Source organism: Ochrobactrum sp. Marseille-Q0166, from assembly GCF_014397025.1.
In the GTDB taxonomy this organism is placed as follows: Bacteria; Pseudomonadota; Alphaproteobacteria; order Rhizobiales; family Rhizobiaceae; genus Brucella.
In genome coordinates, this window is the sequence record NZ_JACJUO010000002.1 from 1,372,437 (window position 1) to 1,430,107 (window position 57,671).

Below are 57,671 nucleotides of genomic sequence, written 5' to 3' on the forward strand. Positions count from 1 at the left end.
GCGCGCCCGCTTGTAGCGCTCGCCATGTTCGACATGCTCTTCCTTGCCGAAATTAAGTGCTGAATCCGGATTGGATGTTGTCACGATATTCCACGCCGCACGCCCTTGGCTGATATGATCGAGCGAGGCAAAACGCCTGGCAATATGATAAGGCTCATCAAATGTGGTGGAAGCAGTCGCCACTAATCCGATCTTGTCAGTCACCGCAGCTAGAGCCGACAGCAGCGTGAATGGTTCAAACGACGTCACTGTATGACTGCGCTTGAGTGCCTCAACCGGCATATTGAGGACTGCGAGGTGATCCGCCATGAAGAATGCATCAAATTTCGCGGCTTCAAGTTTCTGAGCAAACGCCTTCAGATGCTTGAAATTGAAATTCGCATCAGCATAGGAACCCGGATATCGCCAAGCGCCAGTATGCAGGCTTACAGGACGCATAAACGCCGTAAGATGAAGAGACTTTTTCAATTGATTGTTCCTGAGGCTATTACGAAATTCGGAGAGCGCTTCTCGGTGAGCGGTATTGAGACCAGTGATTTTACGTCTACGTACCTATTGAGCTAAGAAATATGCTTGCTCAGTAATCATCATTCAAGGAATTTACACTTCATATTTTCGTATTTCATGGATTATCCTACCCGGCATCCATCGCACCACAATGTTAGACTTTATCCCAATATCCTGGGTTTGCTTTATTGGGTTTTATCGACAAACCGCGCATGACATATTTTCAAAGTGGAACCGGCCTTAGCGTTTTGACGTTGAAGATGTCGGTCCTATCAGCCAGAGGATAATCGGATTATCCTTTGAGCGCACAGGAAAACAAGCAAGGGAGGTCAGAAAGATGAAAGCACGCACAGCGAATGTTGGTGATCTGGAAAGCGTTTTTCACGACCTTTCAGAACGGATGGCGACGGAATATATCGCGGCTGGGAAAGACGTAAGGTCGGCTTACGATAATCTTACCATGAACCTGCGCGAAGGACGTGCGCATGCACTGATTGAAGACGACAAGGTTGTGGCGATCATTGCCTGGCAAGAGGCGGATGATGGAACAGATACTCTATTCGCAGCGAAGGAAGATTTCTTCAATGCACGATCAGTCCGGTTCTGCCGGAAGCACATAAGGCAAATTCAAGCGCTTTCCGGCGACCGTCCCATACATTCAAGAAGCTGGCTTGATCGACCTGATGTCGTTAAATGGTTTAGGATCATTGGCTATCGCGAGATTGGTGGCGAACAAGGTTCCAAACTTTTTGAACTCGGTGCGCGAGCTGGAAACAGCCTCTCCAGCCAGTAAAATTAAACGGCGCCGCGTTTATCGAGTGCGGCGCGACCTACCGCAAGCCAGCGGTGACAGCATCAATCGTTGCTCTCACGCGTGATGGAAGAACACGCCCGCCCGGCCATATGATATGTATCGGTAATGAAGGTGTTCTAAAATCCGGCAAAACCTGAACCAACGCGCCGGACAAGAGCTTGTCTTCGACCAGCCAGCGGGGTACCTGCACAAGCCCCAGGCCAGCAATACCCGCATCGACGATCATATCAAAAGCAGCAAAGCTATGGTTCGCGCGAATGTCGCATCGAACCTTTTCACCATAATCGTTTAAAACGACCCATGGTTCATTCCGCCCACGACGAAACTGCGTGACACAGAAATGCTCTTGAAGGTCACTCAGTTTCAGAGGCTTACCATAGGCCGATACGTAGGAGGAGGATGCGCAAATGATGACGTCCTGCTGCCCCACGCGTTTAGAGATCAGGTCCGTGCTATCGGGCAGATCACCAATCCGCACTGCAAGATCGTACCCCTCTTCGATGAGGTTCACGACGTTGTTTTCAAATGTTACTTCAAAATGCAGCTGCGAATGCACTTGTGCGAGTTGAAACAACAAAGGTGCAACGCATTTTCGGCCAAACAAATCCGGTAGATTAATCCGCACCCGTCCTGACGGAACATCTTTTCGGGAAGAAAGTGCAGTTTCTGCATTCGCAAGCTCTTCTAGCGCCCGACGGCAGCTTTCAAGATAAATGCGACCTTCATCGGTCAGGCTTAGACTGCGGGTTGTGCGATGAAATAACTGCACACCAAGACGCTCTTCCAGTCGCGCGACAGATTTACTGACCGCAGATTGCGACAGGCCCAATGTCGCTGACGCAGCCGCAAAGCTGCCCGATTGCTCGGCCTGCACAAATGCCCTGATACCGTTAAACCGTTCGTTTGAAATCATCAGCTGATAGTTTTTGTCGTTAGTGGATATAAATAATGCCAGAAATGCGAAATTTTCTCCATGATAAATTATCTTTTACGATGTTTCAGCGCTGTGAAGGATGAGCAATGTCAGAAGCCCTGCAAGATAAGACAATCGTCGTGATCGGTGGAAGTACGGGAATTGGATTTGCCGTCGCAATAAAAGCAATAGAAGCAGGCGCTAAGGTCGTTATCGGCGCGCGCGATCCTGCAAGGCTTCAAAAGGCTAAGGAAACTCTGGGAGAGAGATCAACTGCACTGGAAGTCGATACCTCCAACACCGGATCTCTCGCGACATTTTTTAGAGCAATCGGTGCTTTAGATCATCTTTTCATTCCGGCTGCCACTTACACTGTGACTGGTCTCGACAGCGATGACACAGAGGCGATCGAAAGCCCTTTTCGTTCAAAGTTTTGGGGCCAATACTGGGCTGTGAAGCACGCTGTTCCGCATCTCGATAAGACTGGTTCGATCACACTGATGGCGGGAGCAGCCAGTGCGAGACCGATTAAGGGTGGCGCAGTTTATGCAGCATGTAACAGCGCAATCGAAGGGCTTGGTCGCGGGCTGGCGATTGATCTGGCACCCATCCGGGTGAACACGATTTCACCCGGCACAATTGACGGCCATCTTTGGCAAAATCGTCCGCGGGAAATGCGCGACATGGCCTTTGAGCATTATCGTCAACATTCGCTTGTCGGGAGACCAGGCACTGAATCCGAGATTGCCGATACCGTACTTTACCTGATGAGAAACAGGTTTGTGACAGGGTCTAACCTTTATCCGGATGGTGGATACGCGCTTCGCTGACAACCGATATAACAACTGGCTGCATTATCTGAATTTTCTAATGCAGCCAATTGAAATTAATAGGTTTCTCCGCGCAGATGGCTCGCTAGAAAGCCGAGATTGTCTTGTCCCCAGTAGGTTTCAGTATCGTAGATGTAGGTCGGAAAACCAAAAACCCCTTTATCAACGGCATGTTCGCGATCCGATTTCCATTTGGCCTGAACATCGTGGTCGTTTTCACGACCCAACAGATACTGACCGTTGAAGCCGGCTTCGTCCGCGATGGCACTGCGGACCTCGGGCTTGCCAATATCCTTTGCCTCAGACCAGAATGCATATTGAAGTGCGCGTGTCAGCTGTAGCCAGTTTTGTCCTTCGAGATAGGCTGCGATTACACTGAAAGAAGCAGGCGTAGGGTCGCTTAAAGGCGGGCGATCATCAATGAAAAGCGGCTTGCCGCGAAATTTGGCCCATCGCTTGAGATCCTGCGTGCCATAAGCGCGACGGGCTTCCGGACGATTACGCGAAAAGATGCCACCATTTTCCTCAATGACGGTTGCGAGGTAAGGCTTGATTTCGACCACATGCCGCTCTGCCAGTTCCTCAAGCGTATCGAGCCCGAGATACGACCATGGCGAGCCGATGGAAAAGAAATAATCGATCGATTTTGGCACGTTTTATCCTTTTATATGAGAGCACATCCCGAAAAGTGTGAAACGGTTGTTGACGAAAATGTGCGTAGAAACAGATGCCCGAGCGCCGAACTCTTACAAAAAAGGCGCTCTCACTGTGCAGGAAACTATTTGAACTTCGGCAATCCGGGCGGGTTGGTCTCCGACTGTTTCAGTGCTTCTTCGTTGAGATGCCAGCGGTCAAGAATGCGGGCATAGTCTCCGTTCGCGATAAGGCTGTTCGTAGCGATGGTAAGCGCATCGGCGAGTCCGCTGCCTTTGCGTGTTGTAATTGCCACGTCCGAGCGATCTGGCCAGCCCGCGCTCAGCGTGCCGACACGTTTGATATTTTTGTCGCGGGAGGCGATGAACACGAGTTGCGCGTGCGGCTGAACGATCACATCGGCCCTGCCTGATTGTAGGGCCAGAAGGCTAGCAGCTTCATCATCATAATATTGCAGTTCCAGTGGCTTCAGCCCAGCCTTCTCATTTTCTTCACTCCACTTGACGAGAATGCGCTCCTGATTGGTACCGGCACCGACGATGATGCGGAGTCCTGCAGCATCCTTTGGTTCCTTGATGGAAGTAACACCACTGTCGGCCTTCACGAAAAAGCCATGCAGGCCTTGTCGATAGGTCGAGAAGTCGAACTTTTCCTTCCGCTCCTCCGTTACCCCTACATTTGATATTACAGCATCATATTTGCCGGAGGCGAGACCCAGCGGCCAGTCGATCCATGCAACCGGAACGCTTTCCAGTTCAAGCCCAAGGCTTTCCGCAATCGCTGATGCATAGTCCGCATCCGCACCTACGACGGTCTTGGCATCCGTGGCATAGGCCGCCAGCGGCGGGCCACCTGGTGCAACGGCCACAGTCAGCTTACCCGGCGTGACAAATTTGAAATCAGCGGGAATGGCAGCAATTGCCTTGGCATCTTTCTGTACGTGAATGCGACCAGCCTGTTCGGGCGACAAATCAAAATCGTCCGCCGACAATACTGGCAGAGATGAAGCGGCAATCACCGCCCATGTAGCGAACAACAGAGCACCTGCTCTCATAAACTATTCTCCAATTACATAAATTGTTTGCGGGCTGGCAAATGCGTCCCCTCATGTGCCAGCCCAGCCCCTCATGAACCGCTTTTCGGCAGGCCCTGTGGATTTGTCTTGGCTTCGGTGATGGCTTCCGGTCCCAAGTTCCAGGTATTGAGAACCTTGGTATAGGCGCCACTTGCAATCAGATCGTTGAGAACATTGGTCAGTGGAGCTGCAAGTCCACTACCCTTGCGCGTTGTGACCGCAATCTCGGCAGAGATCGGCCAGCCGCCACTGACCGTGCCAACCAGCTTGGTCTTGCCATTGATGCCTGCGGAATAGGCCTGTGTCGCGTTCACGCTGAACACAGCATCTGCACGTCCACTTTGAATGGCGAGGTCCTTGACCGCTTCATCATCGAAATACTGCACCTCGATTGGCTTCAGACCTGCTGCAACATTCTGACGATCCCACTCAAGCAAAATCTTTTCCTGATTGGTGCCCGCATCGGTGATGATCTTGAGGCCTTCAATATCCTTAGGCTGCTTCAACTCCTTTATCGCGCTGTCTGACTTGACGTAAAAGCCAAGTTCATCCTTGCGATAGGTGGAGAAATCGAACTTTTCCTTCCGCTCTTCCGTCACGGTGACATTGGAAATCACCGCATCGAATTTGCCGGACGCAAGCCCGAGAGGCCAATCGGCCCACGCAACTGAAACCAGTTCCAGTTCACGGCCAAGGCTGTCGGCAATGATCTGTGCCAGATCGACATCGTAGCCGATGACGGTCTTGGAATCTGATGCATAGTCATGCAAAGGCAGATGCCCACTGGTACTGATGCCAATGGTCAGAACACCGTCTTTGACGAATTTAAAGTCCTTGACCTCATCGATACGCTTATCAAGTTTTTCAACGCGTAACCGATTTGGCTGCTCAGGGCTGAGATCAAATTTACCCTCACTCCACGCAGCATTGGTCATCAGCAAAGCCCCTGAAATCAGGCCCGCAGTAAAATATCCCGCTTTTCTGATATAAGTCATATTCCCATCTCCTTGAGTGTAAAACTCTGTGTAATGACCTGATTTCTTTACGTTTGACTCGGTTTAGAGCGGATATTACGACCCGCTTTTCGGCAATCCGGCAGGGTTGGTTTTGGCCTCATCAACAGCTTCTGAACTCAGGCTCCAGCGCTCCAGCACTTGGCCATATTTGCCATTTTTGATAAGTTCATTGAGCGAGAGCGTCAGCGCATCGGCGAGACCACTGCCCTTGCGAGTGGTGATTGCCACCTCGGCGGTCTGCGGCCATCCGCCGCTTACAGTTCCGACAAGCTTGGTTTTGCCGTGCTGCGATGCGGCATAGGCCTGTACTGCATTGACGCTGAACACCGCATCTGCACGACCGGATTCAATCGCAAGGCTCTTAACTGCATCATCGTCGTAATACTGAATTTCTACAGGCTTCAGGCCCGCTTCGACGTTCTGCTTGTCCCATTGCACGAGGATGTTTTCTTGATTGGTGCCTGGATCGGTGATGATTTTGAGGCCCGCAATGTCCTTTGGCTCTTTCAGCGACGTGATCGGACTGTCGGCTTTCACATAAAAGCCAAGCTCATCTTTGCGATAGGTCGAGAAGTCGAACTTCTCCTTGCGCTCTTCGGTTACGGTCACATTTGAAATAACCGCATCGAACTTGCCAGACTGAAGCGAAAGCGGCCAGTCAGCCCAAGCGATTGGCACCAGCACAAGCTCACGGCCCAATGTATCGGAAACCAGCTGAATGAGATCAGGATCGAAAGCCACAACAGTCTTGGCATCGGTTGCATAAGTGCTAATTGGAGGCACCCAAGGATTAATGCCGACGACGAACTTGCCGTCCTGCACAAACTTGAAATCCTTGGGAACAGCATTGACGACGGCGTCGCTCTTTTCTGTGCGCAGACGGTTTGGCTGCTCTGGACTCAAGTCGAGCTCTGCGGAAAAGGCTGGCGCGCTCAACAGCGTCGCTGCTGCCAAAAAGCTGCCCAGAATTGCGTTCTTGTATTTGCCTGACTTCATTGAATGACTCCTGAGAATAATCTTAATTTTGGACAAACAAACCCCGTCGATTGCCCCATTAGGGCAATCGTAAATGTCGGGAGTTGCGGTTTGGATCTAAACGGGCGTTCTGGCGTCAGAGGACTTTTGCGAGAAACTCCCGGGTTCTGGGGTGCGTCGCTGCATTGAAAAGCTGCTCAGGCCTGCCTGTCTCAAGAATGCGTCCCTCTTCCATAAAGACCACCGTATCTGCCACTTCGCGGGCAAAACCGATCTCATGAGTTACGATGACAAGCGTGGTGCCAGAGCGTGCTAGCTCCTTAATGACATCCAACACTTCACCAACCAGTTCCGGGTCGAGCGCAGAGGTTGGCTCGTCGAACAAGATGACTTTTGGATTGAGTGCCAGTGTGCGGGCGATGGCGACACGTTGCTGCTGACCGCCGGAAAGTTGACGCGGATAGGCATTGATTTTTTCGCTGAGACCAACGCGAGCGAGCAGTCGCTTGGCAATCAGGGTTGCGGCATCCCTGCTCAGTCCACGCACGATCATCGGCGCTTCGATGATATTTTCCAATACAGTCAGATGCGGGAAGAGATTGAAGTTCTGAAACACCATGCCGACATCGACACGCTTTTTCAGAATGTCTTTTTCTTTCAGCTCATAGAGGGTGTTGCCACTCTGACGATAGCCCAGCAATTCATCATCAATCGCAATAAACCCGTCATCAACGCGCTCCAGATGATTAATGGATCGAAGTAATGTGGACTTACCCGAACCCGATGGGCCTAAAATTGCTGTCACACTGCCGGGCTTGATATGCAAGCTGACATTATCGAGAACGAGATTGTCGCCAAAACTCTTGGACACGCCATGAATATCGACCGATCCACGTCGCCCACCTGTAAAACCACCCACGGCAAGCGGCTCCGCGACGTTCGACTCTTTCTCACGAGTAACGACGTTCTGAACCTCAGCAGATGCCTGTGGCTGCGCTGGCAGGAAGCGGGAGAATAAGCGTCCGAACAGAGCGGGCGGCGGGTTACGCAACGCACCGCGCGAAAAATGCCGCTCAATATAATATTGCGCAATCGACAGCACGGTCATGATGATCAGATACCAGACGGTCGCCACCATCAGTAGCGGAATGACTTCAAGATTACGGCGATAGATAACCTGTACCGTGTAGAAGAGTTCCGGCAGCGCCAGCACGTAAACCATCGACGTGCCTTTAGCGAGACCGATGATTTCATTGAAACCCGTTGGCAGGATTGTGCGCATAGCTTGCGGGAGCACAATGCGGAAGGCCTGTCTGCGGCGAGGAAGACCGAGTGCGGCCGCAGCTTCCAGCTGGCCCTGATCGACCGACAAAATGCCGCCGCGAATGATTTCGGAGGAAAATGCCGCCTGATTAAGGCTCAACCCAAGAAGGGCCGCAGCAAAAGGACTTAATATCTGAACCGTCGGATATTCGGCAAAAGTGATGTCCGTATAAGGGACTCCAAGTCTGACAGTCTCATAGAGATAGCCAAGATTATTGAGAACAAGAAGCAGCACAATCAGCGGAATAGAGCGCAGCAGCCAGATATAGGCCCAGGAAAGACCGGACAGCAGCGGCGAGCGTGAAACTCGCGCCAGCGCCAGTGCCGTGCCAAGTGCAAAACCGAGCAATGATGCAAGTACCGTCAGCCACAATGTACGCATCAGACCAACGAGAACCGGCTCAGCAAAAAACCATTCGGCAAAAACTGACCAGCCCCATTTCGGGTTGGTCAGAACAGATTGCATCACGGCTAAGATCAGACCCGCAGCGAAGATTGTTCCAATAATTCGTGCCGGATAACGCGCCGGAACAATGCGATAATGTTTAAAATCGCGAGGGCTTACGCGGGATCCCGCGTCTCTTTCCGTCCCCGCAAAATCTGTCACAATAGCCATAATCAATGCTGCTCCGATTGGTCATTCGACTCATGGCGAGATACAAAAGCGTCGGCCATGAAAGTCATCTGATGCAATTTTCGGAGAAGATTGGCCTCTTTTCAAAACAAATAAGTCTATTTAAATGAGTGCCAGTGGATGTTTTTTCCATAACAACCACTGTTTGGTCTTATATTTACTTAGCCAAATGCAAGCTGATTTGAAGCCCCTTCAGAGGATCGGAAATCAACCTTTCTGATGTTTTCAATATTCTTTTCGAAAGGCAGAGTTCCGTAAATTTCCGGGTCAGCATCCACATCAAAAAGTGCTGTATAGCCGTTTCTTAAATACAGCTCTTTGGCTTCCGGCTGCCTGAAACCAGTGGTCAGATAAACCCGCTTATACCCCTGGCGGTGTGCCTGCGCTTCCAGTTCTTCAAGCACTTTCCTGGCGAGCCCCTGTCGGCGCAGATCGCTATGCGTCCAGATACGCTTGAACTCTGCTGTCACATCGTCGTAGCGCATGAATGCGCCGCCACCGATTGTCTGACCGTCACGGAGCAACAGCAGGAAATTGCCGTGAGGAGGCGCGAAGGCTTCCGGCGGATATTTGTTCATTTCGGCTGCTGCACCCTCTTCATTGAAATAGGTACCGTAGCGCGTGTCATACTCGATTGTCAGAGCCTCGATCAGGGGCACCGCACGAATATCTGTGGTTGAAGTATAGAGAAATTCATCCGCCATGATGGGCCATCCATATAAAAAAGTCGTACAATCTCAGATAAGAGAGGCTTCGGTCAGTCGAACCCAAAAAAGCGCGGCTGGAAGGAGGATTTCATCGTTGAAATTGTAATTAGGGCTATGCAGGCCTGCGCTGTCGCCATTGCCGACGAAAAAATACGTTCCCGGCTTTTGTTCGAGCATGAAGGCAAAATCCTCGCTCGCCGTACGTGGCCGGAAATTTTCGATAACGGTGCCATTGGGGAATGTTCTCAGCGCGATCTGTCGGGCAAACTCCGTCTCGGCTGTTGCGTTGATCACCGCAGGGAATCCCCACTGATAATTGATATCCGCAACCGCACCGTAGCTTTCGGCCTGTAAACGCACGACAGCTTCAATTCGCCGCCGCAATTCTTCGCGCACGGTTTGCGAGAACGAGCGGATGGTGATGCCAAGATCGACATGTGCCGGAATGACATTCAACGCATCGCCTCCATGAATGGAGGCCACGGTCACCACACCCATGTCAAGCGGATCAAGATTGCGCGCGACCACCGTTTGCAGGGCTAGAACAATCGATGAAGAAACCACAACCGGATCGACCGATTTGTGTGGTTCTGCGCCATGGCCGCCACGTCCGTTCACGCGAATTCTTGCCCGGTCCACTGATGCCATTGCGGGGCCGGTGACAAAGCCGAACTTTCCTGCGGGTACACCTGGCCAGTTATGCAGACCGTAGACCGCATCGCAAGGAAAGCGCTCAAAGAGACCATCCTCAATCATGCTTCGGGCACCTGCCCCGATCTCCTCAGCGGGCTGGAAAATCAGATGCACCGTGCCAGAAAAGCGACCGGACTGGGCAAGATAGTGGGCCGCAGCCAACAAAATAGTCGTATGTCCGTCATGACCACATGCGTGCATCACGCCGGAGTTGGTGCTTGCGTAATCAAGGCCAGTCGCCTCAATGATCGGCAGCGCGTCCATATCCGCTCTGATGCCAATGGTCTTGCTGGAGTTGCCACGCTTCAATGTGCCAACCACACCCGAACCACCAATGCCGGTTGTAACGTCATAACCCCACTGACGTAGATAATCCGCCACCAGAGCAGAGGTACGTGTCTCCTTAAAGGCCAGTTCCGGGTGCGCGTGAAGGTCGCGACGCAACGCGATAAACTCATCAATAATCGAGGCAAGGCCTGCCTCGATTTCGAGTTTGCGGTTTACGTCTGGCGACCGCTGAATGTTCATGCGGCGCCTTTCTGATTACCGGTCTGGACCGGCTTTGCATAACGGCTCTCAGGGTGCTTCAATCCGAGATTACCGCGCAGCGTATCGTGTTTCAGGTTGCCTTCATGATAGCCGCGCTCTTCCAGAATTGGCAGAACATGGGTAATGAAATCATCCAGTCCTTCGGCAATCACCGGGAAACCAAGGATGAAACCGTCAGCCGCCTTCTCCTCTTTCCAGAGAATGATTTCGTCTGCAATTTTCTCTGCCGTGCCAATGAAGGATGTGCGTGGTGTCGCGATATTCAGTGCCACTTCGCGCAGGCTGAGATCGTTTGCAGCGGCATCACGTTTGATGCGATCGGTTGTCGAACGGAAGCTGTTTTTACCAACATCACCAAGATCAGGGAAAGGCGCATCGAGATCATAGGCGGTGAAATCATGGTGGTCGAAGAAACGTCCGAGATAAGATAGTGCTTCGTGAACACTTACGAGATTTCGGATCGTTTGATATTTCTCTTCGGCTTCAGCTTCGGTTCGTCCAACAATGGGGCCGATGCCCGGATAAATGCCGACATCGTCCTGCGAACGCCCATGGGCAACCGCGCTTGCTTTGATCTGCGCATAAAATGTCTGGCTGTCCTTGATGGTGCCCGCATTGGTGAAGACGGCATCCGCGTGTTTACCCGCAAGCCCTACCCCCGCTTCGGAAGCGCCAGCCTGAAAGATGACGGGCTGGCCCTGAGGTGAGCGCTGGATATTAAGCGGCCCTTCAACCGAGAAGAAGCGCCCTTTGTGATCAAGGCGGTGAAAACCTTCCGGTTTATAAAATTGTCCGCTTTCGCGATCGCGAACGAAGGCATCTTCATCCCATGAATCCCACAGACCTTTGGTCACTTCGAGATATTCATCGGCGATTTCGTAACGGAGCGCGTGCTCGGGATGTGGTTTGCCATAGTTGCGCCCTGACCCTTCGAGTGGTGATGTCACCACGTTCCAGCCCGCGCGCCCGCCTGAGATGAGATCAAGCGATGCGAACTGCCGGGCGATCGTAAACGGATCGCTATAGGACGTTGAAACCGTGCCTGCGAGACCGATGCGTTTTGTGTTTGCCGCGAGCGCAGACAGGACAGTCAAAGGCTCAAAGCGATTGAGAAAATGTGGAATGGAAATCTCGTTGATGTAGAGCCCGTCTGCGATGAAGGCGAAGCTGATGCCAGCCTCTTCGGACTTGCGCGCCGCATCGATGAAAAACTGTAGGTTCACGCTGGCATCAGCCGGACCGGATGGATGTTTCCAGGCATTCATATGTCCGCCTGCACCCTGCAGCATCACACCGAATCTAATCTGCTTGGAACTCACTTTTTATTCTCCCTATAGCCAGTGGCTTTGGATCAGGCTGCGATTGCCAGACGTTCGCCTGCCAGGCTTTCGATGGCTGCTAATCTTTGCTCGTGTGAAACGGCGGGGAACTCGAGCACAAACTCTGTCACCCCATATTGCTCGTGCAGCTCATCAAGCTTCTGCTTTACCTGCTTTGCCGAGCCTGCGAGCACATTTGGATGCTTTTCTTCAATCCGATAGTCAGTCTCCCCAGCCTGCCGTGCAAACTCGGCAGCGGCCTCCTGCGTGGCAACCGAAACCGATTGTCCGGAGGCGAGATGAACCTTGAAGATTTTGATTTTCGAAACCGCAGCTTCGACCGCGTCATGGTTCTCGTCAACGACTGCACCCAGCGCCAGAACCGGCACCTTTCCAGTCACATTCCGATAGGCATCGAGCGTCTTCTTTAGATTGGCGGTGTCGCCATTCAGATGACCGGCATAAACAAAGTCCCAGCCGGAATTTGCAGCAAGCAACGCGCTCTCTGGGCTTGCGCCAAGAACAAACTTTTCCGCAGATGTCTGAGGTTTGGGAGTTGCGGCCAGTCCTTCAAACGGACCCGATGCGATCTTGTCACCGCCAAGAAATGCGCTGAGCTGTTCAAGCTTGTTGTTGAAATCAAGCCGCTTTTCGCTGCCCGTTTCCAGCTGCAAGGCCTTGGTTGATAATGGAAGTCCGCCCGGAGCCTTGCCGACACCCAGATCAACGCGCCCGCGCCCAAGTGCCGCCAGAAGATTGAAGTTTTCGGCAACTTTGTAAGGGCTGTAATGCTGCAACATCACGCCGCCGGAACCGATCCTGATCCGCTTCGTCGATGCCAGAAGATAGGCAGCAAGTACTTCCGGCGAAGGCCCGGCCAGCTCATCTGCATGATGATGCTCCGCAACCCAAAACCGTTTGTAACCGGCCCGTTCGGCAGCCTGAGCATAAGAAACGGTATTCGCAAGCGCAACTTCCGCATTGCCGGCCTCTGCTACCGGGCTCTTGTCGAGAAGGCTTAACTGATAGGGCATCGGCACATCCACTTTCGCTGAGCATCGCATTGGGGCGGACCCTTCCGCGCAACGCGCACGAATATGGACCAGCCTCGAATAGTTTCTCGGCTTCAGGACAAAATCTCAAAGTTTAGTCGACTGAAATTGTAGGATATTTAGTAAATTTATTTCGTTCGCAGCGGGATTTTTGAAATTGAGTATTTTTTGCGTTAGAGCGCATCACCAAAAGTGCGAAAAGGTTTTCGGGCAAGGATACGTGTCAGAACCGATAATCAGATCGGCGATCAAATCGTAAAACACCCGATGTCGCGACGATAAATATGACTGCATGGCTCTTGTTTTGATGCTGTCTGTTGGTTAAGAGCGAGCTCGTTAAATCCGGCCGTGCTTAGTGAAGGCCCAACACAGGGAAGCCTCTTCGTGTTCGCTATCAAGTCTCTCCTCGCCGCTTCAGGTTTTGCTGCCGCACTTGCCGTGCAGATCAATCCTGCAATAGCTGCACCAACCAGCTATCCGTTGACACTAGAGAATTGCGGAACAAAAATAACGATCAATAAAGCACCAGAACGTGCAATTGGTCTTGGTCAAAACAGTGCCGAGATTATGCTGCTACTGGGCCTTGAAGATAAAATGGCCGGAACGGCATTCTGGCCGAGCAAGGTGCTTCCAGAGCTCGAAGCAGCAAACGCTAAAGTAAAGCTACTGACTGTAGAGTTTCCGACATTTGAATCGATCCTGGCCGAAAATCCTGATTTCGTAGCAGCCGCTTTGCCAACCCTGGTCGGGCCGAACAGTAAAGTTGCCAAACGCGAAGACTTTGATAAGGTTGGTGTTCCGAGCTATCTGTCGCCAAGTACCTGCTTGAGTACTGCGCAGGTCAAAGATCAATATGGCAGCCGTGACAAGCTTTGGAACATGGATCTCCTCTATAAGGAGATTGACGAACTATCGCAGATTTTCGATGTTGCTGATCGTGGGCAAGCGTTGATTGCCGATTTTAAAACGCGTGAAGCCAAGCTTCGGGCCAGCGTTCCTGCTGATGGCAAAAAACTCTCATATGTCTTTTGGTTCTCAAGCCAGTCGCCATCGGCGGACGCTTATGTAGGCGGCGGCAACGGCGCATCGACTTTTATTGCTGATGTTCTTGGCGGAGAAAACGCGATCAAGGCGGAAGCTGAATGGCCAACGCTTGGTTGGGAAAGCATTATAGCTGCTAATCCGGATGTCATCGTCGTTGCCAATCTCGATCGCAATCGCTGGGAACTCGACAAACCAGAAGCAAAGATCAAGTTTCTGAACACGGATCCTGCTGTTAGCCAGATGCCAGCGGTTAAAAACAAGGCAATCGCCATCATGGACGGTCAGGCAATGAACCCAACCATTCGCACAATTTTTGGCGCTGAACAGGTGGCTGAACAGCTGAAAGCTCTTGGTATCTTAAAGTGACAACTGCCAACCATGCCTTGAAACATTTCGGCGCATTAAGCTTGATACTTGTTGCGTCACTTGTAGCGATTGGATTTGTCGTCGGCGTCAGTGTCGGGATTGGTGATTTGCCGATCCCGCTATCCACTACCTATGCGGCAATAACCAATCGTCTTGGATGGACTTCTATTGAACTCAATCGCATTCATGAGACGGTGATCTGGGATTATCGTCTTAGCCGTGCACTGGTTGCAGCATTTTGCGGTGCCGGTCTTGCGCTTTCAGGCGCAATTATGCAGTCGCTGTTGCGCAACCCATTGGCTGAACCCTATGTACTGGGCATATCGGCGGGCGCATCCACAGGGGCTGTCGCAATCGTTATTATTGGGGTGGGTGCGGGCGCTGTTTCTCTTTCTGCGGGTGCATTTGTCGGCGCATTTGCCGCATTTTTCTTCGTTGCTCTCTTATCGAACGGCACGCGTGGCGGGGCGGACCGGACCATTCTAGCAGGTGTCGCAGCATCACAATTATTCAACGCGGTAACAGCCTATATTGTCACGACCTCGGGCAACGCACAGCAAGCACGTGACGTCATGTTCTGGCTTCTGGGCAGCTTCGGTGGTGTTCGATGGCCAGAATTTTCACTCGTGTCAGTGATCGTTGGGCTCGGACTGCTGGCTTGCCTGTTTTATGCACGCGTGCTGGATGCTTTCGCATTCGGCGATGAAGCCGCTTCTTCGCTTGGCGTGAATGTCGGACGAGCCCGCATTATATTGTTTGCGCTGACCGCAATCATGACAGCAACCATCGTTAGCATGGTCGGCTCCATCGGATTTGTCGGGCTTGTTGTGCCGCATGCTGCCCGCTTCATTGTCGGGCCACTACATATCCGATTGCTACCCGCCTGCGCGATTATTGGTGCGATCTTCATGGTTTTGGCAGATATTGCTTCAAGAGCGCTGGTGCCACAGCAAGTCCTGCCAATAGGCGTTGTCACCGCACTCGTGGGCGTTCCGTTCTTCTCGGTTATCCTCTATCGGTTCCAGCGCGCGTCATGACAATCAAGGTTGATAATCTTACTTGGAAAATCGGGAAAAAGACCATTCTGGATGGTATTTCGTTTGATGCCAAACCAGGAAAAATGCTCGGCCTTCTTGGACCGAACGGCAGCGGCAAAACGTCATTGCTGCGCCTGATTGCTGGCTTGAGACAACCAAATTCCGGCCATGTCTTTCTGGACAACAAGAATATTGGTGGCATTGGAAGGCGCAATATTGCGCAGCGGGTTGCATTCGTCGAACAACATGCCTCGACGAATGCCAATCTCAAGGTGATAGACGTCGTAAAGCTTGGCCGTTTCCCGCACCGCTCAATGTTTTCGGGCTGGACTCATGCAGATGAAGCAGCGGTTGAAGAAGCGATTGAACGCACCGGCATGAAAGCCAAACGCTACGAGCGCTGGCAAAGCCTTTCGGGCGGTGAAAAACAACGTGCACATATTGCGCGTGCTTTGGCACAAAAACCGAAAGAAATCATACTCGACGAACCGACCAATCACCTCGATATCCAACATCAAATGGGGCTTTTGCGCCTGATCTGCGGATTACCCATGACGAGTATCATCGCTTTGCATGATCTTAATCATGCATCGATGTTTTGCGATGAACTGATCATTCTGCAAAGTGGGAAAATAGTGGCTGCCGGAACACCAAACGATGTCATCACGCAGGATGTTCTCAAAGACGTTTTCTCAGTCGATGCGCGAATAGAACATTCAAAATATAGCGACAGACCCCATATTCATTATCTTCGATAACAATTCGCAGGATGCCCATAAGCCAAGGCTTTTCGGGCATCCTGAAAATGGTCGTTATTCGGTTAATTCCGTTTGAGGCTTTGAAGAGTGACCTTTTGTCTTCACAAGCGATATGACGATGCCGGCACCGAGGATTGCGAAGGTTATTCCAAGCGACCACGACGGTGGGAACTTCTCCCACCCCATAAGATCGGCTATGAACATCTTTGATCCGATAAAGATCAGTAGAATAGACAAAGCGTATTTGAGATAAGCGAAGCGATGCAAGATTGCCGACAGAGCAAAGAAAAGCGCTCTGAGGCCTAGAATTGCAAAGATATTCGACGTGTAAACGATAAAAGGGTCGGTCGTGATCGTAAATACCGCTGGAACCGAGTCAACTGCGAAAATCAGATCTGCAACTTCAATCATGATAAGTGCCAGGAACAATGGCGTTGCAAAGCGTACCATCTTGCCCGTCGCACTATCTTTCAAGCGCACGAAAAAGGCATTGCCGTGCAACTCATCCGTGACACGCATGCGTTTACGAGCGAAACGTAGCAGCGGATTGCGGCTCATATCCGGTTCATCGTCTTCTCCAGAAAACAGCATCTTGATGCCGGTGATGATGAGAAAGACCGCGAAAACATAAAGTACCCAATGGTAGTTTGCGACGATAGTGGCACCAAGGCCGATCATGATGCCGCGCAGTACGATCACACCGAGAATACCCCAAAAGAGGACACGGTGCTGGTATTTACGCGGGATTGCGAAGAAACCAAAAATCAGCGCAATTACAAATATGTTATCCAGAGCCAGCGTTTTCTCGACCACGAATGCCGTGAGATATTGTGCAGTCGCTTCACTGCTCATCTGCCACCAGACAAAGCCGGAAAAAGCCAAACCGAGTGAGATGTAGAAAGCCGACATTTTCAGGCTTTCGCCGATCTCAATCTCGTGGTCTTCCTTGTTGAAAACGCCGAGATCAAGCACCAGCAGTGCCAGAACAATGCCGATAAACACCAGCCACATCCAGACCGGAGTTCCCATAAAAAGTGATGTAAAGAGTTCCATATCCGACCTCTGTTCAAATCTTACAAGGTCGGCTTGGTGATACCGGGCTGACCTCGAGTTTTCTCGAAGTGTCCGACATCACGGTTCGTAAAAACCGCCAGAGGGGCCCGGTCCACTGACGAACATGTGGGTGCTAACTGAGTTTTTTCAAGATGCGACTGGCCGCTTTTTGATTTTTAATGCCATTGCGACTGAGCGTCCAAAAAGGCTATACCGAGTTAAATCAACTGTCCGAAGCAGACACTGATTTTCCATTCACGCTCATCTCTCAGGTACAACACAATGGATATTCGCCAGATCGACGATAATTACTCAGTTACCGGACAAATTTCGCCGGATGACGTGCGCGATATTGCAGCTGAAGGCTTTCAGACGATCATCTGCAATCGTCCAGACGGCGAAGAAGGACCAGACCAGCCCACCTTTGCTGAAGTCGCGAAAGTAGCGGAAAAGGCCGGTATCAAGACCTATTACATCCCTGTCATTGGCGGACAACTGACGCAGGAGAATGTCGATGAAATGGCTTCGGCACTTGCCGAAGCCGAAGGCCCAATTCTGGGCTATTGCCGTTCAGGCACGCGCTCTACAAATATCTACGGTATCGTGCAGAACCAAAAGCGCGGATAAAGAAAGATCGCAGGCTATGAGGGCGGTGTTGCCGCAAAGGCATTTGAACAGTCTTTGCAAACATGGTCATCACCGTCCAGTAGCGCGTGGTCCGGAAAAGCGCGGATTTGTGAACTTGGCGCGGCGAACATTGTTCGCCGAGTACTGGCGATAATAGCTCATCGCAGTGCGGGTCGCTGTTGCAATCACACCGCCAGCAACCATCATCCAGCCAACGATCTGCGGCCAGTTGAAGCTTTCAATACCAGTACTCAACGCAACGATGACAACACCGGCCCAAAGAACAGCGGCCGTACGGCGCCAGAAAACCGGGTTTAGTTCGTCAAAAACTGCCTTCCACAGCGAAAGCACAAGACAGGCGAAGAAAACGGCTGCTGCCAAACCGATGTTCAGCAACTCGACCGGAAGCCATTGTTGCGTATTCAGCATATTTTCCATCATCTCATTCCTTCCGCGATCCTCAAATCGACCTCCATGGCCGTTTGCTGCTCAGATTGCGCGGTCTTGTTTCAATTGTGACCATTGAGCTTTCACTTTGTGGTAGAAGCATGGAAATGGCTTCATAATACAGTCACATATTATTGCGTTCACGCGAAATATCGTGTTGAAAACATTCATCTATCTCGGCTGAACTTAAGGTCGCATCGACCTCAAAGCCCTTGATAGATCTGCATATTTTGAATTTAGGGAACTTTGGCAACCATACTGGGCAGCACGGTACAATCGCAAACCGTAACGGCATTGTAACAATTTGATATTGCAGAACTTCTGCGATTAGCTGCGACCGTCACCCAAACGACGCCCTACACGCGAAAGCAGAATAACCGGCAAAATCCCGACAGCCACAATTGCCAATGCTGCAACCGACGCCTCTTCATAGGTTCCACGTGCAGCCTCTCCATAAAGATGCGTGGCAAATGTCTCGATATTAAGTGGGCGCAACAGAAGCGTGGCCGGCAATTCCTTCACGCAATCGACAAAAACCAACAAACCAGCGGCAACAATGGCCGTCTTGGAAAGCGGTAGATGCACCTGGCAGAAGGTAGCGGTCACGCCACGACCAAGCGTACGTGAGGCCTGGTCCAGCGATTGCGGAATGCGCTCCAGACCGGCATCGATGCCGCCCGCAGATATAGCCAGAAAGCGTGCGACATAAGCATAGATGATTGCTGCGCCCGTGCTGATCAGCAGCAGTCCTGTGGAGAGACCAAAAAACGTGCTGAATATCTGATCGAAAAAACGGTCAACTGCACCGGACACGATCATGATACCGATGGCAATCACTGTTCCGGGGGCAGCATAGCCCATGGTCGAGAAGCGATAGAACCAGCGCGAAGCCGCACCCGGAAACAGCCGCATCGCATAGGCCACCATCATGCCAAACAGCAGCACCAGAATGGTAGCGACAGATGCCAGCATCACGGTGTTGAATGCCTCACTGGCCAAACGGGGCGATATGCCCGCAAAGCGCATCCGCTTGACTGCCTCAATGACGAGATAAGTTGCGGGCATGATGAAGCCGATAATGATCGGCACGGCGCAGACGATGAACAGCCACATGCCCTTTACACCGCTCACCTTCAGTGGCTCGAAACCGCGCGAGTGGCGAATATTGGAAGAGAAACGCTGTTTCCGCCTCGCCCATCGCTCGATTGAAACAATAGCCACAACTAACAACAGAAGTGCCAAGGCGAGCTGTGCTGCTCCCGGCAGATCGAAGCGCGTGACCCACGTTGTGTAGATCGAAACCGTCAGCGTCCGCACACCGAGAAATTCGGCAGCACCGACATCGTTGAGCGTCTCCATCAATGCGAGGCTAACACCAACAGCGACCGCAGGACGTGCAAGCGGTAAGCCTACGCGCCAGAATATTCCTCTGCGGCTGACGCCCAATGTGCGTGCCGCTTCAATCAGGCTTGCCGATTGCGTAAGAAACATCGCGCGCGTTGGAATATAAACATACGGATAAAGCACGAAGCCGAGCAGAATAATACAGCCCGTCATTGATCTTACATCCGGCAAGCGAAACTGACGCGGCGTTTCATAACCCAGCACAAAGCGGATCGCACTTTGTATCGGGCCGATGGGATGCAGAATATCAAGATAAGCATAAGCGATAATATAGGTCGGTACCGCTAAGGGCAGCAAAAGAGCCCATTCCAGCATACCGCGTCCACGAAAATCATAGGCCGTCACCAGCCATGCTGCTGAGGTGCCGACAAATGCAGTGATAAGCCCGACGCCTGCCAGAAGAATGATCGTATCAGCAAAAGCTGTCGCGAAGATCGTCGAAAAAAGATGGCTCCATAGGCCGGATGAGCCGCGAAGTGCTTCGATAACCAGTGCAAGCACCGGCAGGCAGACCAGCAGCGCGATCAATCCTGAAAGCCACAACCAGCCTCGCCCCGAACGGGTACGATAAGGCACGGATGATGACGCGGCTTGCACAGGTTCCGGCACTCTTGTCGACCTTCATGTTATAACGCCGGCGCAATGGTTTTGCACCGGCGTCATTTTTACAGTAATAATCAGCTTTTAGTTATCAAAGCCGACTTTGTCGACCAATTCGCTTGCTTGCTTGCGATGCTTGACGATTTCCGAAAGCGGAACCGTATCGATCTTCAGTTCGCCGAAGGATTCAACGATTGGATCAACCGGAGCGCCTGCCTTGACAGGATATTCGTAGTTGGCCTTTGCATAAAGCTGCTGGGCTTCGTCGGATGCAAGATATTCGAGAAGCTTGACCGCTTCGTCCTTGTTCGGTGCGTTCTTGGCAACTGCTGCACCGCTGATGTTTACCTGCGTGCCGCCATCGGCAAAGGTTGGAAGAATGACCTTGATCCCGTCGCCCCATGCCTTCTGTTCATCACCGCTCTTACCCGAGCGCATCAGGCCAACATAATAGGAGTTGGCAACTGCTATGTCACAGATACCACCGACAATATCCTTGGCACCATCACGATCACCACCGGCTGCCTTGCGTGCCAGATTGGCTTTGAGGCCAGTCAGCCATTCTTCAGTCTTTTCTGCGCCGTGATGCGCGATGTAATCGGCGATAAGGGCCGTATTATATGGATGCTGACCAGCGCGAATGCAGATCTTGCCCTTCCACTTTGGATCGGCCAGCTCTTCATAGCTAATTTTGTCGAGCTCAAGATCCTTGTCGGCATAGACGACGCGAGCACGCATGGACAAGCCAAACCAGTTGTCGTTCGCATCGCGAAGCTGCGCAGGAATAGCAGCCTTGAGGGCTGCGGAATCGATCGGCTGGGTAAGCCCCTTATCAACAAAATCAACCAAATTGCCTGCATCGACCGTCATCAAAATATCGGCCGGAGATTTATCGCCCTCGGAAGCAACACGTTCAGCGAGACCATCCTTCAGGAAAACGGTGTTGACGGTGGTGCCCGTCTTTTCCTTATAGGCATCGAGCAAAGGCTGAATCAGGCCTGGCTCACGCGTCGTGTAAATATTTACCTCATTTGCATTTGCAGCACCTGAGAGAAACGTCGCAGCAATGAGTGCAAGTCCAGCACGCGCGATCTTGGGCATTGTACCTCCGAAAATATGGTTCATTTGAAACTATATGGTATGCAACCGGAATATATGAACAGGGTTTTGCAGGGTCAATTGCGCTTAGTTCTAAATATGACCTGTTTACTCATTATTTTGCAAAAATCAGTACTTTTTTCCAATTTATACGGAGGAAAATCGAGTCAGCATTTTCGGGGACATGATAATCCGTCCGCACACGCAGACGCTGTTCGCTTCCATCAAGGCTGATCTGCAACTCTTCTGTTTCACCAAGGTAGATTCGCGTTTCAATTTTTCCGCTTAAAACATCATTATTGGCATCCGACACGATCTCAACGTCGCGAGGTCGGATATAAACGAGAACTTCTCCGGTGCTTGTGAGGTCGTTCGGAGTATCAAAGACACCCAGTGCGGTTTCAATTGCTTTGCCTCGAACAGTGCCTTCAAACGCGTTGAAGTCGCAGAAAAAATCGGCTGCATAACGAGAGTTGGGACGGTTATGCAGGTCTCGGGCAGAACCTTGTTGGACGATTTCTCCAGAGCGCATAAGCACAACGCGGTCACCTGTTGAAAGCGCCTCTTCCGCCTCATGCGTCACGATAATAACAGGCGTACCAAGTTCGCGCAGCAGTCCCATTGTTTCACCGCGCACACGTGCACGCAAGCCGCGATCCAGATTGGAGAATGGCTCATCCATCAACAAAAGATCAGGCTTCGGTGCCAAAGCCCGGATGAGCGCCACGCGTTGTTGCTCCCCACCCGACAACATATGCGGATAACGATCTGCCATCGGAGAAAGACCGACAAGTTTGAGCAATTCATCCACGCGGCTGAGCGCTTGTTCCTTGCGCACTTTGCGAAGGCCAAACAGCACATTTTCGCGTACTGTCAGATGTGGAAACAGCGCATAGTCCTGAAAGACCACACCAATGTTTCGCTTTTCCGGTTCAACGAAGATAGATGGGCCGACGAGCGTTCGTCCGCCCATCATAAGCTGGCCTTCATCGGGTGCATCAATGCCAGCAATAATCCGCAAGAGTGAAGTCTTGCCGCAACCGGAATGCCCGACCAGACAGATGATCTCACCCGGCTGCACATTCAGCGATATTTTGTCCAGTGCGCGCACGGTTCCAAACTGCCGACCAATTCCTGAGAGGGTCAGTGCCGGATTCGTTTCATTACCGAGCTTCGTATCCTGCAGAGTGCGTGCATCCATAGATGAGGCCGAGAGTCCTGTTATCATCAATCCGCATATAAATGCACTTGGACGACTTTGCCAATAAAACCCGACCAAACGCATCAGGCATTTGTCGAAACACCCTTTAAAGCGCAATAGTTTGCTGCACTATCCAGTTGAACTGGCTCGCAAATCGCGCAATTCTCCTCGCAAATCATTTCGTATTCGCATTGCAGGAGTCTGATCATGGGGCCGATCACCGACAAGGTGGCAACCGCCGAGCGTTTGCCGCAAGAAACGAAGGTCGCCATTATCGGCGGTGGTGTGATCGGTGTATCGACGGCCCTCTTTCTAGCCGAACGAGGCATTCCTGTTGCCCTGTTTGAAAAGGGCGAAATCGCAGGCGAACAATCCAGTCGCAACTGGGGCTGGTGCCGTCGGACCGGGCGCGATAGCCGCGAAATGCCGTTGATTGTTGAGAGTATGCGTCTTTGGGACGGCATGAATGAACGTGTGGGTCGCGAAACCGGATTTCGCGTTACCGGCATTGCCTACACTGCCGAGAAGGAAGAGGAAGTCGAGCGCTACGCAGAGTGGATCAAGATTGCCAGCGAGCACGGCATCGAAACACAATTGCTCAACAGCCAGCAGGCAGCTAGTCTTGCGCCGGGACTGACGCGCCCACTCAAAGGCGGCATGATCACGCCGCTCGATGGTCGTGCGGAGCCGCAAAAGGCAGTGCCTGCTTTTGCCGCAAAGGCGCAGGAACTCGGTGCTGTCATTCTGCAAAACTGTGCCGTGCGCGGGGTCGAAACCACCAATGGACGTGTGTCAGCCGTCCTGACTGAAAAAGGCCGCGTGGCTTGCGAAGCGATTGTCGTTGCTGGGGGCGCCTGGTCACGACTGATCATATCGTCGTTTGATGCCCATCTACCGCAGCTCAAAGTGCGCTCGTCCGTCTTCCGCACTGCGCCTATCGAGAGTGGCGTTGAGCCGGCAATCGCATTTTCGGATTTTGCACTGCGCAAGCGGCTTGATGGCGGATACACGGTTGCGAGCCTTGGCGGCTCCATTGCCGACATTGTGCCTGACAGTTTCCGCTTCTTCCGCGACTTCCTCCCTTCGCTCTCAACCGAATGGAAATCCCTGCGGTTTCGTTTCGGTGAGCGATTTTTTGAAGAAGCTTTCCAGTGGAAACTCCGTCCAGCAGATCAGGTCTCGGTGTTTGAAAAAATCCGCACGCTAGACCCAGAACCGCATAGGGCAGCGAATGCAGCAGTGCTGGCCAAACTGAAAGCTGCCATTCCTTCTTTTGCGTCGGCAACGATCGCGCAAGAATGGGCCGGGCTGATCGATACGATGCCGGATGTCATTCCGGTTATCTCCCCTCTACCCGGCATTGACGGGCTGATCGTTGCCACAGGTTTTTCAGGTCACGGCTTTGGCATCGGCCCCGGTGCAGGAAGATTGGTTGCAGATATGGTCCTCGGCGATACACCGGTTGTCGATCCTTCGCCGTTCCATATCTCGCGCTTCTCGGACGGATCGAAAATCCGTATCGAGAACTGGGGATAGCGAACCGGTGTTTAGAGCGGATGTCGCATTGTTTTCGCGCGCATCTTTTCAGATCTTATCGTGATAGGAAACCAGTCCAATGGACTGATTTCCCTTTGTAGGCGTCTCACAGTTTTGGCGATGCGCTCTAAACGGTAATAAACTGAGCCATCATGCCGACATCCTCATGCTCCAGCACATGGCAATGGAACATGAATGGGTGATCTCGCGTCGCTTCCCGATCAAAATGCACCAGCACCTCTGCCTTGCCGTTTATCAGCGCCGTATCTTTCCACCCGGATTGATGCCTCGGCGGCGTTTCACCGTTCAAAGTGAGGATGCGGAACGATGCTCCATGAATATGAAACGGATGTGCCATTTCTTTCGTCGTTAACTCCCAGATCTCCCAAGATCCAAGCTTAACCTCGGCGTCGATGCGGTTCATGTCGAAAGGCTTCTCCGCAATCGCCATCTGAACGCCTGATGTTAAAGCCTGCAACGCAGGTCCGGTGTCGGCATTGCTCCGACCACCATGCATATCATGATCACTCATATTCGCCATGTTGTGACCAGCATTGGGATCGCTCGACATGCCGCCCATCATGAGCTTCATATTATCCGTCATACGTTCATCGAAGAAGTATGAGCGCCTGCGAACAGACAGCTTTTCATCCGGCTGTTGCGGACCATCGAGCTTTGTCGGCAAGGTTTTGATTGCGCCTTCGATTTGGTCATCGATGATGAACTGCATCAAAGACTGATCATCGCCACCATTGTCATCACTGGCTGTCAGCAAGTGGAGCATATCTTTCGATTTGGCGAAATCGACCAACACCTCATAGCGCTCGCCCGGACTGATTGTCAGGCGCTTAACCGGATCAATCTTGCTTATGAAACCGCCATCAGAAGCGATAACTTGCAACGGTTGGTCATCGCTGAGACGAATATGGAAGTTGCGTGCATTGGCGCCGTTCAGAATACGCAACCGAACCACGGAAGCAGGAACACGCGCTTGTGGCGCCATAACGCCATTGACAATAAGTTTGTCGCCGCGAAAGCCATGCATCAGGTCCATAATGTCAGGCTGGTAAACCTTATCGCCATCGATCACCCTGCGATCCTGCAAGACGAGAGGAATATCATCAACACCATAGGTTTGAGGCAATCCGCGTTCCCCATCCTTGCCGTCGCTGACAATCATCAACCCGGCAATTCCCATATGCGCCTGTCGCGCAGTGTCCCCGTGCATATGCGGGTGGAACCAGTTGAACGAAACTGGCTGGTTGACCGTAACCTTCGGCTCCCAACTACTGCCTGCTGCAATAATTTTATGAGGCCCGCCATCGAGAACCGACGGAACAAAAAGACCGTGCCAATGAAGCGTTGTGTCTTCGTCCATTTCGTTATTTACCGAAAGTGTAACCGCTTCACCGTTTTTTAGGCGGACGACCGGCCCGATATAGGCGCCGTTTATCCCGGCGGAGGCCGCGTCGCTGCCTTGCGTGAAAGCATGGCGTCCCTTCTGGACCGTTAGCTTCACCACACCTGCAGCGTCAGGCTCAATTAAAGCTGGAATAGGCAGAACCTGGAATTTTTCTTGTGTACCGGCTGCACCATGCTGCATGTGCTGCTGGTGGGTGTCTTGCGCTAAAGCCTCTAAAGGCCGGACGATGGATAAGGCTGCAGCACTTGCCCCAAGCGCCAAAAGACGACGGCGAGTGATATTCGTCATGATAATTCTCCAGATAAATCTCTATCAACGCGCATTGAAAACTTCGAAATGCGCTCTTGCCGCCGAAGACCGGCAGCGTTTCAGAAGATCAGATCTGGCTGGATATTGGAGGTCGGAGAACGCCGAAGGGGTCGTTGCTGTTCAATGCTGCGACGCGTGGTGGCAGGCCAAACTCATGATCGGGTGTGAACAGAGCAACGCCGGAGTTAAGCTGCATGATGCCGCCGCAACTCATCATGACACAGGCGGCAGATGCCTTTTTGCCATGATCTGTCGGTACTGAATGACCGCCATCATGTTTGGCAATCTTTACAGTCATATGACAGTCAGTAACTGCTGCCGTCAGTGGCAGGTCATGCGCCATGGGATAACAAAATTGAGTTGAAACCAGAAACAGCAACGAGAACAGAACAATCAGCATAACGGAGAGAATTCGCAAAACAGACTGTTTGCGAAAACGCATACCAGTGTTGATGTATCTGAACGCCTGCACAGTCATTGTGATTCCATGTTCTGAATTTCAGCTTAAGGCTGGCTTAAGGCAATTGAAAGGCCATAGCCTTTTCCTTGAAACTACCTGATACATTCATTTTGTTTCGAAAAGAGCACATTCGAAATTAGAAAATTACGTGAGAGCCCTTTTAAGCTTGCGGTTTCGTATTTTGTGGCACTAAGAAGGCAACATCTCGGGCTTCCCCCCCAAATTGCATAGCCCACAAATATGGATATGAAACAATGACTGTAGCTCAAGCAGTTGTTCCGAAGAAAAATTCTGCGCGCCGTGTTTTGGCCGCGAGCATGATCGGCACAACAATCGAATTCTTTGACTTTTATATTTATGCTACTGCGGCGGTAATCGTTTTCCCGCACCTTTTCTTCCCGGCAAGTGACGGTAACTCGGCGCTGCTCCAGTCTCTGGCAACTTTCGCGATTGCCTTCTTTGCACGCCCGATCGGCGGCGCGTTGTTCGGCCACTTCGGCGATAAGGTTGGCCGTAAGGCAACGCTGGTTGCAGCCCTAATGACCATGGGTATTTCCACAGTCGCAATCGGCTTCCTGCCAACTTATGAATCCATCGGCGTATGGGCGGCTCTCCTGCTCGCACTCTGCCGTCTGGGTCAGGGTCTTGGCCTTGGTGGCGAATGGGGCGGTGCAGTTCTGCTCGCAACCGAAAATGCACCGGAAGGCAAGCGTACCTGGTACGGCATGTTCCCACAGCTCGGTGCGCCTGTTGGCTTCATCCTTGCAACGGGTATTTTCCTGATCCTTGCTGAACTCCTGACCGAAGAGCAATTCATGTCATTCGGCTGGCGTATTCCGTTCATCGCCAGTGCCCTGCTGGTTGGCGTCGGCCTCTTCATTCGACTGAAGATTGCTGAAACACCGGAATTCCAGAAGGCTATCGACAAGGCTGAACGGGTTGAAGTTCCAGTCGCAACGCTTTTCAAAAAGCATAAGGCGAGCCTGTTTCTGGGTACCATCGGTGCTGTTGCAACCTTCGTTCTGTTCTATCTCATGACGGTGTTCTCGCTTGGTTGGGGTACGCGTGCCTTGGGCTACAGCCGTGAAGAGTTCCTCATTCTACAGATGATCGGCGTGATCTTTTTCGGTCTCACCATCCCGGTTGCAGCGCTGCTTTCCGATAAATACGGTATGCGTCCTGTGATGATCGTCGTCACTGTTCTGATCGGTCTCTACGGCTTCATCATGGCTCCGCTCTTCCTCAGCGGAACGGCTGGCGTTCTTGCTTTCCTCATCATCGGTTTTGGTCTGATGGGCCTGACCTATGGTCCGATTGGTGCGGCTCTTGCAGAACCATTCCCGACCTCGGTGCGCTATACCGGCGCTTCGCTTACCTTCAACCTGGCCGGTATCCTTGGCGCTTCCGTTGCACCTTACATCGCAACATGGCTCGCAACCCATTATAGCTTTGCCTATGTTGGCTATTACATGACTGCTGCGGCTGTCGTTTCATTGATCGGATTTGCATTCATTTCGTTCAAGCGCGGCAATTAAAGCTCGTTATTACCAATAAAAAGCCCGCATGGAGCGATTCATGCGGGCTTTCATTTTTAATATTATAAGTTCGCCCAACCTTACTCGGTGTCAGCAGCTTCCAGAGCAATCGCTACCGACTGAATGATCGACGCAAAGCGCGCAGCGGTCTGGATCACTTCCGTTGATACGCCGGCCTTGCGCAGCACATCTTCGTGCGCGTCGATGCACATACCGCAGCCGTTGATTGCTGAGACAGCGAGCGACCACAACTCGAAATCAACTTTGTCGACGCCCGGATTGCCAATCACGTTCATGCGCAGCTTGGCTGGGAGCGTACGATATTCCTTATTGGTGGCGAGGTGCACGAAGCGATAATAGACGTTGTTCATGCCCATGATGGATGCTGCAGATTTTGCAGCCTGCACAACGCTAGCATCAACCTTGACCGCTGCTTCGGCAGTCAGTGCCTTGCGCACATCAGCATTGCGTGAAGCGATACCGCAGGCGATGAACAGGCCATATTTCTGCTGCGGCGTCAGCGTTTCATCGCTGGCCATAGAAGAAAGATTAAGACGAACATCCTTGGCGAAATCCGGGATTTTTGACTTCAGATCATCAATGGACATGGAACCCTCTTTAACGTCATTTCTACAGCACCGGCCAAAAATCGGGATCTATTTTTGGAAAGCACGATGCTTGGATTCAATAGTTTAGTGCGACCTTTATGCGTCCAGTACGACGCACTGTGCTCTATATAAACAAAAGGCGGGCCTTAACCCGCCTCGTCTCAAGCAAATAAAAGCCGATTAAGCAGCCTTGAGTGTTTCGCCACCGACTTCGCGGTTGCATGGGCAAAGCTCATCGGTCTGCAGAGCATCGAGAACGCGCAACGTGTCTTTAGGAGCACGGCCAACATTAAGGTTGGTTGCATAAACGTGCTGGATTGTGTTGTCCGGATCGACAACAAAGGTGTAGCGGTAAGCAACGCCATCTGGCGAACGAACGCCGAGGCCATCGACCAGCGAACCATTGGTGTCAGCAAACGACCAGATTGGCAGCTTGTCGAGATCCTTGTGGTCGCGGCGCCATGCAAGCTTCACAAATTCATTGTCAGTCGAACCACCGAGAACGACTGCATCGCGGTCTTCGAAATCCGAAGCCAGACGTGCAAATTCTGCGATTTCCGTCGGGCAAACGAATGTGAAGTCCTTAGGGTAGAAGAAGATAACCTTCCACTTGCCTTCAAAGCTTGCTTCGGTAATTTCTTCAAAAGCCGAAACGCCATTTTCTTCGTGGAAGTTGAAGCCAGGCTTAACGCCAGTTACTTTGAAAGAAGGGAGCTTGTCACCGATACCGAGCATCTCATACCTGCCTGTAAATTCGTTGTTATGCAGAAAATTCAGAAGTTTCAGAATTATCCGCTTGCGAGTCATATATAGGCACTCTAAATCAATCGGTCAAAGCGATTAAAACGATCAATTCCATCGATTTTAACGATGGGGATAAGTTGAGCTCAAGGCTATGCTCAATGTCAGCATTCGGCAACTCCACTATTTTATCGCGCTTGTAAAAGCGGGCTCTTTTTCACGTGCTGCCGAGACCGTCGGCCTTACACAGTCCACATTGAGTGCAGCTATTCAGGCGCTTGAAGCCGAAATCGGCGTTACGCTCATCGACCGAAACGGGCGGCGCATGCAATTGCTGCCAGCAGGCGAAGACTTTCTCAATCGCGCGCAGGAGATCGTGGCCTGCATCGAAGAGCTGCCGGAACATGCACGTCAGGCCGAACGCCCTTTGACGACACGATTGCGGCTCGGAGTGATTCCATCGATTGCGCCGTTTCTTCTGCCCAAACTACTCCCCACGACTGCCGATGCTTTTCCGGAACTGCAATTGAGCGTTCGCGAAGGTCTGACACGCTCACTTCTCGACAGTCTGCGTTCAGGCTCCCTTGACGCGGCACTCGTCGCCCATCCCTATGATCTTGATGACTTTGAAGTCGCAGAAATCGGCAAGGACCCGTTCTTTCTTGCCGTGCGCCGCGATCATGCGCTGGCCAATCGCGACCGCATCGACGCAAGCGATCTTCAGGATCAGCCTTTTCTGTTGCTCGAAACTGGCCACTGTCTGCGTGAACACGTCATGGCGGCCATCGGTTCAAAGCCCACGCAGTCAAGTGGTGATGTCCATGCAACCAGCATCATGACGCTTGTACAGCTGGTAGAGTTTGGCATGGGTGTGACGCTTTTGCCTGAAGTTGCCATCAAGGCCGGAGTAACACGCGGCAGTGATATCTGTACCGTGCCCTATGAAGGCCAGAACAATTACCGTTCACTTGCTTTGGTTTGGCGTGTCAATGCTGCGCGACGCAACGAGTATCAGCTTTTTGCAGCTCATCTTCGCAATCATTGCATGAAGAAATAAACTAAAGAATGCCCCAGGCTCGGAAGCGCCCACGTCCTGTAATTTCTCTTAGATTAAGTTCAGCTATCAACTTAAGTGCGCCCTGTGGTGTGACATCGAGTTCTTTCTCGACCATCTGACTGGAAACGAGCGGACTGCGTATCATCATATCGACAAGTTTGGGTAGCCGGGAGTTCGAGCGGCGTCCCTTTAGCTTACGTTGCATCTGCTCACGCGCCAGCATCAAGCGATCATGTTCCTTCATCAAGGTCGCGGTCCCGTCCTCAATGGCAGCAAAGAACGTCTTGAGACGCACAAGGCGATTTTGAGATCGCCTTTCATCAGGTCTTTTGGTCCGTAAGCCGATGCTCAAAGCCGGCAAATGTGATGACGCGATCCCTGACTGACGCAAATATGCCGCCGCCAACAAACGTCCGACCCACGAAGAACGCTGCACCACCTCCATATCAAACCATGCATCATGAATGATCGCAGCACGCATCAAAGGGGGCAGATGGGCCGATTCATCAAAGACTACCTGCCATTGCTGCAAACGTTCATCCTCGTTCCAATCCTCATCATCAAGGAGTGGGTCAATCTGGACAGTCCGAGGCTTGGCCTTTTCCTGAACGATACCCTTCAGTAATGCATCGGTGCGCGCAAGAAGAGCATCAATATCATCCATCAGAGGGTCGCTTTCGCCCTCTTCCGGCTCGTGATATTGCTTCACTTCTTCAACCGCAATATCGACGTTTCTCCCGAGTAATTGTTGCATTCCCGAGTTACTTAATGCCCAACTCGCTGCGCGTGTTGCGATTTGCCGACGGAGACGCAGAACGGAATGCGCAATCGTCAAAGCGTGGCTTGGCATACGCGTGTCCATTACTGCATCATGCAGAACAAGATCTTCAAGATGCACCAGTTCACCCTCAAGCCACATGGATGCTACAGCATCCTGCATATGCATACGTTGCAACATTCCATCGCGGATCGGGGAACAGGCAAGCCGCTCGTCAAGCCGCGTTAACGCGGCCGTGGCATTCGCCACGGGCATAAAAAAATCATCAAGCGGCAATTTGTCGAATTCATAAGCCATGTTCCGCATATCGCAACCGATTGCAGAAAAAGGCAAATGAAAATGAGTGCTTAGGCCAGAACTTCCGCAACTTTCACTGTGCGCCCCTCTTTGACCGAAAGAAGGGCAGCTTCTGCGAGTGCCAAAGCCTGCAAACCATCATCAGCCGAAGGTGTCGGCGCCTTGCCGCCATCAATCGCATCAATGAACGAAGCAATTTCAGCAGCATAAGCATCCGTGTAACGGGTCATAAAGAAATCATGCAACGGCGGGCGGGTATAGCCGTCCTTCGATGCTACTTCGATAGAAACCGGACGCTGGTTTTCAGCACACACCGCTCCCTCCGATCCGTGCACTTCGATGCGCTGATCATAACCATAGGAAGCTCGACGCGAATTGGAAATCACACACTGGCGGCCGGAAGCCGTGGTCAGGATCACGCTTGCACTGTCAAAATCACCGAGTTCACCGATCTTTCGATCGACCAGAACCGACGCCGCTGCTGAGACTGCCGCAATTTCTTCACCCAGCAGAAAACGCGCCATGTCAAAATCATGAATTGTCATGTCGCGGAAAATACCGCCAGAAACCTGGATATATTCAGCTGGCGGTGCGCCCGGATCGCGGCTGGTTATGGTTACCATTTCAACCTTGCCAATCCGACCGTCGTCAATTGCCTTACGAACAGCCGCAAAATGCGGATCGAACCGCCGATTGAAGCCCAACATGACCTTGCCGCCGCTTTCCTTGATGACATCAAGACAGGCGCGCACGCGCTCAATATTGAGATCAATCGGCTTTTCGCAGAACACAGCTTTGCCCGCGCGGGAAAAACGCTCGATCAGATCGGCATGAGAATTGGTTGGCGTGCAGATCAGCACCGCATCTATATCTGATGACTTTTCAATCTCGTCGATGGTGCGCACGTCTGCACCGGCGGCCTCAGCAATGGCGCGCGCCGCGTCCTGATTGGGGTCCGCGACCGCGATAAGCTTCGCACGCTTGTCCGAAGCGATTGCGCTCGCATGAACCTTACCGATACGGCCAGCACCGAGCAGAGCAAGACGTGTAACCATTGCCTTCATCCTCCCAAAACGGTCATCCTCGATTGACCGACAAAACAGTTTCGCTATTCCATTTTGCGCAGTTCCCGATTATTCGGAAGACAGTAAGCGCAATAGAATATTTATTCTATTTTGCTAGATTGCGATATATAGGATGTCAAGAGACCGTTTCTGAAAGGGTGGCAATGAACACTGAACAAGCTGTTGCAGCACAAGCCAATACTTCTGCCAGTGTGCCAGCCCCAACGAACATCAAAGAATTTGAGGCGAGGCTGCTCGAAGTCGCCGACCGATTGCCAAAACGTCTCAAACAATGCGCCGATTTTGTTGCTGCCAATCAGGACCGTATCGCTGTTTCGACGGTTGCAGAAATGGCAGAAGGCGCAGGCGTTCAAAGTTCGGCCTTCATGCGCTTTTGTCAAATACTGGGCTTTTCCGGCTTTTCGGAAATGCAGAAGCTTTTTCGCGACTCTTATGTTGGCGGCTGGCCAGATTATTCCACCCGCCTTGAGCATTTGCGTGAAACGGCGGCGGGACGGGCCCCGGCCCTTCTGGCAGAGTTTGCCGAGGCAGGCCGCACTTCACTCGAAAGTCTGTTGAAGACAGTCGATTCAGAGGCGCTCGAGAAAGCCGTCAAGCTGCTGGCAACGGCAGAAACCATTCACATTATCGGCGTTCGGCGCGCATTTCCGGTTGCGAGCTATCTGGCCTATGCGCTTGAAAAGATGCAGGTTCCGGCCATGCTCCACAGCACTGTCGGCAAACTGGAAAACCAACATGCCATCCGCAAAGGCGATGTGCTTCTTGCCATTTCCTTTTCGCCCTACTCGCCGGAAACCATTGCTATGGCGGAAAATGCGAGTGAGCGCGGCATTGATGTTGTTGCGATTACCGACACGATTGTCAGTCCAATGAGCAAATTTGCTCAACAATCCCTGCTTGTTTCAGAAGTGGACTTCGGCGCATTCCGCTCGCTTTCGGCCACGCTTTGCCTGGCCATAACCCTCGCCGTTGCTATCGGTACAGAACGGCAACCCTAAAATGATATAGCATTCTATTTTTCAGTTGAAATGGAATAATAAATCTATTTTAATCAAAAATAGAATAGCTGCTGCTTATCGTGAGGCACAGACAGCTTTCCAAAGCTAAAAAAGACGTATGCGCCGAGGGAGGAATGGGATGAAGCGGCTGGATTTGATTTCGATTGGCCGATCTTCGGTGGATCTTTATGGCGCGCAGGTCGGCGGCCTTCTCGAAGATATGTCGTCCTTCAACAAATATGTTGGCGGCTCTCCCACAAATATTGCTACCGGTACCGCAAGGCTTGGCCTCAAATCTGCCCTCATAACCCGCGTCGGCGATGAGCATATGGGGCGCTTTTTGCTGCGCGAACTTGCGCGCGAAGGCGTAGACACACGCGGCATCGTCACTGACCCAGAGCGTCTGACAGCGCTTGTCATTCTCGGGATCCGGGATCAGGATCATTTCCCACTGATCTTCTATCGCGAGAATTGCGCCGACATGGCGCTTTGCGAAGATGATATTGATCCGGATTTCATCGCCGAAGCTGAATGCGTGCTCGCCACCGGTACACATCTTTCGCATCCGCGCACTGAAGCCGCTGTCATCAAGGCGCTCAGGCTTGCGCGTGAAAACAACAGCCGAACCGTGCTCGACATTGATTACCGCCCGAACCTCTGGGGACTTTCAGGCCATGGTGATGGTGAAAACCGTTTCATCGAATCCGTTGCCGTCACCAAGAAGCTGCAATCAACGCTCCATCTCTTCGATCTGATTGTCGGCACCGAAGAAGAGTTTCATATCGCGGGCGGTTCAACCGATACGCTTGAGGCACTCAAAGCCGTTCGCAATGTCACCAAGGCGGCACTGGTCTGCAAAAGGGGACCGATGGGCGCGGTGGTCTTTGAAGGCAACATTCCCGACAATCTCGACAAAGGGCAATCAGGACAAGGTTTTCCGATTGAAGTTTTCAACGTGCTTGGTGCAGGCGATGGGTTCATGTCTGGCCTGCTGCGCGGTTGGCTCAAGGGTGAAGACTGGCCAACGTCTTTGAAATTCGCCAATGCCTGCGGTGCCTTTGCTGTTTCGCGTCATGGTTGCACGCCCGCTTATCCAAGCTGGCAAGAACTGCAATATTTCTTGCAAAGCGGCATTCGCGACAAGGCTTTACGCAAGGATCAGGCACTTGAACAGATACACTGGTCGACCAACCGCAATGGTGACTGGCCACATATCAGGGTCTTCGCTTTCGATCACCGAATCCAGCTCGAAGAAATGGCGCGAGAAATTGGCGTCAAAGATAAAAAAATCTGTGAATTCAAGGAACTATGCTTGAATGCTGCATTAGAGGTTTCGGGTGGTGAAAACGGCTATGGCATCCTTTGCGATGGGCGGCTTGGCCGCGATGCACTCCACCGCGCTGCTGGAACAGGTCTTTGGATCGGACGCCCGACTGAATGGCCCGGCTCGCGACCACTGGAACTAGAACCCGAACTCGGCCCCGATTGCGGTGGCCTTGTTGAATGGCCCGTCGATAATGTTGTGAAGCTTCTTTGCTTCTACCATCCCGACGACAGCGACGACGTGAAAGCGCAGCAGGAAGCTACCGTAAAGCGGCTTTTCACTGCTGCACGGCGTAATCGTCTAGAGTTTCTGCTGGAAATTATCCCATCCAAGGTCGCGCCCGTCGATGATATGAGCACGGCAAAAGTCATTGAACGCTTCTATGAGATTGGTGTCTATCCGGACTGGTGGAAGCTTGAGCCGTTAAAGACCACAAAGGCATGGAGCAAAGCTTGTGAGGCGATCATGCGCAATGACCCTTACACGCGTGGCATCGTCGTTCTTGGGCTTGATGCGCCTGCAGAAGAGCTGGAAGCAAGCCTCAAAGTTGCTGCCGATTTTGATCTGGTGAAAGGCTTTGCCATTGGCCGTACCATTCTTGGTGATGTTGCGCGCCTGTGGCTTGCAGACAAAATAAGCGATGCAGAAGCCATCGCAGAAATGGCAAAACGTTATCGCGGTTTCTGTGATCTTTGGGATAGGCTGCGACAGAAATAAACGCATCTCGGAAACAGGTGGAGGCCTGAATCTGAAATAGCGAGAAAGCGGATTTCCGTTGGGAGTGAAGATGAAGACTGTTCGACTGACAGCCGCACAGGCTCTTGTGCGCTATATTGCCAATCAGATGACAGCCGAAGGTGAACCCTTTATCGCTGGCGTCTGGGCGATATTTGGCCATGGCAATGTGGCAGGGCTTGGCGAGGCACTGCATAGCATCCGCGACAGGCTTGTCACCTGGCGCGGTCACAATGAGCAAACCATGGCGCATGCGGCCATTGCCTATACCAAACAGCTTGGCCGCAAACGCGCTTGCGCTGTCACCTCTTCCATTGGCCCCGGCGCAACCAATATGGTCACAGCAGCGGCCCTTGCCCATGTCAACCGTCTGCCGGTGCTGTTCATTCCCGGCGATGTCTTTGCCAATCGTGCTCCCGACCCTGTATTGCAGCAAATCGAGGATTTCAATGACGGCACAATGAGCGTCAACGACTGTTTTCGCCCGGTAAGCCGCTATTTTGATCGCATCACCCGCCCCGAGCAGCTTCTGACTGCCCTGCCGCGCGCGTTCCGCACAATGACCGATCCTGCGGATTGCGGCCCTGTAACACTGTCTCTCTGTCAGGATGTGCAGGCCGAAGCCTATGACTGGCCGGAAGAGTTCTTCGCGCCAAAGGTTTGGCATTGGCGGCGACCGCCCGCCGATGAGCACGAGCTGGCAACCGCAATTGCCACGATCAAAGCAGCCAAGACGCCGGTTATTGTTGCGGGCGGCGGCGTACATTATTCAGGCGCCCATGAAGCGCTGAAAAGCTTTGCGGAAACTCACAACATTCCCGTTATCGAAACTCAGGCAGGCAAGTCGGCTTTGCCGTGGGATCACGCGCTCAATTTCGGTCCTGTCGGCGTTACCGGTGCAGATAGTGCAAATGCAGTTGCAGCAAGTGCCGATCTGGTTATTGGGGTGGGAACCCGCTTTCAAGATTTCACCACCGGCTCGTGGGCACTGTTCAAACATCCGGGGCGAAAGCTGCTCTCGCTCAACGTTCAGCCCTATGACACACATAAACAAGGCTCAATCTCGCTTGTCGCAGATGCGAAGATTGGACTGTCAGCACTTTCAGCTGGTCTGAAAGACTATAAGCGCAGCACGCTCGACACCGCGCTTAAAGCACGTTGGTTTGAAGCAGCGGACCGTTTCACAGCTGCTCCCGGTGATGCCAACCAGCTTCCCACGGACATGCAAGTGATCGGCGCGGTTCAGCGTCAGTCGAAAGAAAATACCGTTGTCATGTGCGCGGCTGGCACCATGCCTGGTGAGTTGCATCAGCTCTGGAAAGCGGGTCGCCCCATGTCCTATCACATGGAATATGGTTTCTCCTGCATGGGCTATGAGATTGCAGGTGGGCTTGGTATCAAGATGGCGGAACCGGATCGCGACGTGATCGTGATGGTTGGTGACGGCTCCTATTTGATGGCCAATTCGGAACTGGCGACCTCTGTGATGATGGGCATCAAAATCACAGTCGTGCTGACCGACAATCGTGGTTACGGCTGCATCAACCGTTTGCAAATGGCGACCGGCGGTGCCGAGTTCAACAATCTGCTCGACCACACAACCCATGTGAATGCATCGAATATCGACTTTGCAGCGCATGCAGCTGCGATGGGTGCCGTGAGTCAAAAAGTCGGCTCTATCCGCGAATTGGAAGATGCGCTGGCAGAATCGCGCAACAGCCCACGCACGACAGTTATCGTCATCAATACCGATCCTTACCCGACGCCTGAAACCGGCGGCTGGTGGTGGGACGTGGCAGTGCCGGAAGTCTCGGACCGCAGCCAAGTGCGCGTCGCGCGTGAAAATTATGAAGCTCAGATCAAAGAAAGAAGCTGATTTATGATCCTCTATGGCACCAACCCGATTGCCTGGTCGAATGATGATGATCGCAGCCTTGGCGCACATATAAGCCTTGATCAATGTCTTGATGAGACTTCAAAAATCGGCTTCGACGGAATCGAAAAAGGCCATAAATTTCCGCAAGTTGCAGCGGAACTTAAAGCAGTACTCGAACCGCGCAATCTGCGTTACATTTCTGGGTGGCATTCGCTAAACCTTCTTACCAATTCCGTTGAGGATGAAAAGGCTGCAATGCAGCCAGCACTTGATCTTCTGAACGCCATGGGCTGCAAAGTCATCATCGTTTGCGAAACATCAAACGCCATTCATGGGGACGATAGCAAGTCGCTCTCCGAACGCCCGGTGCTGGAAGAAGCACGCTGGGCTGAGTTTGGTGCGGGTGTTGGAGCACTGGCCGAATATGCGAGCGCACAGGGTATTGCACTCGTCTATCACCATCACATGGGCACGATTGTTCAGAGCGAAGACGAGATCGACCTTCTGATGAAGTATACCGGCCCACATGCCAAGTTACTGCTTGATACAGGCCACTGTCTGTTTGGCGGCGGTGATCCTGAACGCGTTGCAAAGAACCATATGCAACGTGTCCGGCATATTCATGCCAAGAATGTCCGCCCGGCGATAGCGGCACAGGTACGCGACCAGAGCCTGTCTTTTCTGGAAGGTGTGCGCCGCGGCGTATTTACGGTTCCGGGCGATGATGAAGGCGGTGTCGATTTTGTACCGGTGCTTACGGTCGCAGCCCAGCATGGCTATCAGGGCTGGCTGGTGATTGAAGCCGAACAGGACCCTGATGTGCGCAATCCATTTGAATATCAGTCGCTGGGGCTGAAATCGCTCAAAGCATTTGCGCGCGAAGCAGGGTTAGACAAGGGAGACTGAGCTATGGCCAATCTGTTACGCAAACCGAGCGGCAAGCATGGCAAGGTGCACGACATCACGCCGGAAAGCGCCAACTGGGGCTATGTTGGCTTTGGTCTCTATCGTATGAAAGCAGGTGAAACCGCAACCGAGAAAACCGGCGACCGGGAAGTCATTCTGGTGCTGGTCGAAGGCAAGGCAAAGCTCAAAGCCTCGGGAGAAGATTTCGGCGAAATGGGTGAGCGAATGAGCGTGTTTGAAAAACTCGCTCCGCATTGCCTCTATGTGCCTGCTGAGAGCGACTGGGATGCAGTGGCAACAACCGATTGCGTGCTTGCTGTCTGCACAGCACCTGGCAAACCGGGCCGCAAGGCACAAAAACTCGGACCGGAAGGGCTGACATTCGATACGCGTGGACAAGGCGCAAACACCCGCAACATCTTCAACATTGCCATGGAAGGCCGCGATGTCGCCGACAGCCTATTGGTGACGGAAGTTTTCACGCCACAGGGCAACTGGTCATCCTACCCACCGCATCGACATGATGAAGATAACTTCCCGGATATGACCTATCTGGAAGAAACCTATTATCACCGCCTCAACCCATCACAGGGCTATGGTATTCAGCGAGTCTTCACCGAGGATGGTAGCCTCGATGAAACCATGGCCGTTTCTGACGGCGATGTCGTTCTGGTGCCAAAGGGGCATCATCCATGCGGCGTGCCCTATGGTTATGAAATGTATTATCTCAACGTCATGGCCGGTCCCATCCGCAAATGGCGATTTAAAAACCATCCGGATCACGACTGGATTTATAAGCGCGACAATCCATCAACATAAAAAGAAAGCCCCGGATTTCCGGGGCTTTTTTCTTACAGTTTTGCCACTTTTTTCAAATCGTCCACCGCGCCGGGTGCAGCAACAAAAACCTTGCTCCCCTTGGTCAGTTGCTCGCCTTCCGTTGGGAATGGATGCGTATAGCCGCCTGCTTCGCGCACGAGGCAAAACCCCGCCATGCAATCCCAAGCGTGCATATATGGCTCGTAATAGCCCACCAGACGCCCCGCTGCCACGTAGGCAATCATCAGCGCGCCAGAGCCATTGCGAATAAATGTGCCGCCTGCTTCAAGCAGGTCTTCAACGATCTTCGCAACCACCTGAGGGGTTACGTAATTATTGGCACCAATGCCGGTCACCGCGTTGCGAATTGTGCGCTTTCCATCAAGCACAAGCTTTTTGCCATTAAGCGTTGCACCCTGCCCCTTGGCGGATGCGTAAAGTTCATCAAAGCATGGCGCCTGAATAACACCGATCACCGGCTCGCCATCTTTCAGCACGGCAATTGAAACGCACCAGTTCGGCATTCCGTTGACAAAAGGGCTGGTGCCATCAATGGGATCAACCACCCATGTATAACCTGAGCTACCCGCATTCAGTCCATATTCTTCACCCAGAAAGCCATCGTCGCTGAAAGCTGCCGATACGCGCTCATTGATCAACTGTTCAACATTGCGGTCAGCAATGGACACGACATCCTGCGGATCACGCTTGGTTTCAATCACCAGTGTCTCGCGGCGATTGAAGTAATCGAGGGCCAGCGCACCAGCCTCGTGCGCAATATCCTGCGCAAGCTTAAACCGTGCTTCAAGCTCTTTTGAAATGTCTGATGTCATGCTTGGTTTCCAGTCAGAGGGAATAAAGGCGCATGGTTCATGCGCTCAATTGTTGATGATGGCAAGGCCGCGCGGCTTGAAATGGATAGCCACATCCGTTTGTGGCGGAAGCGCTTCTTCCACAGCCGGATCGACAATGAAAAGCTTGCCGTGTTCAGTCTCGATTTCATACTCGATATGATCACCGAGATAGGCGGAATGGGCCACGCGTCCCGGAAAGTCTCCACCACTCTGGGCTTGCAGGCTCACCGCATTTGGGCGCACCGCCAGCTGTGCGGGTCCCGGTCTTGCATGTGACGATGCCAGTCGATGACTGAGCTTCCCGATACGAATGACAGCTTCTCCATTTTCTGCGCTGACGACTTCACAGGGCACGACATTGGCCTCACCCATGAAGTCTGCAATGAAGGCAGATGCGGGAGACTCATAAAGATCACGCGGACTGCCTTGCTGCGCTATATCGCCGTCTTTCATGACAATAATTGTATCGGACACAGCCAAAGCTTCGTCCTGATCGTGGGTGACATAAACTGCTGTAAAACCAAGCCTTTGCTGGAGTTCCCTGATTTCAGTTCTCACACGGCGGCGCAGACGCGCATCAAGATTGGAAAGCGGCTCATCAAGCAGCAGCACCTGTGGTTCCAGCACCAATGCGCGGGCCACGGCCACACGCTGTTGCTGCCCACCTGAAAGCTCGGCCGGAAGGCGATGTCCCATACCGGCAAGGCCAACAAGCTTCAGCCCATCATCCGCCCGCTCACGGGCTTCCTTCTTCTTTAATCCGGAAGATTCGAGCCCATAAGCGACGTTATCGAGCGAACTCATATGTGGAAACAGCGCATAGGACTGAAACACCATGGACACATCGCGCTCATTGGCAGGCAGCATGGTCACATCCTTGCCACCGATCAGGATGCGGCCCGATGTCGGATGCTCCAGCCCCGCCAGAAGGCGCAGGGTCGTGGTTTTGCCACAACCCGAAGGACCAAGCAGCGTGACAAGCGTGCCGGGTTGCACTGTCAGTGACAGATCGGGCAGAGCGGTAAAATTACCGAACTTCTTGGTGACGTTTTGAAAGGTAACGGAGCCGGGACGGATTGTGGTCATACGGCTTTCTCCTGTTGAACGGTTTTGATCGGCGTGAGCGTGGCAACACGGTTTTCACGCCGCAACCGGCGCTCGCCGACAAGAAGCTGGAAGGTGACAATCACAACCACCATCACCAGAATGAGTGCCGACGAATAGGCAATCGCCACACCGAATTCACCATTTTCGACGAGGCCGACAATGTAGGATGTCGCCATGTTGTATTCCGCCGAAACAAGGAAGATTACAGCACTGATCGATGTGATCGCACGCACGAAGGAATAGACTAAAGCCGCAGTAATCGCCGGTCGCAAAAGCGGCAGGATCACCTTGCGGATCGTGCGGAAACTGCCTGCACGCAGCGTGAGCGATGCTTCATCAAGGCTTTTGTCGAGCTGGCTCATGGCAGCGATACCCCCGCGCACGCCAACCGGCATATTGCGGAACACGAAGCAGGCAATCAGGATCAACGCCGTGCCGGTCATTTCAAGTGGTGGCAAGTTGAAGGCCATGATGTAGCTGACACCAATGACGGTTCCCGGAATCGCAAAGCTCAACATCAGGGCAAACTCGAACACGTTGCGTCCGAAGAAGCGCTGCCGCACGATCAGATAAGCAGTAAGCAATCCGACTGCAGCAGTGAGCGGTGCCGAGATCAACGATATTTCCATCGTCGTCCAGAACGAGTTCCAGGCAACGCCGGTCCATGCAAAGCCGCTATCCGTCCATGCCACCGAGAAAGCGCGGCGATAATGGTCAAGTGTCAGCGAATTATCGAGACCCCATGTGCGCACGAACCCGCCAATCAGGATCATGACATAGACGACAACAGTGAAGACCATCCAAGGAATAACAAGGGCATAGACGCCGATCTTCAATCCTTTTGGCAGGCCGGCATGAATGCCGGAATCGCCCTTACCGGTGACGGTTGCAAAGTTTTTGCCGGACAGCCAAAGGCGCTGTATGAGGAAGGCTGAAAGCGTAAAGCAAAGCAGCACAATCGCCAGAACGGCCGCGCGCGACGGATCGTTTTGCGCACCCACAACGGCAAAGAATATCTCGGTCGAAAGCACACCATGACTACCGCCAAGCACCATCGGATTGCCGAAATCAGCCATACTTTCGATGAAAGCAATCAGAAATGCATTGGCCAGTCCCGGCGCCATAAGCGGCAATGAAACACGGTTGAACGTCCGCCAGCGGTCGGCACGCAGAGTTTGCGATGCTTCTTCCATGGAAGGCGAAACACCTTCGACGACACCGATTAGCACAAGAAAAGTGATCGGTGTAAAGGATAGCACCTGCGCAATCCAGATGCCCGTAAGACCATAAAGCCAGCGACCCGGCTCAATGCCGAAGAGATTGGAAATCTGTTCCGTCACAACACCTGCACGGCCAAACAACAGTGTCAGCGCAAGACCAATCACGAATGGTGGGGTTATGATTGGCAGCACTGTAAGTACCCGCAAGCCCTTTTTGAACGGAAAGCCTGTGCGGGTTGCGACGAGTGCGAAGGAAAGCCCAAGCACTGTGGAGCCGGTTGCCGTCATCACCGCCAGCCATAAAGTGCGCCATGCAACACCACAACGCCCCTCGCCGATCACACAGGCAAGGCTCCAGATAGAAGAATCCTGAATATTGCCAATAAAGCCATCTGGCTTGAATGAACCGTCAAAATCCTGAACCGAACCTGCAAACATGCTGAAGATCGGATAGAACACAAAAACACTGACGAGAGCGACCAGCAGCGTGATCGAGGATACGACGAAGGCATCGCCTTTCATGACGCCACGCTCGGCAAGTCCGAAGGAAAAGATCAGGAGAAAACAAAGGCCTGTCAGGACGGCACCTGCGCCAAAGGCTGGTTGTCCATCGGCAAGTTGACCGAAAAGCTTTTCGCTTATCATCCAGTTCCAGCCGGTGAAACCGATTGCCAGTCCCTGCAGCGCAAGGAAGCCAGCGCCCAGAAGACTGGCAGCGATCAGAACAGATGTTCGCTTTTCCGGGCGCATCGCAAAGCGTGCGAAGCCGCAAATGAGCATCAGTACGGCAACAACAGCCAGCCATGGGCGGCCATAAGCGAATATTTGCAGAATACCGGGACCGTTTTCGGCCTGACTGAAAAAACCTTCAAGCCAGCTGAAACGGAAGAAGCCTTGCTCGATGCGATACCAGGGCAGGATCAGGAACGCGACCAAAGCAAGCGCCAGAACCAGATCAAGCCGTCGATTGTGTTGTTTCATACCTATCCGCTTTTCTGCTCATTTTTTGCTCATGGCGGGCAAAGTGGACGCAATTATCCGTCTCCCGCCGAATGCTGGCGGGAGGGTCGATAACGAAAATGGATTGCTAACCGCAGAGGCGGTTAAGGTTTAATTCGCCTTTGCACCGATTTCCTTGTCCCAGCGGTCAAGGATTTCCTTGCGCTTGGTTGGTTCGCCATAGGTCTTGAAGTCGTAGTCGATCAGCTTGATATCCTCAAAGCGTGGCGACTCTTTCGGCACTTCGGCATTCTTGTTGGATGGCAGCTGAAAAGATTTTGCATCCTTCATCTTCGACTGCACTTCCGCGCTCAGCGCCCAGTCATACCATTTTTTCGCATTTTCAAGATTGCGCGCGCCCTTGATGATCGACATGGAGCCGATTTCATAGCCGGTGCCTTCGCAAGGCGCGATGGACTTGATCGGGAAACCTTCGGCAGTCATCGCAACCGCATCATGCATAAACACAATGCCGATGCCGTTTTCACCACGCGCAGCTGACTTTACGGGTGCCGAACCCGACTTGGTGTATTGGGCCACATTTGCATTCAGCTTTGCCAGATATTCAAACGCCTTCTCCTCACCCATCAACTGGATGAGCGTTGCCAGCGCCGTATAGGCTGTGCCGGAAGAATTCGGGTTTGCCATCTGAATTTCGCCCTTATAGGACGGATCGAGCAGATCAGCCCAGCAGGCTGGTTCCTTCAAGTTCTTCTTCTTGAAAATGTCAGTGTTATAGCCCCATCCGAGCGCACCGGCATAAACGCCGACAGTGCGGAACTCCGAGCTTTCTGCTTGCTTTTTTGCCCAATCCTGCAACTGGTCGAGCATTGGCGATTTATATTCGAGCGTCAGGCCTTCAGAGGCAGCTTGCAGATGCGGATCACCAGTACCGGCCCACCAGATATCGGTCTTTGGATTGCGCGCTTCAGCGCGAACTTTGGCATAGGTTTCGCCAGAAGACAGGCGCACCATATTGACCTTGATATCAGTTTCTTTCTCAAAATTGTTCTTCATCTGCTCGCAGATCACCACATCCGCTGAACAAATGAGATTGAGATTACCAGAAGCCTGTGCCGAAACCGCAAATGATGAAACGCCACCGGCAAGTGCCGCGACTGTGAGTGCCCAACGCATCATGATTCCTCCCTATGATCAGCGCCTCCACGCTGCGGCTTTTTGCAAGCCTGTGCACAGTCTTTGCCTTTTAAGCTTATGTGTCAATCCGCTTTTGTAAATTTCATTCTGAAAATTCCAGAAACGGTCTAATAATTCTGTTTCTGCACAGCCTTGCAACATTGCGCAAAAACAAAAAAGGCGACCCGAAGACCGCCTTTTTCCAATCAAACTGAAGATCGATCAGCCAATTGCCATCAGGCTGGCATTGCCACCTGCAGCCGTTGTGTTGATGGAGGTCGAAACCTCTTCAAGCAACCAGCTCAGGCAATAGCAATCAGCGCTCTCAGCAAGCTGCGCGGAAGTTGCTGCCTGTGTCAGCACGAGCGGGCCTGGAAGAGCTGCCAGCTTCTTGTTGATGTCGATCAGGCGTTCGCCGTCTCCTTCAACAAGCGCACCGGCGAAAGGTGCATCTGCCTGCCACTCCTTTGTCCAGACGACGCGCGCTGCGACGCTTGAAGGCAAGTCCTTTAGAACGTTGCGCAAGCCTGAAGCCTCGTCGATTACAGCTTCGTTGCCAGTGGCGAGTGCCGCTGTCAGCTGACGATAGAGTCCGGTTTCAGTCTGTGGAACCAGAAGAATGCGGCCACGCGCATGAAGCGCATAGAGGTTGCGTTCACCAACCGGGCCCGGAAGCTCGATATTCAAACCGAGTGCAGAAGCACTGCCGGTTTCACGAGCGGCCTGCGCCAGTTCGTTCATGCCGCGATTGCCAAGCCACTTTGCGAAATCGTTGAGCGCGGCATCGGTATGAACCGAAGCCATACGCGGCGGGATTGGCGCTGTTTCAACGAGGCGACCGAGATAGAGCGGACCGCCGGCCTTCGGTCCTGTGCCGGACAGACCACGCCCCCCGAAAGGCTGGACGCCCACAATCGCACCGATAACGTTCCGATTGATATAGACATTGCCAACCCGAATTCGATCAGAAACGTGAGCGATAGTTTCATCAAGACGTGTATGCAGACCAAAGGTCAGACCATAGCCTGTTGCGTTAATATCATCGATCAGGCGGTCCATGTCGTTACGCTTGTAGCGTACAACATGCAGAACCGGACCAAACACTTCACGCTTCAGATCGCGCAGACTATCGATCTCGACGATGGTTGGCGCAACGAAAGTGCCCTTCCCCGTTTCAGGTCCAAGCGGAAGCTGCTCCACCTTGCGGCCCATATCGCGCATCGTCTGAACGTGCTTTTCGATGATATCTTTGGCTTCCGCCGTGATAACAGCGCCAATATCCACTTTCAGCTTGTCAGTGCGGCCGATGGACAGTTCTTTGAGCGCGCCTTTGAGCATGGTCAGGATGCGGTCGGCAACATCTTCCTGCAGGCAAAGAACGCGCAGAGCCGAACAACGCTGACCGGCGCTGTCGAAAGCTGAAGCGATGACGTCGAACACGACCTGCTCGGCAAGAGCGGACGAATCCACGATCATGGCATTCTGGCCGCCTGTTTCCGCAATCAGCGGGATCGGCTTGCCATTTGGCAGCAGCCGCGAGGCAAGCTGCGCCTGAATGAGACGTGCAACTTCGGTGGAACCGGTAAACATCACGCCACAGGTTTCCGGCGCGGCAACAAGTGCTGCACCAATGCGACCATCACCCGGCAGAAGCTGCAAAGCATCAACCGGAATACCAGCTTCGTGCAGAATGCGAACGCCCTGCGCTGCGATGAGCGGGGTTTCTTCCGCAGGCTTTGCCAAAACCGGATTGCCTGCAACAAGGGCCGCTGCAATCTGGCCGGTGAAGATCGCCAGCGGGAAGTTCCACGGGCTGATACAGACAATTGGACCAAGCGGCTTGTGCGCAACTCCCAGCGTGCGGCGGGTCTGTTCGGCGTAATAGCGCAAGAAATCGATAGCTTCGCGTACTTCTGCGATCGCGTTTGGCATGGACTTGCCAGCTTCACGCATAATGAGACCGAGAAGTTCTGCCATTTCACGCTGCATTATGTCGGCAGCGCGATCAAGGCAAGCTGCACGCTCAGCGGGAGAAACCTGAGACCAGCTTGCAACAGCCTTCTCAGCCGCTTTCATTGCATAAGCCACATCTTCGGCAGCGATTTCCGTAACCGTACCCACGACATCGGAATGATCGCCGGGGTTCAGAACCGGACGGCTTTCACCCTTAACCTTGGCACCCGCAACCTGCGGTTCCGCAGTCCAGACGCGAGTAGCATTGGCTTTGAGCGTTTCGCTCAATTCTGCCAGCTGCTCTTCATTGGAGAGGTCGAAACCTGCCGAGTTTTTGCGAATGCCGTAAAGTCCTTCCGGCAGGTTAATCTGGTCATGACGCGCACCGACCACGGCCATCGAACGAACGACTTCCACAGGATCGGCAATCAGTTCATCAACAGACACGCTCTTGTCGCCAATGCGATTGACGAAGGAAGAGTTCGCACCGTTTTCGAGCAGACGACGGACCAGATAGGCCAGCAGCGTTTCATGCGTACCAACCGGGGCATAAATGCGCGCTGGACGACCGAGTTTTGACGGGCCAACAACTTCGTCATAAAGCGGCTCACCCATGCCATGCAGGCACTGGAATTCATAAGAACCGGTTTTGAAGTCAGGACCTGCCAGATGATAGATCGTGGCTAGCGTCTGCGCATTATGCGTTGCAAACTGTGGGAAGATCACATCGCGGGCGCCAAGCAGTTTGCGGGCGCAAGCAATGTATGAAACGTCAGTATGAACCTTGCGGGTGTAGACCGGGAAATCTTCCAGACCATCAACCTGCGCGCGCTTGATTTCGGCATCCCAGTAAGCACCCTTGACGAGACGAACCATGACACGACGATTATTGCGGCGGGCAAGATCGATAATAAAATCAAGCACAAACGGGCAGCGCTTGCCATAGGCCTGCACCACGAAGCCGATGCCTTCCCAATCAGCCAGATCAGGATCTTCAATCAGGCTCTGCAGAAGATCAAGCGAAAGCTCAAGCCGGTCTGCTTCTTCAGCATCAATGTTAAGGCCGATATTATACTTCTTGGAAAGGGCGGCGAGTGCCTTCACCTTTGGCAGAAGTTCGCTCATGACGCGTTCGCTCTGCGCGCGAACATAGCGCGGATGCAGTGCCGAAAGCTTGATCGAAATGCCGGGGCCATCATAAATGCCGCGGCCAGCGGAAGCGCGACCGATCGCGTGAATCGCAGTCTCGTAATCCTTGTAATAACGTTCTGCGTCGGCAGCAGTCGTGGCTGCTTCACCGAGCATGTCGTAGGAATAACGGAAGCCGCGTTCTTCAAGCGATTTTGCGCGCTTGAGTGCTTCATCGATAGTTTCGCCGGTTACGAACTGCTCACCCATCATGCGCATGGCCATATCCACGCCGCGACGGATGACCGGTTCACCACAACGGGCGATCAGGCGAGTAAGCGCTGCTGAAAGACCGCTATCATTCACGGTATTGGTGAGCTTACCGGTGACAACAAGGCCCCATGTCGCGGCATTGACGAACAGCGAACGACCGCCGCCGACATGCGACTTCCAATCGCCATTGGAAATCTTGTCGCGGATCAGCGCATCACGCGTTGCCATATCTGGAATACGCAGAAGAGCCTCAGCGAGACACATCAGCGCTACGCCTTCCTGGCTCGAAAGCGAATATTCATGCACCAGACCTTCAACGCCCGTTCCCTTGTGCTTGGCACGCAGGGCTTCGATCAGCTTACGAGCGGTCGCTCTGATCTGCTTGGTCGTTTCTTCAGGAAGGGTCGCCTGCTGAACCAGTGCGGTCACGCATTCAGATTCTGGCCGACGATAGGCGTCGGTTATCGCCTTTCGTAACGGTGTCTGCTCGCGGATTGGCGGCGCGAAGCTCTGGAAAACAGGAGTGGTGTGAGCGGATACTTTATCAGTCATGGTGCAGTGCTCGCAAAAACAGGCTCGGGCCCAGTTCAACTATGCTTTATATGGTTGCACACTATCATCAGCACAAATTGCATTCTGTCTTCATTTGATCCATATAAAGGCAATTCGATCTTATTAAAGCGACTTCAAGAGGCATTTTGAATGCGAAAGATAGACTCAGTAGACGATCTGGATCAGTTCGATCGCCGCATACTTGAAGTTCTGAGCGACGATGGTCGCATTGCCATGACCGAGTTGTCAAAAAAAGTCGGTCTTTCCAAGACACCGTGTCAGGCACGCGTCAAACGATTGGTTGATGAAGGCTATATTATCGGCTTTCGCGCAGCGATTGATCCGGAAAAGCTTGGCCTCGATCATATCGCCTTTACGACCGTGAAGTTGTCGGACACGCGCGAAGCGGCTCTCACTGCCTTTAACGTTGCGGTGCGCAAGATACGCGAAGTCGAAGAATGCCACATGATTGCAAGTTCTTTCGACTATCTGTTGAAAGTGCGAACGCCCAACATCCGGCGTTATCGCGAGGTGCTGGGCGAGAAAATATCAAGCCTGCCGAATGTGGCAAGCACGTCCACTTTTGTGGTGATGGAGTCTGTCAAAGACAACCGTCCGGTCCGGGTTTATCCGGGTGCTTTATAAACAATACTTTTATCTAGACCCGTATTGTTTAAGAAAAATGGCGGACACCAAGCCCGCCATTTAAAAGTTATTCGACTGACCTCAGTTCAGGCCCAGCGTACCGCGCAGTGTCGAAAGGTCTTCTGCAAGCGTATTGATCGCACCAGCCATGACCTTGCGGTCTTCCTCGGTAAGCTTGTCGTATAATTCATAGCCATCACCCTTCTTGTATTTCACAAGAATGTCGTTGACGGTTTTGAAATTGGCATCCGACTTTTTGAGAAGATCAGGGTTTTCCTTTTCGATCAGCGGACGGAAGAGTTCGACGATCTTCTGTGAGCCATCAACATTGGCCTGGAAATCCCAGATATCCGTGTGGCTATATCGATCTTCTTCACCGGAAATCTTGGTTGCTGCAACTTCTTCCATAAGCGCTGCTGCACCACCAACAACCTTTTCAGGCGGGAAGGTCATGTCCTTAATACGCTTCTGCAACTCGACAACATCCGAATAAAGCTTATCGGCATATTTATCGAGGCCTTCGGTGGAATTCTGCGCGAAGAGGCCATATTCAAGGCGATGGAAGCCGGTAAAGTCTTCCGACTTTTCAGCATCTTCGTGATCGTCAGCGCGACTATCGATCGATGCATCGAGATCGGCAAAGAGTTCGGCAATCGGCTCGATTTTCTCATAAGAAACGCGTGTCGATGGATAAAGCTCTTTCGCCTTAGCCAGATCGCCAGCCTTGATTGCATCGGTGAAAGCCTTTGTGTCTTTCACGAGTATATCAAGATTGTCCTGAACATAAATCTTGTAGTCAGCAATCGGCTGAACGAGATCGAGTGGGGAAACTTCGGCCTTTGCAGCGCCGAAGCTGAGAGAAAGAGCGACGACACAAGCCGACGCGAACAGTGGCAGACGATATTTCATGTTTACCTCTCCGTGGTGATAAGACCTTCACCCACGCGCATTCTGCGGCCCGCTCGCCTGCAAAAGGGCACTTGCGTAAAAGTCATCCTGATCTTTCACGCCGGGTAGCGTGAAGAAATAACCGCCGCCAATTGGCTTGATATACTCTTCCAGAGGCTCGCCATCGAGGCGCTTCTGAACAGTGATAAAGCCCTTTTCCAGATCGGCCTGATAAGCGATGAACAGCAGCCCCATATCGAGCTGACCGGACTTGGTAACGCCATTGGAATAGTTGAACGGACGACGCAAAATCAGATGTTGCTCGGCATTGGCATCGCGTGGATTGGCCAGCCGAATGTGCGAATCCATCGGCGTGACCTTGCCCTCGGGATCTTTTGAATAGTCGGGCACATCGGCTTCGGTTTTGCCATCGAATGGCGCACCGCTATCCTTGTGACGGCCAAAAATTGTCTGCTGTTCCTGCAGCGGTGTGCGATCCCAGCGCTCGACAAAATTACGGATGATACGCACAGCCATATAACTGCCATTCGCGGCCCAAGCCGGTTCACCGTTACCGGGCTGTATCCAGACAATTCGTTCCATCAGGGCTTTGTCAGCAGCATCAGGATTGGCAGAACCATCGCGGAAACCGAGGAAGTTGCGTGCGCTTTCTTTGGCTTTTGGCGAATGCGGTGGCTGCACCGGCACAGAGCCTTCCTGTTTCCAGCGGACCATCAGAAGATCAGGCATGTTCTTCATGATATCGCGCAGCGCATGGATATTGGTGTCTGCGGTGTTCGAGCAAAACTGGATCACCAGATCGCCATGGCAGAGATCTTTTTGCAATGCGTCATTGGGAAAGCCCGTCATGCGCTGCAACTGCTTTGGCTTAAACGGTTTCAAACCAAAACGGTCATCAAAAAGAGAGCTCCCCAACCCCACGGTGATCGTCAGGTTATCAGGGGTAACTGTCGGCCCGAGAATGCCGGAATCCGATGGCGGAAACTTGGGATCTAGGGCCGGCGGCTCACCACCCTTCATGAGAAAGGCAACGCGTTCGGTCAAAAGTCTGAACATACGTTCGAGATCCGCGCGATCTCGAGCCAGGACATCGAACGAAGCGACAAGACCAGTTGCGGGGCGCGGCGTCACAATACCGGGCTGATGCACGCCATAAAATGGTTGGCTCTCCTGCAACTTGTCGCTTTCAGGCGCATTGGTCACGCTTTCCGATGAAAGTGCGTTGTTAGAAGCGCGCGCGTTAGCCGCCTGCGATGCAAATACACTCGCGACACCTGTGGCACCGGCACCGAGCAATAGGGCTCGGCGCGTTGGGGATATCGCGTTGTCTGTTACAGAACTATCGTCTTTGAAAAATTTCTTGGTCATTAATCCACTCCAAGTTGATCGCGGAGTTTTGAAAACTGGTCGGCGAGAGCAGTCGCGCCATCCTTGATTTTCGTCTTCTCGCCAGCAGAAAGCGTGTCATATGCCTTGCCATTCTGCGCACTTAGCATCGCCTTCACGGCAGACACCTGAGCATCAATCCCTTCAAATGCCTTGGGATCGACTTTGACGACGATCGGACGCAATACGTCCGCCGTCTTTGCTGAGCCTTCAACAAGGCCTGCAAATACCTGCAAATCCGTATGTGCGTAACGATCGTCGCCTGTGTCAGCGGCGGTAGACGCAAAGCGGTTGAGCGCTGACGATGTGCCTGCCAGCATCCGGTCAGGCGAAATACGCAAAGCCCGGATACGCTCTTTCAGACCAGCCGCGTCCTGAACAAGCTTGGTGGCGACGGGCTGCAAGCCGTCCAGCGACTTCTGTTCAAAGAGCCCATATTCAATGCGATGCAGACCACCAAAGGCCGAGTCCTGCTCGCGCTTTTCAAAGAAATCGGCGCGTGCATTGATCGCTGTATCAAGATCGGAGAATGCTTCTGAAACGGGAGCAATGCGGGCATAAGCTTCTCGCGCTGGCGCATAAGCGGCCCGTGCGGCTTCGATATCGCCGCTTGAAACGGCATCTGAAAGCGTTGCGACAGCCTTCTGGAACCCGGCCACTTCGGTAGCGAGATAAATCTGATATTCCGCCAGCGCACCAAGGAAAGCGGTTAGCGGCATCTTACCCTTTTCGGCTTCGCTGCTTGCCGATGGCGTCACAATCAGCTTGCCACGCGGATTGGAAAGAAGGCCGCAAGTAATCTGGTATTCGCCTGGTGAAAGCTTGGCGGAAAGTGTCTGCTTGAAGCCCGGTGCGATATTCTCGCGCTCTTCAAGAACCATCACCCCGTCGAGAATTTCCCACTCGACCGAGCGGTCAGATTTGTTGATAACTTCAAAAACCGTGCGCCCCGCCGGAACCGTCAGTTCATTTGGATCGCAGCTTTTCGCATTGACCACGATCTGCACTTTGCCATCGTCCTCTGCATGGCGCGATTTATCTGAAACCCGCGAAGCGTAATAGAAAGCAGCACCAGCCGCCAGCACCAGCAGAATGGCCAGCACCAGAACCGCTCGCACGAGGTTGCGGGAGAATGGGGCAGCAGGTTTTGGGCTTTGCGGCTTGGTCATGGAAAATCTCGATTAAACTGTCTGCTTCGCCGGCGCGTTTTGCGCAGGCGCGGAAGATGGGATCAGGAAAATAATAAGCGCAGGTACGAGGAAGCCGAGATAAGCCACCACTTCGCTGACCGTCGGCGTCGCGATATAACCGAAGATACCAGCCAGAACGGAGCCAAGCGTGCTATCGAGCGGCAGGATTTCGCTCGTGTCGAACACAACCATCTGGAAGTGGTTCCAGATGCCAGCCTCATGCAGGGCCATTACCGAATTTGCGAGAATGCCGGCTGCGATAATCAGGATGAAAACGCCGGTCCAACGGAAGAAGCGGCGCAGATTGAGTTTCAGGCCACCACGGTAGATACCGTATCCAACGAGAGCAGCAAGCAGAACACCGAGCAATGCACCAAGCGGCGCAGCGCCACCCTCGCTCTGCTGGAATGCGGCGAGCAGGAAGAAGACCGACTCAAGCCCCTCACGGGCCACAGCAAAGAATACCATCAGGATCAGGCCAAAGCCCTTATGCGTGGGCGTTTCGAACGCCGCATCAATCGAATGATGCAGTTCCGCCTTGATCGAACGTGCTGCTTTACGCATCCAGAAAACCATGGAGGTCAGAACAAAAACAGCAATGAGTCCGATGATAGCTTCGAAAAGCTCCTGCGCCTTCTGCGGAAATTCTGCGCTTACGAGCTGGAGGATTGCACCAACTGCCAACGACATCGCCAGAGCCAACAGCACGCCAATCCATACAACAGGCATCCAGGCGCTACGCCCGGTCTGATGCAGATAGCTTGCAATAATACCAACGATCAGCGCAGCTTCAACGCCTTCACGAAACATAATAAGAAATGGCACGAGCATTAACAAACAATCCAGTACGGTTGAATCTGCCTGAGAAGCACTCTCATGCGATGGCCAGAGCATCGGCCAACATGATCGTTTGAAGGAAATCGTTCTCAGTTTTTACCCGTCGCAATTGCCCACATGAAACCGCTTAGCGCTTTTGCAGCAAATGCAATTGATCCCCCAGCAGCTTGTCAGGCTACTGTTGATCACTAACCTATTTATAACTCTGCATGCCTTCCCGCAACAAAAATGAACATGAGAATCATAGTATTGTTTTAGAATTATTCTAATGATTTCAGAGATTTATGGAGAAGTTTATATAAATCCTAATGGAACTGCTGACATGCGTAGCAATTATTTTTAGACCTATCTTACGGAAATATAATCGATTTTGACCTTTCAGACATATTTGAAAGATGTTGTTGGACAGCTAATCGCTTTAAAAAGGGCATACACAGGATTGTGAAAAGTTTCAGAATTTTCCGAAATGGTCAAAAATTTCGCGTTTTGGGGGTTGAAGAATAGTTGCAACAGGTCCATATGACAGGTGCTTACCGCTTGCGCCTCCTCCCATTGCGCGCGGTAAGTGTTCCCCTCTGGAGGTTTGCCTATATGGCACCTTCATAACTTAGCCGGACTTTTTAGTCCGGCTCTTTTTTTGTTTAAATTTCAGAAACTTATATGAAAAAACAAAAGTGCCGCGTTACCCCAGCACTTTTGAAAAGACACAATTTCTCGGCATCCAGAACAGTTTGTAAGAAGCAGATTCTCATTCACTCCCTGCTTTGGAAAAGTAGTTCTTCGCCTGATCGGTGCCAAACAAAATAAGCGCCTGCGACCAGGAATCATATTGCGAACGGAGCAGAAGAGTACCGCTCCGTTCGCTCACTTAATAAAGTGTTATCAGCCGTACGACGCAACCGGCGGACATGAACAGATAAGATTTCTGTCACCACCCACGTTATCGACGCGACTGACCGGCGGCCAATATTTAGCCGTCGTGTCAAAATCGCCGCTCAACGCGCTTCCCGGAAACACTGCTTCCTCACGGGTGTATGGATGTGTCCATTCTGTTGCCAGCGTATCACTTGCGGTATGTGGAGCATTGACAAGTGGATTGTCATCCGCAGGCCAGACGCCGTCGGCAACCTTCTTTGCTTCGCCTGCAATGGCAATCATTGCGTCGCAAAGACGATCGATTTCCGACTTCGGCTCAGACTCGGTTGGCTCAATCATCAGCGTTCCGGCAACCGGCCATGACATGGTCGGCGCATGGAAACCATAGTCGATAAGGCGCTTGGCCACGTCTTCCACGGTTATGCCTGCACTATCCTTGAGAACACGCGTATCCACGATGCACTCATGCGCCACACGATCATGCCCGCCGGTATAGAGGATCGGATAAGCGTCCTTCAGACGATGCGCAATGTAGTTGGCGTTGAGGATTGCAGCCTCGGTTGCCTTCTTGAGACCTGCGCCGCCCATCATGCGGATATACATCCACGTAATGACCAGAATAGATGCACTGCCAAACGGTGCTGCGGAAACAGCGTGCTTGGAACCGAGATCAACATGACCTGGCAGATATGGCACCAGATGCTTGGCAACGCCAATCGGACCAACACCCGGACCGCCGCCGCCATGCGGAATGCAGAAGGTCTTGTGCAGGTTCATGTGGCAGACGTCTGCGCCAATATCGCAAGGACGCGCAAGGCCAACGAGTGCATTGAGGTTGGCGCCGTCGAAATAGACCTGACCGCCATTGTCATGGACGATCTCGCAGAACGCCTTGATACCTTCTTCGAACACGCCATAGGTCGACGGATAGGTAATCATGAACGCCGCAAGATTGTCACGATGCTTCTCAGCCTTGGCTTTCAGATCATCAATGTCGATATCGCCGTCCGGGCGGCAGTTGACCACGACAACGCTCATGCCAGCCATCGACGCGCTGGCAGGATTGGTGCCATGTGCAGACGATGGGATCAGGCAGATGTTGCGATGACCTTCACCACGTGACTGGTGATAGTGACGGATTGCGAGAAGGCCCGCATACTCGCCCTGACTACCAGCGTTTGGCTGTAGCGATACGCCTGCAAAGCCCGTGACTTCACAAAGCCATGCTTCGACATCCGAAGTCATCTTGGCATAGCCGGTCGTTTGTGCTGCAGGTGCGAATGGATGCAGATTGGCAACCGTGTTCCAGCTCACTGGCATCATTTCTGCTGCCGCATTGAGCTTCATCGTGCAGGAGCCAAGCGGGATCATCGCACGATCAAGCGCCAGATCCTTATCGGCCAAACGACGCAGGAAGCGCATCATCTCGGTTTCTGAACGGTGCGAATGGAACACGTCCTGTGTCAGGAAACCCTCACCTCGGCGTTTTGCAGGTACGAGCAGATCGTCGTTACCGACTGCCTTCGCCCCAAACAGTACGGCAAGGGCTGCAAGATCTTCTTCGGTCGAGGTTTCATCGAAAGTCACACCAACCATATCGGCATCAAGGATGCGGATGAGACGACCACCCTTGTCTGCTTCGTCAGCAATGGCCTGCGCCTTGCCGGAAACCTTTATGGTGACGGTGTCGAAAAGGCTGTCGCCTGCAATTTCGACACCCGCAGCCTTGAGGCCCGTTGCGAAGCGAGACGCAAGGCCCGCAACACGCGTTGCGATGGCTTGCAGGCCTGCCGGGCCATGCCAGATGGCAAACGAAGCTGCCATATTGGCGAGCAGTGCCTGTGCGGTGCAGATGTTCGAAGTCGCCTTGTCACGCCGGATATGCTGCTCGCGGGTCTGGAGAGCCAGACGGTAAGCCGCGCGGCCATGTGCATCAACCGACTGGCCAACGATACGGCCCGGAATGATGCGGGTCAGCGGCTCGCTTACTGCGAGATATGCAGCATGTGGACCGCCAAAGCCCATTGGCACGCCATAACGCTGCATGGAACCAACAGCCATGTCAGCGCCCCACTTGGCGGGCGCTTCCAGAATGGTGAGTGCCAGCGGATCGGCAACAGCGATAACAAGAGCGCCCTTGGCCTTGGCATCGGCGATTACAGCGGTGAAATCGCCATAAACGCCGCGCGTATCCGGCCATGGCACGATGACGGCAGCGGTGTTGTCGTCAACAGCACTTCCGGCTTCAACCTGCCAGCCCAGTGGCTCTGCACGGGTGTTGATCACATCCACGCTCTGCGGATGCAGATCACCTGCAAGCAGAATCCGCGAGCGCTTGTCTCGGTGCTGACGAACTGCAACGCCCACAGCTTCTGCAACAGCAGTTGCTTCATCCAAGAGCGATGCACAGGCGACCGGGAGGCCGGTTAGTTCTGCAACAAGTGTCTGGAAGTGAAACAGAAGCTCCAGACGGCCTTGACTGATTTCCGACTGATATGGCGTGTAAGCCGTGTACCAGGCCGGATTTTCAAACAGGTTGCGCTGAATGACAGGGGGTGTCTGCGCACCATGATAACCCGCACCGATGAAGCTCTTCTTCACCACATTGCGGTCCATGATTTCATTAAGCTCGGCAAGGGCTGCGTGTTCGTTCAAAGCCGCTGGCAGATCAAGTGCGCGGTTTAAGCGGATGGATGCTGGAACAGCTTGCGTGATCAGCGTTTCCATTGAAGGAAGACCGAGCGCCGCAAGCATTGCGCGCTCATCTTCCACGCGTGGCCCGATATGACGGGCAACAAAGGGGAGAACCTGTTGCGTCATCTTTTTATCCTACGAGTTTGTCATAACCGGCCTTGTCGAGAAGCCCCGAAAGCTGGCCTTCATCGGAAAGCTTAAGTTTGAACAGCCAGCCATCGCCTTCTGCAGCTTGATTAACGAGAGCCGGATCGCTCGAAACGGCGTCGTTGACTTCAACGACTTCGCCGTCGACTGGCGCATAGACGTCGGAAGCGGCCTTGACCGACTCCACAACCACGATGCTCTCGCCCTTGGCGACTTTGCGACCGATTTCCGGCAGGTCTACGAATACGAGGTCGCCCAGCTGTTCCTGTGCGTGGATCGTGATGCCGACGGTGGCAACGCCACCTTCGACGCTGATCCACTCATGATCTTCGGTGAACAGGATATTGGCCATGGAAATCATCCTTTGCGATAGCGATGCGGTGTGAAGGGAAGTGCATGAACATCAACGGGAACCTTGTTACCGCGGACGTCTGCGAAAATGCGGGTGCCGGGGACTGCGAGGCTTGCCTCGACATAACCCATGGCAACCGGGAAACCTGCAGATGGGCCAAAACCACCCGATGTGACTGTGCCAATCTGAAAACCGGATTCGTCAAAAAGTTCGGCGCCGCCACGTACTG

Annotated in this window: 49 protein-coding genes (2 of these 49 cut by a window edge); 15 read left to right on the forward strand and 34 right to left on the reverse strand. The window is 52.8% G+C overall.

The window, feature by feature from the left end:
* Positions 1-438, reverse strand: the start of a protein-coding gene (locus H5024_RS17675) for an LLM class flavin-dependent oxidoreductase (RefSeq protein ID WP_187548686.1). 852 nt of this gene lie to the left of the window's left edge; 438 of the gene's 1,290 nt are visible here — the first part of the coding sequence; it begins with the start codon at positions 436-438; its stop codon lies off the left edge, out of view.
* Between the two features lie 406 nt (positions 439-844).
* On the opposite strand from H5024_RS17675, the gene H5024_RS17680 reads away from it, so the two are divergent.
* Complete coding sequence (locus tag H5024_RS17680; RefSeq protein WP_187548412.1) at positions 845-1,300, forward strand: hypothetical protein; 456 nt, start codon at positions 845-847, stop codon at positions 1,298-1,300.
* A 37-nt stretch (positions 1,301-1,337) separates the two neighbouring features.
* Here the strand turns inward: H5024_RS17680 and H5024_RS17685 are convergent, their stop codons facing one another.
* The gene (locus H5024_RS17685) at positions 1,338-2,234 is read right to left on the reverse strand and encodes a LysR family transcriptional regulator (protein WP_187548413.1); all 897 of its coding nucleotides are present in this window, start codon (positions 2,232-2,234) and stop codon (positions 1,338-1,340) included.
* Positions 2,235-2,341: 107 nt separating this feature from the next.
* On the opposite strand from H5024_RS17685, the gene H5024_RS17690 reads away from it, so the two are divergent.
* The gene (locus H5024_RS17690; RefSeq protein WP_187548414.1) at positions 2,342-3,064 is read left to right on the forward strand and encodes an SDR family oxidoreductase; all 723 of its coding nucleotides are present in this window, start codon (positions 2,342-2,344) and stop codon (positions 3,062-3,064) included.
* A 56-nt stretch (positions 3,065-3,120) separates the two neighbouring features.
* On the opposite strand, the gene H5024_RS17695 is transcribed toward H5024_RS17690, so the two are convergent.
* From H5024_RS17695 to H5024_RS17735, 9 genes are all read right to left on the reverse strand, one after another.
* A complete protein-coding gene (locus H5024_RS17695) occupies positions 3,121-3,717 on the reverse strand; it encodes a 2-hydroxychromene-2-carboxylate isomerase (protein WP_187548416.1) in 597 nt (198 codons plus the stop codon).
* Between the two features lie 125 nt (positions 3,718-3,842).
* The gene (locus H5024_RS17700; protein ID WP_187548418.1) at positions 3,843-4,772 is read right to left on the reverse strand and encodes an ABC transporter substrate-binding protein; all 930 of its coding nucleotides are present in this window, start codon (positions 4,770-4,772) and stop codon (positions 3,843-3,845) included.
* 71 nt (positions 4,773-4,843) lie between these two features.
* Positions 4,844-5,788 (reverse strand): ABC transporter substrate-binding protein, encoded by a 945-nt coding sequence (locus tag H5024_RS17705; RefSeq protein ID WP_187548419.1) that lies wholly within the window; start codon positions 5,786-5,788, stop codon positions 4,844-4,846.
* Between the two features lie 75 nt (positions 5,789-5,863).
* Entirely contained in the window at positions 5,864-6,805 is a 942-nt protein-coding gene (locus tag H5024_RS17710) for an ABC transporter substrate-binding protein (RefSeq protein ID WP_187548420.1), read from the reverse strand.
* Between the two features lie 115 nt (positions 6,806-6,920).
* Positions 6,921-8,723: an amino acid ABC transporter permease/ATP-binding protein gene (locus H5024_RS17715; protein WP_187548421.1), complete on the reverse strand. Its 1,803-nt coding sequence runs from the start codon at positions 8,721-8,723 to the stop codon at positions 6,921-6,923.
* 179 nt (positions 8,724-8,902) lie between these two features.
* Positions 8,903-9,445 (reverse strand): GNAT family N-acetyltransferase, encoded by a 543-nt coding sequence (locus H5024_RS17720; protein ID WP_187548422.1) that lies wholly within the window; start codon positions 9,443-9,445, stop codon positions 8,903-8,905.
* Between the two features lie 33 nt (positions 9,446-9,478).
* The gene (locus tag H5024_RS17725) at positions 9,479-10,669 is read right to left on the reverse strand and encodes a M20 aminoacylase family protein (RefSeq protein ID WP_187548423.1); all 1,191 of its coding nucleotides are present in this window, start codon (positions 10,667-10,669) and stop codon (positions 9,479-9,481) included.
* The gene (locus H5024_RS17730; protein ID WP_187548424.1) at positions 10,666-12,009 is read right to left on the reverse strand and encodes an LLM class flavin-dependent oxidoreductase; all 1,344 of its coding nucleotides are present in this window, start codon (positions 12,007-12,009) and stop codon (positions 10,666-10,668) included. Before H5024_RS17730 ends, H5024_RS17725 begins: the two co-directional genes overlap by 4 nt.
* 32 nt (positions 12,010-12,041) lie before the next feature.
* Positions 12,042-13,043 carry an MsnO8 family LLM class oxidoreductase gene (locus tag H5024_RS17735; RefSeq protein ID WP_187548426.1) on the reverse strand — a complete coding sequence of 334 codons (1,002 nt, stop codon included), beginning with the start codon at positions 13,041-13,043 and terminating at the stop codon, positions 12,042-12,044.
* A gap of 402 nt (positions 13,044-13,445) precedes the next feature.
* Between H5024_RS17735 and H5024_RS17740 the strand changes: the two genes are divergently transcribed.
* The 3 genes from H5024_RS17740 to H5024_RS17750 are packed head-to-tail and all read left to right on the forward strand — an operon-like array spanning position 13,446 to position 16,266.
* Positions 13,446-14,471, forward strand: coding sequence for an ABC transporter substrate-binding protein (locus tag H5024_RS17740; RefSeq protein WP_187548429.1), 1,026 nt, complete (start codon positions 13,446-13,448; stop codon positions 14,469-14,471).
* Positions 14,472-14,512: 41 nt separating this feature from the next.
* A complete protein-coding gene (locus H5024_RS17745; protein ID WP_247875380.1) occupies positions 14,513-15,508 on the forward strand; it encodes an iron chelate uptake ABC transporter family permease subunit in 996 nt (331 codons plus the stop codon).
* Complete coding sequence (locus tag H5024_RS17750; RefSeq protein ID WP_187548433.1) at positions 15,505-16,266, forward strand: ABC transporter ATP-binding protein; 762 nt, start codon at positions 15,505-15,507, stop codon at positions 16,264-16,266. Before H5024_RS17745 ends, H5024_RS17750 begins: the two co-directional genes overlap by 4 nt.
* A gap of 54 nt (positions 16,267-16,320) precedes the next feature.
* Here H5024_RS17750 and H5024_RS17755 read toward each other — a convergent pair whose 3' ends face one another.
* Positions 16,321-17,319 (reverse strand): TerC family protein, encoded by a 999-nt coding sequence (locus H5024_RS17755; protein ID WP_187548435.1) that lies wholly within the window; start codon positions 17,317-17,319, stop codon positions 16,321-16,323.
* 282 nt (positions 17,320-17,601) lie between these two features.
* Here H5024_RS17755 and H5024_RS17760 point away from each other — a divergent pair, with 282 nt between their 5' ends.
* Positions 17,602-17,946, forward strand: coding sequence for a TIGR01244 family sulfur transferase (locus H5024_RS17760; RefSeq protein WP_007879466.1), 345 nt, complete (start codon positions 17,602-17,604; stop codon positions 17,944-17,946).
* Positions 17,947-18,015: 69 nt separating this feature from the next.
* Here H5024_RS17760 and H5024_RS17765 read toward each other — a convergent pair whose 3' ends face one another.
* From H5024_RS17765 to H5024_RS17780, 4 genes are all read right to left on the reverse strand, one after another.
* Positions 18,016-18,387 (reverse strand): hypothetical protein, encoded by a 372-nt coding sequence (locus H5024_RS17765; RefSeq protein WP_187548437.1) that lies wholly within the window; start codon positions 18,385-18,387, stop codon positions 18,016-18,018.
* Positions 18,388-18,720: 333 nt separating this feature from the next.
* The gene (locus H5024_RS17770; RefSeq protein WP_348770712.1) at positions 18,721-20,406 is read right to left on the reverse strand and encodes an iron ABC transporter permease; all 1,686 of its coding nucleotides are present in this window, start codon (positions 20,404-20,406) and stop codon (positions 18,721-18,723) included.
* Between the two features lie 75 nt (positions 20,407-20,481).
* Entirely contained in the window at positions 20,482-21,498 is a 1,017-nt protein-coding gene (locus H5024_RS17775; protein ID WP_187548438.1) for a Fe(3+) ABC transporter substrate-binding protein, read from the reverse strand.
* A gap of 112 nt (positions 21,499-21,610) precedes the next feature.
* Positions 21,611-22,696, reverse strand: a complete 1,086-nt coding sequence (locus H5024_RS17780; RefSeq protein ID WP_187548440.1) for an ABC transporter ATP-binding protein — start codon at positions 22,694-22,696, stop codon at positions 21,611-21,613.
* Between the two features lie 207 nt (positions 22,697-22,903).
* On the opposite strand from H5024_RS17780, the gene H5024_RS17785 reads away from it, so the two are divergent.
* Entirely contained in the window at positions 22,904-24,232 is a 1,329-nt protein-coding gene (locus H5024_RS17785; protein WP_187548442.1) for an FAD-binding oxidoreductase, read from the forward strand.
* A 127-nt stretch (positions 24,233-24,359) separates the two neighbouring features.
* Here the strand turns inward: H5024_RS17785 and cueO are convergent, their stop codons facing one another.
* Positions 24,360-25,943: a multicopper oxidase CueO gene (gene cueO, locus H5024_RS17790; protein ID WP_187548445.1), complete on the reverse strand. Its 1,584-nt coding sequence runs from the start codon at positions 25,941-25,943 to the stop codon at positions 24,360-24,362.
* Positions 25,944-26,031: 88 nt separating this feature from the next.
* On the reverse strand, positions 26,032-26,442 hold the full coding sequence (locus H5024_RS17795; RefSeq protein ID WP_247875334.1) for a hypothetical protein: 411 nt from the start codon (positions 26,440-26,442) through the stop codon (positions 26,032-26,034).
* A 236-nt stretch (positions 26,443-26,678) separates the two neighbouring features.
* Between H5024_RS17795 and H5024_RS17800 the strand changes: the two genes are divergently transcribed.
* Positions 26,679-27,959: an MFS transporter gene (locus H5024_RS17800; protein WP_187548447.1), complete on the forward strand. Its 1,281-nt coding sequence runs from the start codon at positions 26,679-26,681 to the stop codon at positions 27,957-27,959.
* A gap of 80 nt (positions 27,960-28,039) precedes the next feature.
* On the opposite strand, the gene H5024_RS17805 is transcribed toward H5024_RS17800, so the two are convergent.
* Positions 28,040-28,567 carry a carboxymuconolactone decarboxylase family protein gene (locus tag H5024_RS17805; RefSeq protein WP_187548448.1) on the reverse strand — a complete coding sequence of 176 codons (528 nt, stop codon included), beginning with the start codon at positions 28,565-28,567 and terminating at the stop codon, positions 28,040-28,042.
* A gap of 180 nt (positions 28,568-28,747) precedes the next feature.
* Positions 28,748-29,302: a peroxiredoxin gene (locus tag H5024_RS17810; protein ID WP_187548449.1), complete on the reverse strand. Its 555-nt coding sequence runs from the start codon at positions 29,300-29,302 to the stop codon at positions 28,748-28,750.
* Between the two features lie 160 nt (positions 29,303-29,462).
* Here H5024_RS17810 and H5024_RS17815 point away from each other — a divergent pair, with 160 nt between their 5' ends.
* Positions 29,463-30,365: a hydrogen peroxide-inducible genes activator gene (locus tag H5024_RS17815; RefSeq protein WP_187548450.1), complete on the forward strand. Its 903-nt coding sequence runs from the start codon at positions 29,463-29,465 to the stop codon at positions 30,363-30,365.
* Position 30,366: 1 nt separating this feature from the next.
* Here H5024_RS17815 and H5024_RS17820 read toward each other — a convergent pair whose 3' ends face one another.
* Positions 30,367-31,440: an RHE_PE00001 family protein gene (locus tag H5024_RS17820; RefSeq protein ID WP_187548451.1), complete on the reverse strand. Its 1,074-nt coding sequence runs from the start codon at positions 31,438-31,440 to the stop codon at positions 30,367-30,369.
* Between the two features lie 50 nt (positions 31,441-31,490).
* A complete protein-coding gene (iolG, locus tag H5024_RS17825) occupies positions 31,491-32,495 on the reverse strand; it encodes an inositol 2-dehydrogenase (RefSeq protein ID WP_187548452.1) in 1,005 nt (334 codons plus the stop codon).
* A 173-nt stretch (positions 32,496-32,668) separates the two neighbouring features.
* Between iolG and H5024_RS17830 the strand changes: the two genes are divergently transcribed.
* From H5024_RS17830 to iolB, 5 genes are all read left to right on the forward strand, one after another.
* Entirely contained in the window at positions 32,669-33,523 is an 855-nt protein-coding gene (locus H5024_RS17830; RefSeq protein ID WP_187548453.1) for a MurR/RpiR family transcriptional regulator, read from the forward strand.
* A gap of 139 nt (positions 33,524-33,662) precedes the next feature.
* Positions 33,663-35,564 (forward strand): 5-dehydro-2-deoxygluconokinase, encoded by a 1,902-nt coding sequence (gene iolC, locus H5024_RS17835; protein WP_187548454.1) that lies wholly within the window; start codon positions 33,663-33,665, stop codon positions 35,562-35,564.
* A 70-nt stretch (positions 35,565-35,634) separates the two neighbouring features.
* The gene (iolD, locus tag H5024_RS17840) at positions 35,635-37,458 is read left to right on the forward strand and encodes a 3D-(3,5/4)-trihydroxycyclohexane-1,2-dione acylhydrolase (decyclizing) (RefSeq protein ID WP_187548455.1); all 1,824 of its coding nucleotides are present in this window, start codon (positions 35,635-35,637) and stop codon (positions 37,456-37,458) included.
* A gap of 3 nt (positions 37,459-37,461) precedes the next feature.
* The gene (gene iolE / locus H5024_RS17845; RefSeq protein WP_187548456.1) at positions 37,462-38,364 is read left to right on the forward strand and encodes a myo-inosose-2 dehydratase; all 903 of its coding nucleotides are present in this window, start codon (positions 37,462-37,464) and stop codon (positions 38,362-38,364) included.
* A gap of 3 nt (positions 38,365-38,367) precedes the next feature.
* The gene (gene iolB, locus H5024_RS17850; protein ID WP_187548457.1) at positions 38,368-39,183 is read left to right on the forward strand and encodes a 5-deoxy-glucuronate isomerase; all 816 of its coding nucleotides are present in this window, start codon (positions 38,368-38,370) and stop codon (positions 39,181-39,183) included.
* A 32-nt stretch (positions 39,184-39,215) separates the two neighbouring features.
* On the opposite strand, the gene H5024_RS17855 is transcribed toward iolB, so the two are convergent.
* The 5 genes from H5024_RS17855 to putA all read right to left on the reverse strand — a co-directional run bounded on the left by H5024_RS17855 (position 39,216) and on the right by putA (position 48,406).
* A complete protein-coding gene (locus tag H5024_RS17855; protein ID WP_187548458.1) occupies positions 39,216-40,016 on the reverse strand; it encodes an inositol monophosphatase family protein in 801 nt (266 codons plus the stop codon).
* 45 nt (positions 40,017-40,061) lie between these two features.
* Complete coding sequence (locus H5024_RS17860; RefSeq protein WP_187548459.1) at positions 40,062-41,123, reverse strand: ABC transporter ATP-binding protein; 1,062 nt, start codon at positions 41,121-41,123, stop codon at positions 40,062-40,064.
* The gene (locus tag H5024_RS17865; RefSeq protein ID WP_187548460.1) at positions 41,120-43,345 is read right to left on the reverse strand and encodes an iron ABC transporter permease; all 2,226 of its coding nucleotides are present in this window, start codon (positions 43,343-43,345) and stop codon (positions 41,120-41,122) included. Before H5024_RS17865 ends, H5024_RS17860 begins: the two co-directional genes overlap by 4 nt.
* Positions 43,346-43,474: 129 nt before the next feature.
* Positions 43,475-44,500: an ABC transporter substrate-binding protein gene (locus H5024_RS17870; RefSeq protein WP_187548689.1), complete on the reverse strand. Its 1,026-nt coding sequence runs from the start codon at positions 44,498-44,500 to the stop codon at positions 43,475-43,477.
* A 222-nt stretch (positions 44,501-44,722) separates the two neighbouring features.
* Positions 44,723-48,406 (reverse strand): trifunctional transcriptional regulator/proline dehydrogenase/L-glutamate gamma-semialdehyde dehydrogenase, encoded by a 3,684-nt coding sequence (putA, locus tag H5024_RS17875; RefSeq protein WP_187548461.1) that lies wholly within the window; start codon positions 48,404-48,406, stop codon positions 44,723-44,725.
* A gap of 150 nt (positions 48,407-48,556) precedes the next feature.
* On the opposite strand from putA, the gene H5024_RS17880 reads away from it, so the two are divergent.
* Complete coding sequence (locus tag H5024_RS17880) at positions 48,557-49,051, forward strand: Lrp/AsnC ligand binding domain-containing protein (RefSeq protein WP_007879523.1); 495 nt, start codon at positions 48,557-48,559, stop codon at positions 49,049-49,051.
* Between the two features lie 81 nt (positions 49,052-49,132).
* Here the strand turns inward: H5024_RS17880 and efeO (H5024_RS17885) are convergent, their stop codons facing one another.
* From efeO (H5024_RS17885) to gcvT, 7 genes are all read right to left on the reverse strand, one after another.
* Positions 49,133-49,960 carry an iron uptake system protein EfeO gene (gene efeO, locus H5024_RS17885; protein ID WP_187548462.1) on the reverse strand — a complete coding sequence of 276 codons (828 nt, stop codon included), beginning with the start codon at positions 49,958-49,960 and terminating at the stop codon, positions 49,133-49,135.
* A 27-nt stretch (positions 49,961-49,987) separates the two neighbouring features.
* Complete coding sequence (gene efeB / locus H5024_RS17890) at positions 49,988-51,328, reverse strand: iron uptake transporter deferrochelatase/peroxidase subunit (protein ID WP_187548463.1); 1,341 nt, start codon at positions 51,326-51,328, stop codon at positions 49,988-49,990.
* A complete protein-coding gene (gene efeO / locus H5024_RS17895; RefSeq protein WP_187548464.1) occupies positions 51,328-52,515 on the reverse strand; it encodes an iron uptake system protein EfeO in 1,188 nt (395 codons plus the stop codon). Before efeO (H5024_RS17895) ends, efeB begins: the two co-directional genes overlap by 1 nt.
* Positions 52,516-52,527: 12 nt before the next feature.
* Positions 52,528-53,367: an iron uptake transporter permease EfeU gene (gene efeU / locus H5024_RS17900; protein WP_187548465.1), complete on the reverse strand. Its 840-nt coding sequence runs from the start codon at positions 53,365-53,367 to the stop codon at positions 52,528-52,530.
* 888 nt (positions 53,368-54,255) lie between these two features.
* Entirely contained in the window at positions 54,256-57,069 is a 2,814-nt protein-coding gene (gcvP, locus tag H5024_RS17905) for an aminomethyl-transferring glycine dehydrogenase (protein ID WP_187548466.1), read from the reverse strand.
* A gap of 4 nt (positions 57,070-57,073) precedes the next feature.
* On the reverse strand, positions 57,074-57,442 hold the full coding sequence (gene gcvH, locus H5024_RS17910) for a glycine cleavage system protein GcvH (RefSeq protein ID WP_187548467.1): 369 nt from the start codon (positions 57,440-57,442) through the stop codon (positions 57,074-57,076).
* 5 nt (positions 57,443-57,447) lie between these two features.
* A protein-coding gene (gene gcvT, locus H5024_RS17915; RefSeq protein WP_187548468.1) for a glycine cleavage system aminomethyltransferase GcvT crosses the window boundary here: on the reverse strand, positions 57,448-57,671 show its 3' portion. The gene runs 880 nt beyond the window's last position; the window shows 224 of its 1,104 coding nt (coding positions 881-1,104); the start codon falls outside the window, past its right edge; the stop codon is at positions 57,448-57,450.

Coding starts and splice junctions, on each gene's coding strand:
- H5024_RS17795 (WP_247875334.1), bottom strand. CDS start 26,442: ATGACTGTGCAGGCGTTCAGATACATCAACACTGGTATGCGTTTTCGC.
- H5024_RS17710 (WP_187548420.1), bottom strand. CDS start 6,805: ATGAAGTCAGGCAAATACAAGAACGCAATTCTGGGCAGCTTTTTGGCA.
- H5024_RS17820 (WP_187548451.1), bottom strand. CDS start 31,440: ATGGCTTATGAATTCGACAAATTGCCGCTTGATGATTTTTTTATGCCC.
- H5024_RS17765 (WP_187548437.1), bottom strand. CDS start 18,387: ATGATGGAAAATATGCTGAATACGCAACAATGGCTTCCGGTCGAGTTG.
- H5024_RS17735 (WP_187548426.1), bottom strand. CDS start 13,043: ATGCCCTATCAGTTAAGCCTTCTCGACAAGAGCCCGGTAGCAGAGGCC.
- H5024_RS17760 (WP_007879466.1), top strand. CDS start 17,602: ATGGATATTCGCCAGATCGACGATAATTACTCAGTTACCGGACAAATT.
- gcvP (WP_187548466.1), bottom strand. CDS start 57,069: ATGACGCAACAGGTTCTCCCCTTTGTTGCCCGTCATATCGGGCCACGC.
- H5024_RS17705 (WP_187548419.1), bottom strand. CDS start 5,788: ATGACTTATATCAGAAAAGCGGGATATTTTACTGCGGGCCTGATTTCA.
- putA (WP_187548461.1), bottom strand. CDS start 48,406: ATGACTGATAAAGTATCCGCTCACACCACTCCTGTTTTCCAGAGCTTC.
- H5024_RS17880 (WP_007879523.1), top strand. CDS start 48,557: ATGCGAAAGATAGACTCAGTAGACGATCTGGATCAGTTCGATCGCCGC.
- H5024_RS17680 (WP_187548412.1), top strand. CDS start 845: ATGAAAGCACGCACAGCGAATGTTGGTGATCTGGAAAGCGTTTTTCAC.
- H5024_RS17715 (WP_187548421.1), bottom strand. CDS start 8,723: ATGGCTATTGTGACAGATTTTGCGGGGACGGAAAGAGACGCGGGATCC.
- H5024_RS17830 (WP_187548453.1), top strand. CDS start 32,669: ATGAACACTGAACAAGCTGTTGCAGCACAAGCCAATACTTCTGCCAGT.
- H5024_RS17750 (WP_187548433.1), top strand. CDS start 15,505: ATGACAATCAAGGTTGATAATCTTACTTGGAAAATCGGGAAAAAGACC.
- H5024_RS17700 (WP_187548418.1), bottom strand. CDS start 4,772: ATGAGAGCAGGTGCTCTGTTGTTCGCTACATGGGCGGTGATTGCCGCT.
- H5024_RS17865 (WP_187548460.1), bottom strand. CDS start 43,345: ATGAAACAACACAATCGACGGCTTGATCTGGTTCTGGCGCTTGCTTTG.
- efeO (WP_187548462.1), bottom strand. CDS start 49,960: ATGAAATATCGTCTGCCACTGTTCGCGTCGGCTTGTGTCGTCGCTCTT.
- efeO (WP_187548464.1), bottom strand. CDS start 52,515: ATGACCAAGCCGCAAAGCCCAAAACCTGCTGCCCCATTCTCCCGCAAC.
- iolC (WP_187548454.1), top strand. CDS start 33,663: ATGAAGCGGCTGGATTTGATTTCGATTGGCCGATCTTCGGTGGATCTT.
- efeB (WP_187548463.1), bottom strand. CDS start 51,328: ATGACCAAGAAATTTTTCAAAGACGATAGTTCTGTAACAGACAACGCG.
- H5024_RS17690 (WP_187548414.1), top strand. CDS start 2,342: ATGTCAGAAGCCCTGCAAGATAAGACAATCGTCGTGATCGGTGGAAGT.
- H5024_RS17720 (WP_187548422.1), bottom strand. CDS start 9,445: ATGGCGGATGAATTTCTCTATACTTCAACCACAGATATTCGTGCGGTG.
- H5024_RS17800 (WP_187548447.1), top strand. CDS start 26,679: ATGACTGTAGCTCAAGCAGTTGTTCCGAAGAAAAATTCTGCGCGCCGT.
- efeU (WP_187548465.1), bottom strand. CDS start 53,367: ATGCTCGTGCCATTTCTTATTATGTTTCGTGAAGGCGTTGAAGCTGCG.
- H5024_RS17815 (WP_187548450.1), top strand. CDS start 29,463: ATGCTCAATGTCAGCATTCGGCAACTCCACTATTTTATCGCGCTTGTA.
- H5024_RS17855 (WP_187548458.1), bottom strand. CDS start 40,016: ATGACATCAGACATTTCAAAAGAGCTTGAAGCACGGTTTAAGCTTGCG.
- H5024_RS17860 (WP_187548459.1), bottom strand. CDS start 41,123: ATGACCACAATCCGTCCCGGCTCCGTTACCTTTCAAAACGTCACCAAG.
- iolE (WP_187548456.1), top strand. CDS start 37,462: ATGATCCTCTATGGCACCAACCCGATTGCCTGGTCGAATGATGATGAT.
- H5024_RS17805 (WP_187548448.1), bottom strand. CDS start 28,567: ATGTCCATTGATGATCTGAAGTCAAAAATCCCGGATTTCGCCAAGGAT.
- H5024_RS17780 (WP_187548440.1), bottom strand. CDS start 22,696: ATGGATGCACGCACTCTGCAGGATACGAAGCTCGGTAATGAAACGAAT.
- H5024_RS17755 (WP_187548435.1), bottom strand. CDS start 17,319: ATGGAACTCTTTACATCACTTTTTATGGGAACTCCGGTCTGGATGTGG.
- H5024_RS17725 (WP_187548423.1), bottom strand. CDS start 10,669: ATGAACATTCAGCGGTCGCCAGACGTAAACCGCAAACTCGAAATCGAG.
- iolG (WP_187548452.1), bottom strand. CDS start 32,495: ATGGTTACACGTCTTGCTCTGCTCGGTGCTGGCCGTATCGGTAAGGTT.
- iolD (WP_187548455.1), top strand. CDS start 35,635: ATGAAGACTGTTCGACTGACAGCCGCACAGGCTCTTGTGCGCTATATT.
- H5024_RS17810 (WP_187548449.1), bottom strand. CDS start 29,302: ATGCTCGGTATCGGTGACAAGCTCCCTTCTTTCAAAGTAACTGGCGTT.
- H5024_RS17785 (WP_187548442.1), top strand. CDS start 22,904: ATGGGGCCGATCACCGACAAGGTGGCAACCGCCGAGCGTTTGCCGCAA.
- iolB (WP_187548457.1), top strand. CDS start 38,368: ATGGCCAATCTGTTACGCAAACCGAGCGGCAAGCATGGCAAGGTGCAC.
- H5024_RS17775 (WP_187548438.1), bottom strand. CDS start 21,498: ATGCCCAAGATCGCGCGTGCTGGACTTGCACTCATTGCTGCGACGTTT.
- cueO (WP_187548445.1), bottom strand. CDS start 25,943: ATGACGAATATCACTCGCCGTCGTCTTTTGGCGCTTGGGGCAAGTGCT.
- H5024_RS17685 (WP_187548413.1), bottom strand. CDS start 2,234: ATGATTTCAAACGAACGGTTTAACGGTATCAGGGCATTTGTGCAGGCC.
- gcvH (WP_187548467.1), bottom strand. CDS start 57,442: ATGGCCAATATCCTGTTCACCGAAGATCATGAGTGGATCAGCGTCGAA.
- H5024_RS17870 (WP_187548689.1), bottom strand. CDS start 44,500: ATGCGTTGGGCACTCACAGTCGCGGCACTTGCCGGTGGCGTTTCATCA.